This window comes from Bacillus nakamurai, from assembly GCF_001584325.1.
GTDB lineage: Bacteria > Bacillota > Bacilli > Bacillales > Bacillaceae > Bacillus > Bacillus nakamurai.
In genome coordinates, this window is sequence record NZ_LSAZ01000014.1 from 1 (window position 1) to 45422 (window position 45422).

The following is a 45422-nucleotide window of genomic DNA, read 5'->3' on the forward strand; positions in this document are numbered from 1 at the left end:
AAAACGGGGGTCAGTCCCTGATACCGCAAGGTTTTTTTCTTTATCCTTTTTTCACCCGCTGAAACACATCCGGGTAGTTTGTAAACACGCCGGTCACGCCCCAGTTCAGAAGGCGGTGCATGTCCGCTTCTGTGTTTACCGTATAAGGGTGTAAAAGAAGACCGTGATTGCGAATCGTACGGACGTTTTCAGCATTGAGCGCTTTGTAGTCCGGTCCGATGCCGACTGCGTAAGTTTTGATTTCGTTTAAATCAGCATCAGTCATTGAAGAAAGCTGTTCGGCCTCTAACAATTGTACGGTCGGCATTTTCGGGTCTAATGTTTTGATCTTCAGCAAGCTGTCTTTGCTGAAAGATTGAATGATAACTTGTCCCGGTTTTGCATGCTTTCCTGTCAATTTATATTTCTTCAGTGAGGCGATCAGTTTTTCTTCCATTCCCGGGTAAATCTCAGGTGCTTTTGTTTCAATATAATAGTTTGCGTGTCTGCCGAAACGTTTTAACACTTCATCGAGCGTAGGAACCTTCAGGTCGGCGTATTGGGGCTTTGCTTTTTCCGGATAGGCTTTATTAAACCAGGAACCGGCATCAAGCTTTTTAATCTCAGCTAATGTATGGTCTTTCACCCAGCCTTTTCCGTTTGTGGTGCGGTCGAGTTTTTCATCGTGCATCACAATTAACTTGCCGTCTTTTGTCATTTGTAAATCCATTTCGATATAATCTGCTTTCATTTTCCGGGCGGTTTCGTATGAAAGCATCGTGTGCTCCGGCACATATCCCGAAGCACCTCGATGGGCAATCGTTAACACTCTGTCAGGAGACAGCAGGTTTCCTTTTCCCTTTGCCGATACAGGTGTGACGATGAAGGACAGCAGACCGAAAGAAAGCAAAACCAAAGCGAGTAATCTATTTTTCCGCATTTTTTCTTCCCCCTTATAAACTATCAATATCTGTCTTTATCTTAGAAAGCGGTTGTAAATTGCGTGCAGCAGAAATATTAATCTTTTATGTTGTTTTCTTACACATGCTCCGCTCTTTTCCCTGTATTCCAAGTAAGCGCTAAGAATACAATAGACAATACACAAGAACCGACCAGCATCATAAAGCCTCCGGTCCAGTTAAAGCGGTCAACGACAAAGCCCATGATCGCGTTGGCGAAAGCGGAACCGCCGATATAGCCGAAAAAGCCAGTTAACCCCGCAGCTGTACCGGCTGCTTTTTTCGGTGCAAGATCAATGGCCTGCAAACCTATCAGCATAACCGGTCCGTAAATCAGGAAGCCGATGCTGATGAGCGCGATGTTATCGACAAGCGGGTGGCCGGCCGGATTCAGCCAGTACACCAATACAGCGATAAACACACCGGCCATAAACAAGACGCCTGCAGGTGCGCGGCGGCTTTTGAAGAAACGGTCGCTGATCCATCCGCATAGAATCGTTCCCGGAATTCCTGCATATTCATAAAGGAAATAAGACCAGCGTGAGTCTTCCGGTGAGAATCCCTTCGCTTCTGTTAAATAAGTCGGCGCCCAATCAACGACACCGTACCGGACAAAATATACGAACACATTTGCAAACGCGATATACCAAAGAAATTTATTGTTCAGGACATATGTAAAAAGGATTTCTTTGGTGGTCATTTCTTTTTCCTGATCTTTAAACGCATGTATCGGATAGTCATTCCGGTATTCCTCAATTGGCGGAAGTCCGCAAGATTGAGGGGTGTCCCGAACCAGCAGAACGATCACAAATGAAATGACAATCGCAATGATGGCAGGAAAGAAAAACACGCTTTTCCAAGTGACAAACATGGCGATTCCAAGAGTGACAAGCGGTGCCAGAATCCCTCCGCCAATATTGTGGGCGACATTCCAAATCGACATCTTCGTCCCGCGTTCACTAATGGAGAACCAATGGGCCATTGTCCGCCCGCATGGCGGCCAGCCCATCCCTTGAAACCAGCCGTTAATAAACATAAAAATGAACATAATGGTCACGCTTGAAGTGACCCACGGCATGGAAACAAACAAGATATTTACGACACCTGACAGAAATAAACCCGTCGCGAGGAAGTACCTCGGGTTGCATCGGTCGGACACCATGCCCATAATAAATTTACTGAAGCCGTAAGCAATGGATACAGCTGCAAGCACCAGCCCCAGCTCGGTTTTTGAAAACCCTTGTTCCTGAAGATAAGGAATGGCGAAGGCAAAGTTTTTCCTCAGCAAATAGTAGCCCGCATATCCGATGAAAATTCCTAAAAACACTTGCAGCCTCAGCCGCTTATAGGCCGCATCCGTCTTTGACTCATCCAGTCTATCAATGTGCGGAGCCGGCTTAAAAATCTGAAACATAAAATCCTCCCCTTTGTTGAACGTCTATCATGATGTATGTATGACACTCCCTTCTGTGAAAATGACAAAAAAGAACCAGAAATCACCCCTGTTAAAAGGGGGGGTTATTCTGGCTCTCCTCATCTCCATCCAAAAACGATTAACTTGTATATGATAGCGCTTTCTTAAATTATCATAGTCTGGAAGGAATGTAAATGGTTTGTGAAAAATTTCATTTTTTAAATAAATTGTAAGAGGGGATTTCAGCCTGAAAGCGAAGGTGTTTTCATCACGGGAAAAGCTTTCTGTAATCGTTTTGGAACGCGGGCATATGATGTGTTAGGCCGATGTAAGAAATGCGAAAGGAGTGCATAGGTTGATAGATGAATTGGATTTTGCGTTCGGCGTGCTGCCGCTTTGTATCATCATATTGTCAGTCGCCGGAACGTATCTTTTTAAAAACGCGTATGTCATGCCGCTTGCCGCCTTGGCGGTTTGCCTCATATGTACGTTTACCGTATTGAATAAAACGTTTATAGGGTGGGCTTTGCTGTATACGCTTGTGTCTTTAGCGTTATCGCATATTACGATGGTGGTACTCAGAAAAAATAAAGAATAGGGGCGGCGGTTCCCCAAAAAGCGGTAAGAAGCAGAGATTGTTTTCTCTGCTCTTTTTATTTATAGATGTTTAAGAATTTGCTTATAGCCTCAACTTGTTTTTCTTTCGGATAACTATTGTATAAAAGACTGGATAAGCGGACAGGGTCCCCGAAGAAGTACCTTTCATATTGGGTTTGCCTTGTACCGAAAGGGCTCATGGTCAGATCCCATGCCAGGCGGAAAATTTTCACCCGGTCCATGGCATTCGTTTCGGTCGCCTGTAAATATTGATCAAGATCTCCCCTGATGTCAGAAGCAAAGGCTTTTTCAGTCGGCAGCGTAACCATTCCGCTTGCTCCAATCAATTGAATAATCTCCGTGAAGCGGGGATAGATTTTAGGGAAGACAGCGCTGATCACCCGCAGAGGGATCACGCTGGGCCTCATATATCCCCATTCATCCGTCTCTGCGTCATTCTCGGATTTTTCCAATAGCGCCTTCATTGTTTCAAGGCCGATAATGACTTCTGATATTTTATCCTGGATATGCTGATATTCACTTACATTAATCGTTTCTACTAGAGTCTCAGCAAGGCCCAGCAGGAATTCCGTTTTGACAATTTGCCTGGTGACGACTTGATGAAATGCAAACGCATTAAACGAGCTTTTGAGGATGAATTCATTAGCTGCTTCACCATTGTCGTAAAAAAATACACGATCCCACGGAACTAAAACATTATCAAACACAACGATCGAATCCATTTCTTCATATCTTGAGCTGAGGGGATAATCATATGAGGATTCCCCTAAAACGAACGATTCCCTGCAAATAAACTTAACTCCCTTTGTATTTGAAGGGATAGAAAAGGCAAAGGCTTCATCTGTCTCAAAATAGAGTCTCGGAGAAGAAATAACGAGCACTTCATCCGTTAAGCCGCCTTGTGTAGCAAGAAGCCTGGCGCCTTTAATCACGATGCCTTCTTCATTTTTATCAACTACTTGTGCGGAAATCGGCTCTTTAGAAAGTTGAAAGTTCATCTGAGAGCGGTTCACCTGAGGCGTAATAAATGTATGTGTAAACGAAAGATCCTGTTTCACAGCACGTTCGTACAGCGCTTGAATATTTTCTGGAAAACAATGTTCCCGTCCATGTAACAGCGGCGCAGAGGAAGCAAAACTCATGACCACGGTATTCATGTAATCAGGGCTTCTGCCCATCATTCCATGCGTATGCCGGGCCCAGTGCTCAATCATCTTTCTTCGTCTTCTTAAATCATCTTTCGTTTTCGGCTGCAGGTATGAAAGCCCGGCCCGTTCTTCTTTTCCTGGCAAACAGAACGTCATCTGATCTTTTATGCCCGGTTCTGTTTGCAAATCATAAAGAGAGCTCTTCGTTTCCAGAAGGCCCTTAAATGCAGGATGCTCAGAAATCTTTCCCTCAACTCTTTTACCATCAAACCAAATGTCATTCTCAAGCCCGTTTAGCCGATCAATAAACGTTTTGCCATTAATGATTCCCATAATGTCTCTCCTTCTTCATTTACGAGTTTGACTATTTTATTATATTGGAAAAGAAGTATGGCTGTTCTAGGTATTCCGGTTGGGAAAAGCCTTTTTTAGAAAGAAATTTTCGGAGTATACACGAAGGGAGAACCTTATATTGGTGAGAACGAGGATAATCTATCTCAAAATAATGTTTGTTCTTTTTTTATGAAAAAACCCCCTTATGAAAGGGGGTTCACTATGTCTTTATATCTTTGTTCAAGAACGAAATCAATCATTCCGACAATACGGGCATTTTCGGATTTTTCTTTGAAGTTTTGTGAGATTTGTATTTTTCGGTTGTTTTTGTAGACAGAAGCAAGCCAGAGAAATCCTATAACACCAAAAAATAATCGGCAAATCATTCCTGTTAAATGAGAAAGTTCATTGGTTGCAAAAAACATAAATAAGGTAAGCAACGTCCCGCATACTGTGATTTTTATAGAATGAGTAAGTGAAAGCCGAGGTTCGGAAAAATAGGTTTTTAACCTGTTGAGTGTAACGGAATCTTGTTTTTGAAGGTTTGTAAGCAGTTCCTTTTCGTTTTTACTGCTATTAAATCATTCTGATTCTGCTAGGTTTTTAATCTCTTCATATATTTGATTGTCAATTTTTACATCATCCTCCTTAAAAAAACTACATGAATACATTTAACAGTATTCATGTAGTAAAAAATGATAAACGTTACAGTGGTTGCAAGTCTATCAAGTCAAAACGGCTGAAGTTCTAAAAAGGGGGACAAGGACCAAAGGTTTTTCATGACTTTTGAGTAGTATATTTTCTGAAACCTTTTTAACGGGAATAAGAAAGCAGACCGCTACAATAGTCTGCTTTGCGTCAATCATTACTAACCCATTAGGGGATTCGAAAAATAATTAATCCTTCACATTATATTTTGCTTTTATTTTTAATAAGAGTTTTTCGGTGTCTTCAGTATGTTCAGGGTGTTTTTCGATATAAAAATCACATGCCGCTTCTAGGTAATTACATAGTTCTTCGTGTGTTACGATATCTTCCCAATCTTCGTCTGTACCGTAATAGAATAAGACTTTATTTTCTCCGAAATACTCTTCATCATTTTTATCAAATTCACTTGAAAACACTACTCCAACGGTATCCCGCCTTACGACATCTTCTTGAAGAAAACCATTCAGGATGTCTTGAAAATCGTAAAGCAAAATAAACTCTACCAAAACATCTACTACATGACTTTTATTTAAATTTCGCTTTTTAAAGTACTCTATACATGATTTGCTATCCTTAAAAATATGTTCCACAAAACTTGCTCCTTTATTTTTCGAATTCGATTACTGGGAAAAAGTTATCAATTTCTCCAGTTTCAATATTTCTAATCCCTTCAAATTTCAGCCCTTCACTTGAAATACCGTATATTTTTTCTTTATTTTGTGTTGTTAAGGCTCTTTTCCGATTGTTGTTTAATCCTTCATCCATTGCTTCCTTCCCTAACTTCACAATTTCCTCGTTAGAAATTACATTCGGGTCGTAAACGGTTTTTTTAAGAGGTGTAACTCCTTCTTTAGGCACAAATTTAAACTCGCCAGTACCTTGTCCTCGATAATCTTTTATTTCAACTTTCAATCTATATTCGATATCATATACACCTTTAATATCTGGATGCTCAAGTTTTTGGACTTCTTCTAATTTGTATTGTCCGTTGTTGTGGAAGTATTTTTTGAATTCGTCATAGTTATGTCCGCCGCTTACACCATGGCGTTTGGTGCATTTTTTTACTTCTCCGGTTAAATGTTCTGCATAGTACCCCTCTTTATAGGTAAGGTTTCCATTCCCTTTACCCCCATGTTCACCCCCATCAATCCGCACAACACTTTCCTGCTTCTTATCCAATCCCTTCTCCATCTTCATAAGCGGAGATTCAATGCTGCCGGCTCCTTGTAAAGCGGGGTTCAGTTGATTGGAGTGTGGCCCTTTGAAGTAGGGTTTTGTTTTTTTACTGATAGTTTTTGCCACATTTTTCTGATCCGCGATAAAAGTCTTCGCTTCGTTCGTCACGAATTTCCCTGCTTTGGTTACTCCGGTGACTTTTCCGACGCCTTTTGCTCCTATGAGAGAGGCGACGGCGTAGGCGATGTAATGAGTGCGGCTGTAGGTGTCTCCGTGGATGATGTTGTCGTTCCATGAAGTTTTGAAGGATTGAACCATATAATCGAATGTTTCGGGTGCGCTGTAAACGGTGCTGATGAGTTCTTGCCCGGCTTTTGCTTGTTCTATAGCTCCGGCGCGTCCTTGTGCTCTTTGCAGCCAGACGGCGATATCGTAAGCGCCGATGACGGCGTCTTTTCCGGCGTCCCATATCCCGAGCGTGATGCCTTTTGCTCCGTCGATGAGCATTTGTCCGGTTTGGCGCATGGCTTTTAGCTGGACGAGGCTTGAGTAATATTGTAATTGTTCGGCGCTCATGTTGTCAGCCCCGAGTTCTTCCGCAATGTTTACATATTCATCCGGGTCAGTGGTGCGGTCCAGTTTTTTCTGTAAAAAGGCGGTTTCTTCCTGCTGTTTGATTTTGATGTATTGATGGGCTTGTTTTTGTATATCGGCTTTTCTTTTATATACGTCAGTGTCGTAAAAGGCTTTGGCGTTAAAAGCCATCGGGCCTCCGGCTTTACTTGTTAAGTCGGCAAGTGTCCGGAAAAAGGCGTCAGCTTCGTGTTCAAGTGCTTCAGATTCAGCATACTCGTGCAGCAGTTTTGCATCGAGTTTATGTAAGTGTTCTGCCGTTTGCCGTTTTTTGTGCTCAGCGGCGTCCAGTTTGCCGGTGACAGCGGATTTGTCAAACGGCGATAAGGGCAGAATATCGTCAATTGACCTTAAAATTCGGCTGATCTCGTCGTGCTGGCCGTCAATGATATGGCGGGCTTTCCCGCCGGCATGCTCCAGCTCACTTTCAAGAAATGATTCTTCCAGCAAGTCATTTTGGCCGAATCCTGCCTGTTCTATTTCTCTCGGAATGCTTTTGAAAAAAGAGATTTTCATGTCAAAGAGATCAAGCCACAGCCCTGCCCCGGAGGCTTGTTCATTGTAAAAGGCTTTAATGGCGTCCGCGCCTCTCCCTGTCATGGCATCCATATTTGCAATGTCGTGAAACTGTTGTTTCAGAGCGGCCATTTCATCTCTCGTTTTTTGATAAGCTTTCAGACGGCTGTCGGCTGAGTGAATGAGAGTGCTGGTTTCGAGTAGTTTCATATCCAGTGTCCTTTCGCCTGATTTTCTCTAACCGTATTTTACCATGATGATTCCAATTTCTGATCATGATTTGAGAAAAAGAGGAAAAAAGGTTCTTTTTTACTGATTCTTTTGATTCATTTAAAATTGATCCGATATAAAAAAGGCGCCCGGCGGTGTAAAATGTCATTATTCATAAGTGTGGAGGTTAAGATGGATCAAGATTATATCACTGAGCTTGTCTCAGTCCAGTTAAAGCGTATCCGGTCGGAGAGGGGTTATACCCAAGAGAAAATGGCAGATGTGCTCGGGCTTTCAAAAAAGTCGCTGGTGCAGATTGAGAAAGGCCGCTCGCTTGCGGGATGGGCGCATGTTGTGGCGGTGTGCGCGCTGTTCAGAACAAGTGAAGCGCTGCAATCTGTATTGGGAGATGATCCGCTGGAGGTGATAGAAACGGTTGCCCACCGCACGATTGACAGGCCCAAAGGGAAGACAATGGGCGGCAAGGTATGGTGGAAAGCAATCGAGAAAAAAGGAGAATTCCGCTTACAGCAGCATTTGATTTCGCACCATTACCGCATATTGGATTCCTATGATGATTTGTGGTTCAGCAGCTTTGAAAAGCAGGAGGCGTTAGAGCGGCTGGATGAGCTGTATTTCGAGGCTGAGGAGGCGAAACGCTGATCTAACGCTTCCTTATATCTCAGGTTGATGTATTTTCTGACAAATGAGAAAATACATTTTATTAGAATCCAATCAAAGGAGAGATTCATATGAAGCCTGAAGACATCGTGCGAAGCGGCCCGAATCAATACATATGCAAGGAAGGAATCGCAAAAGAGCTTCCCGGGCTGTTGGAGGTATTCAGAAAACCTGTTATTGTGAGCGGAATCAAATCCTATCAGGCGTTTGCCGATTACAGCGGCCATTCTTCTTGGGATGTGATTCAGCATAAAGGATACTGTTCACCTGAGTCGGTGCGACAGATCTGTGATCAGGCGGGGGATGCTGATGTGATCATCGGTATCGGCGGCGGTACGGTGTTAGATGCGGCGAAATCGGCGGCAGACCTGCTGGACATTGAAGTTGTGATGGTTCCTTCCATTGCGGGAACATGTGCCGCAAGTACGCCGTTAAGTGTCATATATGATGACAGAGGCAATTTTATCAGAGTGGATTATCATAAGCGTTCAAGCTATGTAACGCTCGTTGATCCGTTATTATTGCTTTCGTCTCCCATCGAATATTTTAAAAGCGGAATCGGTGATACGCTTGTAAAGTGGTATGAAGCGGAGGCTGTCATCAGAAATACGGAGAATACGGTGTCTTTAATGGCGCAAACAGGCCTGCGGCAAGCGGTATATATCCGTGATTTGTTATTGAAATACAGCGGGCAAGCCGTTGAAAGCATGGAGAAAGGTGAACTGTCCGTACCGTTCATCCATACGGCAGAAACGATCATCACTCTTGCAGGCACGGTTGGCGGTTATGGCGGCCGTTTGTGCAGAATGGCGGGGGCGCATGCGGTTCACAACGGACTCAGCTTTATTGAAGAGACGCATCAGGTGCTTCACGGCCAGAAGGTTGCTTACGGTATATTGGTGCAGCTTGCGTTAGAGGAGCGGAGAAACGAGATTCAAGAGCTGATCCCGTTTTACCGCCGGCTCGGGTTTCCCGTCCGCCTCAGCGGCCTTGGCATCGATAACAATCAAGAGGAAGCAAAGCGGCAAATCGCTGCCCATGCCTGCAAAGCGGAAGAATCGTTATGCTTAATGGGGGACTATGGAGAGAAGGACGTGGCGGCTGCGATCGAGTCGCTTGAATTATAGGGAAAAGACAGGATAAGGGACGGTTCTTATCCTGTCTTTATTTTTTGAATATTTCCGTTATAATGAGTGAGGTAAAGAGAGGGAGGGGCAAAAGGACATGTATCAGGCGAAGAAGATGTTGTTATTAGGATCAGGCGAGCTGGGGAAAGAAGTCATCATTTGAAGAATTTACAGAAGCAGCGGAAAAAATCGGCTTTCCGTGTGTGGTGAAGCCGCTGATGAGTTCTTCCGGGAAAGGACAGAGCGTGTGCCGTTCAGCTTCCGAGCTGAAAAGCTGCTGGGACATGGCGATGGAAGGCGGCCGTGTGAAAAACGGCCGTGTGATCGTGGAGGAATTCATTCCGTTTGAATCAGAAATCACCCTTTTGACGGTTCGCGCAGCAAACGGAACGTCCTTTTGCGCGCCGATCGGCCATGAACAAAAGGACGGGGACTATATTGAATCGTGGCAGCCGCATCACATGACGGATCAGCAGATAGAAGAGGCAAAACATATCGCGAAAAGCATAACGGACGAGCTTGGCGGATATGGCTTGTTCGGGGTTGAGCTTTTCCTTGCAAAAGATAAAGTATATTTCAGTGAAGTGTCTCCGCGTCCGCATGACACCGGACTCGTGACCCTTGTAACACAGAATTTATCAGAGTTTACGCTGCATGTCCGCGCGATTTTAGGATTCCCGATTCCTGACATCACACAGCTGTCGCCGGGGGCAAGCCGGCCGCTGAAAGCGCCGGAAGAGCTGGCTGATTATACGATCGAAGGTTTGGAGAGGGCTTTGTCTGTATCAAATACTCAGGTTCGGGTATTCGGAAAACCCGTCACGAAAATCGGGCGCCGTATGGCGGTTGCGCTTTCTGCTGCTGAAACGGTTGAACAAGCGAGAGAAAGAGCGGCCGAAGCGCTCAGCCATTTGTCTGTTAAATAGATTTCCGTGCAAAAGGTGTCTTTACCGTAAGGGTAGAGACGCCTTTTTTATTTGGGCAGACTATATACTGGAAAACGGGCTTATGAGATAATGTACTGGTTAATTTTACATAAGCTAAGGCGTGTTTTCATTTTATGAAACTTTTCAAGCCTGCAATCGTTATATGTAATGTTCTCTTTTGAAAGGGAAGAAAATAAAAATTACATCAAATGGCTGGAATGTTTTTGTTTCTGCAGCAGCGGACAAACTTCCTGTTTGGCATTACGATTTTCCGAGACACGGGTCATGGTATATTTAAGCAGAACATTAAAGAATAGAGATGAACCCGAATGTTTAACTTAAAACGAACAGCTGCAAAAAACAAAAATCACCAGAATAGATTGTTCAAATAACGCCAAATGCTGTATAATAAAAGAATTTGAATGATAGCATTGAAAGAATTTCATTTTATGTTTCCATAAAATGTTTTCATTATGCATACGCAGTCCGATTTGATATGGTTTTAATTGGAGGTTTGTGTAACTGTGAATTATATACCTAGTATGATTACAATTGGAAATTTTATTTGCGGGCTTCTCTCGATTCATTCCCTTTTGTATCATAATATTCATTCTGCGGTGATCTTTATTTTCACCGGAATGTTTCTTGATTTCTTCGACGGTTTAGTGGCTCGTAAGCTGAACGCCGTTTCGGAGATGGGGAGGGAGCTTGACTCATTTGCTGATCTCGTCACATTCGGCGTGGCGCCGTCCATGCTTGCTTATAGTGTCTCATTATATACGATTCCGTTTATCGGAATTTTTATCGCGCTTTCCTACAGCATCTGCGGGATGATCCGTCTCTCGAGATTTAATATTGAACAAAGCAAGCTGCCGACATTTATCGGCATGCCGATTCCGTTTGCGGGCATGTGCCTCGTGATTTTAAGCTTTGTCAATAATTCCATCCTGTTGGGTGTCGGAACGGTTGCACTCGGTTATTTAATGGTCAGCAACATTAAATTTCCCCATTTTAAAAAACAGGCGCCTGAAAACCTGGAGAGCAGAAGATGGAACTAGTTCAGCAATTAATTTCTGATTACGGATACATCGCGATTTTTTTAATGCTGACGCTTGGAATTATCGGATTGCCTGTTCCTGATGAAGTCATGATGACGCTCGTTGGCTACTTCACGCATTTAAAGGTGCTGAATTATGAGCTTTCCATTCTCATCAGCTTTATCGGTGCGCTTTTGGGGATGATCATCAGCTACCTCATCGGCAGAAAAGCAGGCCGCCCATTTATTAATAAGTTCGGGAAGTGGGTCGGTCTGAAGGAAAAGAGAATGGAGAAAGTAGACAGGTGGATGAAGAAATACGGGCCGTACACGATTATTTTAGGCTATTTCATCCCCGGAGTCAGACATGTGACCTGTTACTTTTCAGGTATCGGCAGAATGGATTTCAAAACCTATTTTTGCTTCGCTGCCATCGGAGCGTTTTTATGGTGTTTTATTTTTATTACTATAGGAAAATTCATAGGAGTAATCAATGTTTAATACTGCTGTAAAAGTTCTTTACCGTTCACTGATTGAACTGACAAATAATCGTTTTACGTCTTATCTCATTAAGGGCTTCTGTGAATCGAAGCTGAGCAAGCCGATGATTCCGCTGTTTTCTAAACATTATCGCATCAACTGGAATGAAACGGAGCGTACAGCTTCTGAATTTGATTCACTGGCGTCCTTTTTCATCCGTGATATTAATCTGCATCTCCGCCCCGTGGCAAAGGAGTCCAATGCCGTTGTCAGCCCGGTGGACGGCGTCGTTCAGACAGTGGGGAAAATTAACCCGAACCAAACCTTCATGGTGAAAGGAAAAGATTATTCGTTCGCAGAACTGACGGGGTTTAAAAGCGCCGATCATAAATATAACGGAGGCTATTTCGCCGTTCTTTACCTGAGCCCGAGACATTACCACCGTTTTCATTCTCCGATCAGCTGTACGTATCAGAAGCTGGCCGAGCTTGGAAAACGTTCCTATCCCGTCAATCAAATGGGATTAAAGTACGGAAAAGACGTTCTCTCAAAAAACTACCGCTGTGTGTATGAGCTGACCCAGGATTATAAACAGATGCTCATGATTCCGGTAGGCGCGATGAATATTAACTCTATCGTTCAGACCAGCACAGGAAACCGGCTGGAAATGGGCGAGGAGCTGGGATATTTTTCGTTTGGATCGACCGTTATTTTAGTTTTCGAGAAGGATATGTTTACCCCTTCGGATAACCTGACAGAAGGCCGCGAGATTCAGGTCGGCCAGACCATTGGTTATGCGGAGTCACATGAGGAGGCGCCCGCTTTATAAAAGCTGCTCCTCTTTTTTATATGGTATAAGGAAGGTGACCGGTGTGGAAGAAAAGGATGTGGCAAAGCAGATTGAACAGTATCAGTGCACAGGCGATAAACAGCTGCTTGAACAAATACGGGACGCCTGCTGGCCTGTGGTCGAAACACTCATTCTGGAATTGGGAGAAGACAGCGCCGATTTGCTTCGGGAAAAAGGCCGGGCCCGTTTTCCGTTTATCATCAGCAAGTATCAAACGGCTGTCCGGCTTCCGATAGAGACCTTTTTACGCAATACGTATCGGTTTTATTTTCAACAGGTGTTAAAAGAAGGCAAAGTGTGACTGGAAGAAAGAGTACAGACGGAAATGTTCATCTTTCACACATTTTCCTGTATGATATAGTAGAGTGTGCATCATCATTAATATAATTGAACAGGGTGTATAAATCATGGAAAAACAATATAGAGTTTTACTTTATTATAAATATGTAACGATTGAAGAGCCTGAAGAATTCACGGCTCAGCATTTGGCGTTTTGTAAGGAGCTTGGTTTGTTAGGGCGTATTTTGATTTCTGAGGAAGGCATTAACGGTACGGTGTCCGGCACGATTGAACAGACAGATAAGTACATGCAGGCGCTTAAAGCTGATCCTCGATTTGCCGATATGCCGATCAAAATTGACGAGGCTGACGGCCACGCGTTCCGAAAAATGTTTGTCCGCCATAAAAAGGAGCTTGTCACACTTCGATTGGAGGATGACGTTGATCCGAATGAAATAACGGGAAAACATTTGAAGCCGAAAGAATTTTATGAGCAAATGCAGGATCCTGATACGATTGTCATTGATGCCAGAAATGATTACGAGTACGATCTTGGCCACTTCCGCGGAGCGGTCAGACCTGATATTGAGGCTTTCCGCGAACTGCCGGAATGGATTGAAGGGCATAAAGACATGCTCGAAGGCAAAAAAATCCTGACGTACTGCACAGGCGGCGTCCGCTGTGAGAAATTCTCAGGCTGGCTTTTGAAGCAGGGCTTTGAAGACGTATCCCAGCTTGACGGAGGTATCGTTACTTACGGCAAAGACCCTGAAGTGCAAGGAAAACTATGGGACGGACAGTGTTACGTATTTGATGAAAGAATCAGCGTGCCCGTCAACCGTGTAGAACATGTGATTATCGGAAAAGACTACTTCACCGGCGAACCGTGCGAGCGTTATGTGAACTGCGCAAATCCGGCATGTAATAAAAAGATGATCTGCACACCGGAAAACGAATACAAATACATGCGCAGCTGCAGTCACGAATGCCGTACAAACGAACGCAACATGTATGTGAAAGAGCATGAGATGACGCCGGAAGAAATCAATGAAAGACTCGCTCTCATTGAGAAGGAAGACCATGCGGCGATTGATTAATAGAAAGAAGACCGCCTGAATCACAGGCGGTCTTTTTTGTTTACATACTTTCTGTTTGGGCCGGCTGTTCTCGTGTGACAGGGCCTTTATAGTGGAAAGCTTTTTCCCATTTTGACACGACGATACAGGCGACCGCATGGCCCGGTACGTTCACGCCCGTTCTTGCCATGTCCATTACACGGTCCACACCAGCAATAATGGCGACGCCCTCTGCCGGAAGCCCGACGGCGTTTGCGGTCGCCAGAAGCACGACGAGTGAGCCTGACGGGACGGCGGCAATGCCCTTGCTTGTCATCACAAGCACAAGCATCATGAGCAGCTGCTGAGAAAGCGGCATTTCCACATGGAATGCCTGAGCTAAAAAGATGCAGGAAACAGATAAATACAGGCTGGAGCCGTCGCAATTCAGCGACAAACCTGAGGGGACTACAAAGGAGACTACCCGTTTCGGACATCCGTATTTCTCCATGCGATCCATCAGCTGAGGCAAAATGGTTTCAGTGCTTGTTGTGGAAAAAGCGATCAGAAACAGATCCCAAATCATTTTCAGCACTTCAAAGTATTTGATTTTAAAGAGAAGGCCCACAATTGGAAAGAGAACAAACAGGATCAGAAACAGTCCGAGGAACACGGTGCCGATCAGTTTCAGCATCGGAAGCAAAAGCGCGATTCCGAATTGGCCGACTGAGGCCGCCATAAGAGCGAGAACACCGATCGGAGCGGTAACCATCACCATTTGCGTCAGCTTGAACATGATGTTAGCGGTAGATTCAAAGAAATTCATGACAGGGGCGGAGGCTTTTCCGATGCCGGCGGCGGCAACACCGAATAAGATCGCGAAAAAGATGACGGCAAGAAGATCATTTTTTGCCATGACATCAATGATGTTAACGGGGATAATATCAAGAAGCATTTGTTTCAGATCAACTACTTTTTCCGTATAGCCGGAAAGCTCATGAATATCTTTTTTGGCCAAATGAGAGAGGTTAAGGCCGACTCCCGGCTTCAGCACGTTGGCTAACAATAGGCCGATGCCGAGTACAAGCGTTGTAATCACTTCAAACCAAATAATCGTTTTGATGCCGAGGCTGCCCATTTTTTTCATACTTCCGCTGCCGGCCGCTCCGATGACGATTGTAGAGAACACGATCGGCACAACAATCATTTTAATCAGGCGGATAAATCCGTCCCCGATGGGCCGCAGCGCCATCCCGAAATCCGGGAAAAAATGGCCGATGACTGCCCCGATGACCAAGGCGATTAAAATTTGAAACGCGATAAATTTTCTCAAGCGAATCCCCCTTTTACTTACGCATTTCTTACGTAATTCGTTAAACAGGCGGAAACCACCTTCCTCTCTGCCACAAAATTGTCACAGAAATTGACAGTCTGAAAAGAGAGGATGGTTTAGATTATGTAAGCGCAAACATTGAATATGACAGAAAGTCCTCATGTGAAAAAAAGGAAGGGCATATGATAAAAAAGAATTTTGGTAAAAATTATAATTATTTTGCCGATAATGCTAGTAACAGTGGTATATTTAATAGGATACTTTCAACTGCATTCTCATTTATCTGTGCATAAACGATTCGGACAGAGGAAACATGCAGCTTATAGAAGACTGAAAATTCAAACAATTAAAAGAAAGGTGTGCTTTTGTTGAACAAACTGATCGAAAGAATCAAGGTCTCAGCAAGAAAAGAAAAACCGGATTCCGCTTCACTGGGGTTCGGCCAATACTTCACAGACTATATGTTTGTGATGGATTATGAAGAGGGCAGAGGCTGGCATGATCCGAGAATTACGCCGTACGAACCGTTTACGATCGACCCGTCCGCGTCCGTTTTTCATTACGGGCAGGCGGTGTTTGAAGGATTAAAGGCATACAGGGCGGAAGACGGACGGGTATTAATGTTCAGGCCGGACCAAAATATAAAAAGGCTTAATAAATCATGCCGCCGGATGAGCATGCCGCCGCTTGACGAAGAGCTGGCGCTCGAAGCTTTGATACAATTGGTTGAATTAGAGAAGAACTGGATTCCGAGAGAAGAAGGAACATCTTTATATATCCGTCCGTTTGTAATTGCGACTGAGCCGTCATTAGGCGTCAGGCCTTCAAAGAAATACAAATTTATGGTCGTGCTGACACCGGTCGGTTCCTATTATGGCGATCAGCTGAAGCCGATTCGTATTTATGTAGAAGATGAGTACGTGCGGGCCGTCAGCGGGGGAGTGGGCGATGTCAAAACCTCCGGGAATTATGCGGCCAGCTTACAGGCGCAGCAGAAAGCGGAGGAACTGGGGTATGACCAGGTGCTGTGGCTTGACGGGGTGGAAAAGAAATATGCTGAAGAAGTAGGCAGTATGAATATCTTTTTTATCATAAACGGGGAGGCCGTTACGCCGGCGTTAAATGGAAGCATTCTCGGAGGCATTACCCGCGCATCGGTGATTGAACTGTTAAAAAGCTGGGGCATGCGCGTCAGGGAGGAACGGATTTCAATTGATGACATTTATCAGGCCGCAAAGAGAGGCGAAGTGTCAGAAGTGTTCGGGACGGGGACGGCGGCTGTCATCTCGCCGGTCGGTGCACTTCATATTCACGGAGAAACGATTGAGTTTCATAACGGCTTGATCGGTGAAGTGTCCGAAAGGCTGTACGAAACAATTACCAACATTCAGCGCGGGAAGGAGCAGGATTCCTTCAGATGGGTGACTGAAATTTAAATAAAAAAGAACCCTTGCGTGAGGCAGGGTTCTTTTTCGATTAATGGGATTTTGCCGTTTGGCCGGACGCGCGGCTTTTCCGGTTTTTCAGGTGAAAAGCGGCGTAACAGACGGCCATAAATGCAATTCCGCAATAAAGGGCGATGCTCTGATTCGGATCAAACGCAATGCCGATACAAGAGGCGAGACACATAAGGAAGGCGGCAACCGGCACAGCCGGGTACCCCGGGGTCCGGTATTTCAAATCCGAAAGCTGACGCCCTTCTGCAAGAAACCGTCTTCTGAACATGAACTGTGCCGCGGCAATACTCATCCAAACCGCTACTACCGCAAAACCGGAGATGGAGACGAGAACGAGATAAACGGTATCAGGCGCGAAAACGCTCGACAACAAGGACAATATGCCCCCGATCATACTGAAAATCAAGGCATTAAAAGGAATGCCTTTAGATGTCAGCTTCGCAAAGGACGGATGAAGCTCCCCCTCCTTTGACAAAGACCAGAGCATACGGGACGACGCATACAGCCCGGAATTGGCCGCTGAGAGAAGCGCCGTCAAAATGACAAAGTTCATCAGATCGGCTGCATACGGAACACCGACTCTGTCAAACACCGCAACGAAAGGGCTTTCAATGACACCTGCTTCTTTTATAGGGATCATGCCAGACAGCAAAAAAATCGTTCCGATAAAGAAAAGCGCCAGCCGCCATACCGTGGTTTTAATGGCGCGCGGGACGGTTTTTTCCGGGTTCACGCTTTCTCCGGCGACAATGCCGATCAATTCCGTGCCTGAAAAAGCGAAGTTCACCGACAGCATCGTCATTACTATAGGAAAAAAGCCATTCGGGAAAATGCCGCCTTTTTCATCCGTGAAGTTCGACAGCATGGGCGCAGCCTCACCGCTTTCGATCGGGATGATGCCGAAAATCGCAGCTCCTCCCAATATGATAAACAGTACAATGGCCAATACTTTAATGCTGGAGAACCAAAACTCCGATTCAGCGAAAAATTTGACGGAGAAGGCGTTTAATAAAAAGATGAGCAGGGCGAATACAGCGCTCCACATCCATACCGAGGTTGAGGGAAACCAGCGCTGCATTAAGAGCCCAGACGCCGTAAACTCAGAGCCCAGCGCCACGGTCCATGTCAGCCAGTACAGCCATGCCACCGTAAAGCCAGTCGCAGGCCCAATATATTTGGCTGCATAGGTATGGAAAGCGCCCGTCACCGGCATGGCTGCGGACAGCTCGCCGAGGCAAAGCATCACAAGGTACACAATGCCAGCGCCCAATAGGTAAGCGAGGATGGTTCCCGCAGGTACCGCCTGATGAATGGTGTAGCCTGAGCTTAAGAACAGCCCGGTTCCAATGACGCCTCCTAATGACAGCATAAAGAGGTGCCTGCTTTTCATACTTCTCTGAAAATTCTTCTCATTCTTGTCGTGCGAGGGTTTCATTGTTTTCCAACTTTCTGCAGGGCCGTTCTAATAAAAAATCTCATGCCGGCGGGCGGCACGAGATTCCGGCGAACCGGCTTTTTGAATAGAATATACAAACTATTCTGATAAGTCAAGTGGTTTTTAGGTTTCTGGCCCAATCGGCAATCGCCTGAATGTCCTCGGGCTTCGTTCGGCAGCAGCCGCCGATCAGTCTTGCGCCGTTTTCGTACCAGCTTTGCGCGCTCTTTCCGAAAGACATGGCGCACGCTGAGCCTTTCCAGGTTTTTGTCACAGGATCATATTGCTCGCCGGAATTCGGGTAGACGATAATCTTCTATTAAAGACGGAATATGCTGCGTCGGTGTGCAGTTTATGCCGACAGCCGCGATTTGGCTGTGCTGATCAAGCCAGGCCGCACACTCGGAAACAGGCGTTCCTTCGCTGATATGCCGTCCGTCTTTGGCGCTGAAACTGATCCACGCATATATGCCGGGGAATTCCTCCAACAGCCTTGTGATCGCTTTTGCCTCTGACAGGCAGGGAATGGTTTCACACGCCAATATGTCTGCGCCTGCTTCAATGAGGGCTTTCATCCGCGGCCGATGAAAGTCGATCAGCTCATCCTCCGTCAGCCCGTAATGTCCGCGATATTCGGAACCGTCGGCAAGGCTTGCGCCGTATGGCCCGATTGAAGCCGCGATAATCGGTTTTGGCCGGTATGAACGGTTCTCTTCGTGCGTCCAAAATTCGTCACGGGCTTGGACGGCAAGCTTTACAGATTCCTGAATAAGCCGTATCGCTTCTGCTTCTGTCACACCGCGTGCCGCAAATCCTTCAATGGTCGATTGATAGCTGGCGGTGATCGCGCAATCAGCGCCGGCGGTAAAATAGTCGCTGTGCACCTGTTTGATCAGATCCGGCTGTTCCATCAGGATTTTGGCCGACCAGAGGCTGTCATTCAAATCACAGCCCATGCGTTCAAGCTCAGTGGCCATCGCGCCATCAGTGATTATTACGGGAAATTCATCTAATATTCGTGTAATGGGATTCATAGGCATTCCTTTCTGACTTTTTGAAAATATATGAAAAGGGTAATGGACGGCTTTCTCTTTGTCAATGAACGCCAACAGAAAAAGGTATTCAGGACGGCTGCCTGAACACCTTTTTCTTAGGAAATATGTTTGCTTTTCGCATTTTTTGCGATGTCTGAGTACTCCCAGCATTCTATCTGGTCGTCATCGGGCAGCACATCTCTATAAAAGACGGGGTCCTTTCCTGCCTTTTTCTGCCGCACATAGTCATTGAGCGCGGCAAACGCCTTTTTAGACAGCAGGAAGATCGCTATTAAGTTTACGACAACCATTAATCCCATAAATAAATCGGCCATATCCCAGACAAGCTGAACCTTTGAAATGCAGCCGAAAATGACCATCGCCAGCACGCAAATCCGGTAGATGAAAAGCCATTTCTTATTTTGGCTCAAAAAGCCGATATTGGTTTCTCCGTAATAATAGTTTCCGATTAATGCGCTGAAGCCGAACAAAAGCATCAAGACGGCAAGAAAACCTGACGCCCACGCGCCGAGATGCGCGCTCAGTGCGGCTTGAGAAAGCGCGATGCCACTGAGGCCCGGCTGTTGATAAGCGTCTGAAAACAAAATGATAAGCGCGGTGCTTGTACAAATGACCAGGGTATCCGTCAGCACACCGAATGCCTGAATCAGGCCCTGTTTCACGGGGTGGCTTGTTGTTGCGGTCGCGGCTGCATTTGGCGCGCTCCCCATCCCTGCTTCATTTGAGAAAATTCCGCGTCTGACACCCTGCATTAATGCGGCACCTAAAGCGCCGCCCGCCGCCTGATCGATTCCGAATGCATTTTTGACGATAAGCGCGAAAACGCCCGGCAGCTGGGTAATGTTTGTGAGGATGACAAAGAATGCAATACCGATATATAAAACAGCCAAGACGACCACGATGTATTCCGCCAGTTTCGCAATTCGTTTAACGCCGCCGAAAATAACAGCGCCAAACACAGTAATTAAAATGATGCCTAATGTAAGCCGATTGGTTCCGAACGCGTTTTCAAATGCGAGGCTGATCGTATTTGATTGAACGGAATTAAATACGATTCCGAATGACAGCGTGATTAAAACGGCAAACAGCGCGCCCATCCAGCGTTTCTTCAGGCCTTTTTCCATGTAGTAGGCCGGGCCGCCGCGGAAGCCGTTTTGATCTTTTACTTTATAAATTTGGGCGAGTGTGCTTTCAACAAAGCTTGAGGCAGATCCGATAATCGCGATGATCCACATCCAGAAAATCGCGCCGGGTCCGCCGAGAGCGATCGCAATGGCAATACCGGTAATATTTCCGGTTCCGACACGGGCGGCCATGCTGATGCAAAACGCCTGGAAGGGGGAAATATTGTTTTTTGACCGGGTGGCGGCGCCTTCCTTTAATACCCGAACCATTTCTTTCAGCATGCGGACTTGCAGACCTCTTGACCGGAACGTGAAATACAGTCCCAAAGAAAGAAGCAGTACAATTAAAAGCTTTGACCATAAAAAATCATTTGCTGAGCCGATTATATGTTGAAGGAATTCCTGCATCCTATCACCTCTTGGTTCGTTTGATTAAAAAATACTGAGCTCCCACTCCTGTGCGATATGTTTCAGCAGCATGCCGCCGGTCAGGCTGTTGCCGTATTCATCAATGGCCGGACCGTAAATGCCGATGCCGCAGCCATTATGAAAGGGCTGTTCTCTTCTGGCGCTCGGAGGAACCAATGCCATAATGCCGCCGGATACGCCGCTTTTGGCCGGTACACCGACGAATGCCGCATATTTGCCTGACGCATTGTACATGCCGCACGTCAGCATCAGAGCCTTGGCCAGTTTTGCGACATCTTTAGGAATGACTTGTTCCTGGCGGATCGGGTGATAGCCGTCATGCGCCAAAATCATTCCGATTAAAGCGATGTCCTCGGTTGTGCCTTCCATGGCGCAATGTTTTAAGTAAACCTCTAATGTTTCTTCCACATCTGCTTCAAGGAAATTTGTTTCTTTTAAATAGTAGGCAAGCGCTCTGTTCCGGTGGGCGGTTTGCCATTCGGAGCGGAATACTTCCTCATGGATATGAGGCCGTTTTCCTATCAATTTTTCAAAAACGGAATAAAGGTATTCTAATTTATCGTGCGCTGTTTCACCCGGAAGAAGGGAAGCGACGGTGATGGCTCCGGCATTAATCATAGGGTTGAAAGGTTTTCCGGGTTTATGGATTTCAAGCCGGATGATGGAGTTAAACGCATCTCCGGTCGGTTCCACATCGACACGCTCCAGCACGTAAGAAATGCCCCTGCTCATACAGGCTCCAATAAAGCTGATGACTTTTGAAATGCTCTGCAATGTGAACGGAACATTCCATTCGCCGGCATGAATCATTGCGCCGTCCGGCTCTAATATGCAAATGCCCAGCTGGGAGTCATTGATTTCTCCGAGGGCGGGTATATAATTCGCGCTTTTTCCATTTGCGGAAAATGGGCGGTAATGATTTACCCATTTTTGTAATAGCGAAGCCAGTTCCTCTTTTTCAAGGCGCTCCCTGATCATATCTTTCATAACATTCCTCCTCTGTTTCATGCCTGTCCATAAGCGGAATCGGGGGCTGGAAAACGTTTTCGTGCATAGTGTGCGTAGATTTAATGTATAATGACATCTACAGAATCATACAAAATACGACAAAATCAATCTTAAAATAAGCCGATAGATTTATAAAAATGGCAGAGCGGATAGCCATACCGGGTCTAAAGAAATTTGCGGGCTGCCCCGGTCTTATTCAAAATAGATAAGAGAAGGAAGTGATTGTGATCAGGTTCGAATATTTATTAAAAAAAGACGGCTATCTTTTCGCCCTTATGCTGATCACCGTGCCGCTGGCGGGAGAACTGAAATTTTATCCTTTAAATGAGGTGTACAGAATCAGCTTCGGCGCCCCCGCTTTTTTCTTTTTCCTGCTGCTGTTAAGACATGTGCCGGCAGTTTTGTCAGGGCTTTTGACAGGCGCGGCCGTTGTGTTATTTCGTATCGGCTTGGAATGCTTGGGCGGAGGGCATGCCGGATTTATGGATGCTTTTCACAGCCAATATTCAAGCTTCTTTTTTTACTTTACATATGCTTGTTTGTTTCATGTGCTGAAGGTCAGGAATTTCCGCGATCGGCCGTTTATGATCGGTTTCCTCGGCTTTCTCATTGAAGTTGCCTCGGACGCCATTGAACTGGCCGTTCAGTTTTCTGATGACAAAACGATGATTACGCCTGAAAAGCTGACGGACATCGCGGTCATCGCCGTGTCTCACACATTTATCGTGCTGAGCTTTTTCAATGTGATGAAGCTGTACGAGGCGCAAGTCAGAGAAAAACAAACGAGGAAACAGCATGAGCATATGCTGATGATCGTGTCTAATTTATATGAAGAAACGATTCATTTGAAAAAGACGCTGAAAACGACGGAGCATGTGACTAACGAATCCTATCAGCTTTACCGGGAAATAAGCGGGGACAATCAGGAGATCGGAAAGAGATTGCTGCGTCTGGCCGGGGAGATTCACGAGGTGAAAAAAGACAATCAACGCATTTTTGCCGGGCTGTCCAAGCTGATCTCAAATGAAAGATTTCGAGATTACATGGATGCCGCAGCTTTAATCGGCCTTGTGATCCGAATCAATGAAAAATATGCTGAATCATTAGGAAAGGACATCGCCTTTCGATGCACGATCGAGGGAGATCATCCTGATTACCATGTGTTTACCGTACTGTCGATCATGAATAATGTCGCGGCAAATGCCGTTGAAGCCATGGGCGATAAGGGAGAGATCCGTCTCGGGCTGCGAAAGGCAGAAGGAGATATGGCGGAATTCCAAGCGGAAGACAACGGTCCGGGCATCCCGGAAAAAATCGGAGAGATCGTTTATGATCCGGGATTTACGTCGAAGTATGATGAATTCGGCACCCCCTCCACGGGAATCGGGCTTTCTTATGTGAAGGAAATCGTGACAGAGCTTGACGGAGACATCTCCTTTCACAATAAACCAAAAGGCGTGATATTTACGATCAAGCTGCCGGTAAGGCATTTGATTGCAGAAAGGATGAGCTCATAATATGCGTTTTTTTATAGCTGATGATGACCGGGCAATCCGTTCCATTTTAAGACAGATCATAGAAGATGAAGACTTGGGCGAAGTGGTCGGCGAGGCAGAGGACGGAAGCCAGATCGAAGGGCATCACTTGCATTTTAAACAAGTGGATATTTTATTAATTGACCTATTGATGCCGGGCCGGGACGGGATTGAGACGATTCGCCGTCTTCAGGATTCGTACTTTGGAAAAGCGGTGATGATTTCGCAAGTGGAGGCGAAGGAAATGGTGGGAGAAGCGTATTCTCTCGGCATCGAATACTTTATCCACAAACCTATCAACAAGATCGAGATCGTCACCGTTTTGCGAAAAGTAAAAGAGCGGATCGAACTGGAAACTTCGATCGGCGACATTCAAAACTCTTTAAGCCGGCTAGTTCAGCGGAATGAACCGAAACAAAACCGGCCGAGGGATGTGCACGAGAAATCAATCAAAGAAACCGGAAAATTTCTTTTATCGGAATTGGGCATCGTGGGAGAAAGCGGCGCGCATGACCTCATGGCCGTCCTTCACTATTTATTTGAGGATGAACAGGCGGAAAAAAACATTCCGTCTTTAAAGCAGATGTTCACAAACGTCGCGATACGGAAGCTGGGGCCTGCGGCGTCACAAGCCGAGATCAACAGAGAAATCAAAGCCTCGGAACAGCGGATCAGAAGAGCCATCATTCATTCGTTAAACCATTTCGCTTCATTAGGCACAACTGATTTTTCAAATCCTAAATTTGAACATTATGCCTCAAAATTCTTTGATTTCCCGGCCGTCAGCAAGAGAATGAAGGAAATGCAGTCCAAGGAAACCGTGCCGCTTTCACCGGTTAAGGTCAATATGAAAAAGTTTATTCATGTCTTCTTTTTAGAAGCAAAGGATTTACATGAGGGGACGAAATATGTAAACAGCGGCAGCCGGTAAGCAGATAAAAACCGTTTACTTATATAAAGTTTTTGTGTAAAATAATGTTAATTCGAAAAGAACGGAGGGGTCCTGATGGCAAATCAAATTCCGGTTTTCGCACTAATCAAATAGTGTCAATGTCTCTGCCTTGTGTGCGGAGGAAACCGGGATTGATCTGCCTGAATAAAGAACCCTGACAGTTATTGATAAGGGGGCGGCGATTATGCCGCCCTTTTTTTGGTGTCTTGACATATCTCTTTTTCCTCCGCCTCATGCGAAGCTCTGCTTCAGTAAATAAGGGAAATGGGGAAACAAAATGACAAAACAAAAGGATATAGAATCCGTTCTGAACATCGCAAAGGAAAATGGCTTACATTTAAAACATGAAGGGGCGGACATCAATGAAACGGGGATGGACTTCCAAGTCGTATTTGCTGAAGATGACAGCGGCGTGACATGGGTGCTCCGAAAGCCGCGCCGTCCCGATGTTATTGAAAGAGCGGCTGCTGAAAGTGACGTCCTCACGTTTCTCCGCAGCTATGTCACGGTATCTGTGCCCGATTGGCGGATTCATACACCGGAACTGATCGCTTATCCGAAACTGGACGGAATACCCGCAGCCGTTATTGACCTGGAGAAGAAACAGTATGTCTGGAATATGGAACACGAGCCGCCTTCAGACGATTTTGTCCGCTCCCTTGCCGCCGCATTAGCCGGGCTGCACGGGGCAGATCCGGCTACTGCCTCTAAGTCCGGTATCGAAATCATAAAGCCGGATGACGTCAGGCAAAGGGCAGCGGAATCAATGGATCGGGTAAAAAAAGAAATCGGGGTCTCAGAGCCGCTTTGGCAAAGATGGCAAACTTGGATAAATGACAGCTCGTATTGGCCTGATTTTTCCGCGCTGATCCATGGCGACTTGCATCCCCCGCATATATTAATCGGCCCGAATCAGTGTGTGACGGGGCTTCTTGATTGGACGGAGGCAAAGGTTGCCGATCCGGCCAAGGATTTTGTCCTTTATCAAGCCATATTCGGAGAAAAAGAAACGAAACGCCTGCTTCAGAGCTACCAAGCTGAAGGCGGAAGGATCTGGCCGAAAATGCAGGAGCATGTGACAGAATGGCAGGCGGCTTATCCTGTGGAAACAGCGAAGTTCGCGCTTCAGACGGGGCAAGAGGAGCATATGCAAATGGCGCGGGACATGCTCGGCCTGGCCGATACGAAAGGTTATCGACTTCCGCCGGATGACAGCGTATGATACATTTTAAAATAAAAGAACGGCTCAACAATGCTGAGGAAGAATAAGTACGTATCAGCGTGCGGTGTTCAGAGAGTCGGTGGCTGCTGTGAACCGATCCCCGCCCGGTGCGGAATGGGCTTCTGAATTGCTATGCTGAAAAACAGTAGGCGGTGCCGGGATTCTTTCCCCGTTATCAAGAAAGGAATATCGAGACGGATGTTTCTATACTTGTTGAGAGAATGGCTTTTCAGCCGTTAATAAAGGTGGCGCCGCGACAGCCTCGTCCTTTGATGGACGGGGTTTTTTTGTATGGTGTAAAGGAGGTGATGGCCGTGGAATCTGATTGGAGCAGGACAAATAAACAAAAAAGGAGGGATTCACATGGTGATCGCAGCAGACGACCTCGAAGTTACATGTCCGCATTCTGAAGGGACGGGTGCAGGAGGAAGGGACACCCTGCCCGAAATGCGGCGTAAAGGCGTCATCTGGACGGCGCAAGAATTTTATCAGAAAGCATTTGAACTGAAAAATATATGATATAAAAAACACATGTTTTTGATTACATGAATGTAACTGAAACATGTGTTTTTCAGGCTGGTATATGATGCTGAAACTAACTTCGATGATCGGCATTGCCTCCGCTTATTGGACGGTTCATAAAGCCCGCCGGCAGGATGCCATATAAAAAAGGCCGCCATCCGGCCTTTTTGCGTTATTCAGATCGGGGCTCTAAAAAACGGGAGTTGCCCAAGTCTTTTCTCATGATATAGAAATGGAAAAAATATTCTGCGACAGCGATAATAATGGCAGAAATAAGAGCTGCAAATGCAAGCTTTCCTCCGGAGATGCCCATTGACAGAGGCATTCCCACCAGCCACACGACGAGAAACGCGAGTCCGAAATCAGCTAACGCCGCCGTAATGTTGTTCCATTTCGGCAATACGTAAAGATCACCCGTAAAGTAAGAAACAGCCCCTAACACAATGGTCATCAGCAGCGCGTCACCGAATGTAAAGTTAAAGCCTAAGCCGAGTACCAGATACAGAATAATGAGAGTCATAATGCCTTTAATGGCAAGTGCTTTAATATGCGCCATACGTATTCCTCCTTTTGGAAATCATGTTAGTATGTTTCCTCATATTGAGAAATATAAACCCTTTTTCATGAAACAAACGTTTAAATAAGTTTTCTGCCTGCCGGCTGTCATCACTGGGCCGCCGCTGAATATGATGAAGGGAGAAAAGACGGGAGGTGTCATGATGGCAGTTGTAAAAGCGTCGAGCGCCGATGTGGATTTAATGGCAAGGCTGCTCAGGGCGGAGGCAGAAGGCGAAGGACAGCAGGGAATGCTTCTGGTCGGCAATGTGGGAATCAATCGGGTGAGGGCGAATTGCTCTGATTTTAAAGGCCTCCGCACCATCAGACAGATGGTGTTTCAGCCGCACGCGTTTGAGGCGGTGACTCACGGATATTTTTATCAAAGGCCGCGCGAAACCGAACGGAGGCTCGCACGGCGGAACATTAATGGAGAACGATTTTGGCCGGCAAAATTCAGCCTGTGGTATTTTAAACCGCCGGGAAACTGCCCGCCGACTTGGTATAATCAGCCGTTTGTGGCCAGATACAAGTCCCATTGTTTCTATCAGCCGACAGGCGAAACGTGCGAAAACGTGTACAACACATTTTAAGGCCGGACACACCGTTCATCTATTTGAACGGTGTTTTTTTAAAATCATGTGAAGAAAAATAGGAACAAAGTGCGCTTGACGGATGAAGCGCCGTAAAGAAACAGAAGGGTTTTTTTACGCTGCCGCTATCGTTTGTCGAAACAATGTGAAAAATGTCTCCTTTCGTTCCATTGTCATGCTTACAAATCCTTTACAGTTCTTCATAGCGGTTTAACATTTCTTTTCTATAATGAGGGCGATCAATAAGAAGAAAGGGGAACTGACATGACACATGACGGCCGTATAGATGAATGGATCAAGGAGCTAGAGGAGAAAAGCTTTCAGAACAATACGTTTGACCGCCGTAAATTTATTCAAGGAGCCGGGAAAATCGCCGGCCTCTCCCTCGGATTAGCGATCGCGCAATCATTCGGCGCTTTTGAAGTAAATGCCGCTCCTAAGTTTTCAAGTTACCCGTTTACACTCGGCGTGGCATCAGGCGATCCGCTGTCTGACAGCGTCGTGCTCTGGACGCGGCTCGCTCCTGACCCGCTAAACGGAGGCGGCATGCCGAATCAGGCTATGCCTGTAAAGTGGGAGATTGCAAGCGATGAACACTTCCGGCACATCGTTAAACGCGGGACAGAAATGGCCAAGCCGAACCTCGGACATTCCGTTCATGTCGAGGCGGATGGGCTGAAGCCTAATAAAGTGTACTATTACCGCTTCAAAAGCGGGCACGAGCTCAGCCCTGTCGGCCGGACAAAAACATTGCCCGCACCAAACGATAAAGTATCGAGCATGACGTTTGCGTTTGCCTCATGCCAGCAGTATGAACACGGCTATTACACGGCGTATAAGCACATGGCGAAGGAAAAGCTTGATCTCGTATTCCATCTCGGCGATTACATTTATGAATACGGCCCTAATGAATATGTGTCAAAAACGGGGAATGTCAGGACACACAGCAGCGCTGAGGTGTATACGCTTGAAGATTATCGCAACCGGCACGCCCAATACCGTTCAGACGCCAATTTAAAATCGGCACACGCCGCGTTTCCGTGGGTCGTCACGTGGGACGACCACGAGGTGGAGAACAATTACGCCAATGTCATCCCTGAAAAAGGCCAATCGGTTGAAGCGTTTGTACTCAGGCGCGCGGCTGCCTATCAGGCTTATTATGAGCATATGCCGCTCAGGCGCATGTCACTGCCGAATGGCCCTGATATGAGGCTGTACCGCCAATTTTCATATGGCGATTTAGCTTCGTTCAATGTGCTTGATACAAGGCAGTACAGAGATGATCAGGCGAACGGCGACGGGAATAAGCCGCCTTCTGATGAATGGAGAGATCCGAAACGCACATTGATGGGGACAGAGCAAGAGCAATGGCTGTTCGAAAATTTGGCCGCCTCCAAAGCGAAGTGGAATGTGCTTGCGCAGCAAATCTTTTTCGCGCAATGGAATTTCGGCACGACCGCAAATCCGATTTTTAGCATGGATTCTTGGGACGGCTATCCTGCCCAGCGGGAGCGTGTCATCAATTTCATCAAAAGCAAAAATCTTAACAATGTCATCGTGCTGACGGGAGATGTCCATGCGAGCTGGGCGTCGAATCTGCACACGGATTTTAATAAAACCAACTCGCCTATTTTCGGAGCAGAATTCGTCGGCACCTCTATCACGTCGGGAGGGAACGGCGCGGATAAAAGAGCCGATACGGATCAAATTTTAAAACAAAATCCTCATATTAAGTTTTTCAATGACTACCGCGGTTATGTCCGCTGTACGGTGACCCCGGCGCAATGGAAGGCGGACTACAGAGTCGTGCCGTATGTGACTGAGCCGGGCGCCGAGGCGTCGACGCGGGCATCATTCATTTATCAAAAAGACCAGACAGGGATTCGTAAGGTTTCGGCAGCAGCTGTTGCAGGCGGTTTGAAGCAATCGGACGAGGTAGAGGAGGACCGCTTCTTCGCCCATAACAATGCCCATGAAAAGCAAATGAGGAAGAAACGGGCCAAAATCTCACAATAAGGAGGGAAACTCATGTTTTCAAACATAGGAATTCCCGGGTTACTCTTAATTTTTGTCATCGCCCTGATCATTTTCGGGCCGTCAAAGCTTCCGGAAATCGGCCGTGCTGCAGGCCGCACGCTGCTTGAATTCAAAAGCGCCGCAAAGACACTGGTTTCAAATGAAGAGCCGGACAAGCAGGCGGCTGAAAAAGATAAAACGGCAGGGTGAATCCTGATGAGGCAGAGGGATTCACTTCTGCCTCTTTCTTCATATACAAGGAGGATGTACGGATTGGATAAAAAAGAAACCCATTTAATCGGGCATTTAGAGGAAATCCGGCAGCGCCTCATTAAAACGCTGCTTGCCTTTCTCGTGTTTTTAATCGGCGCGTTTTGGTTTGTGCAGGATATTTATGACTGGCTGATTAAGGATTTGAACGGAAAACTGGCTGTTTTAGGTCCGAGTGAGATCCTATGGGTGTACATGATGATTGCCGGAATATGCGCGATTACGGCAACTATCCCGATTGCAGCCTTTCAGCTTTGGCGGTTTACTGCGCCGGCGCTGACAGCATCTGAACGACGGGCCGCTTTATTGTACATTCCGGGTCTGTCCGTTTTGTTTATCATCGGCATTTCCTTCGGGTATTTTGTGTTATTTCCGATCGTGCTCGGCTTTTTGACACAGTTATCCGCCGGCCATTTTGACATAGTGTTTACGGCGGACAACTATTTCTCATTTATGCTCAACCTTACCCTGCCGTTTGGTTTTTTGTTTGAAATGCCCTTGGCCGTCATGTTTTTGACGCGGCTCGGCATTGTGAATCCCGCCCGGCTGGCAAAAGCGAGAAAGCTATCGTATTTTCTGCTGATTGTCGTATCGGTGCTGATCACGCCGCCTGATTTTATGTCTGACTTTCTCGTCATGATTCCGCTATTGGTGCTGTATGAAATCAGCGTTACGCTTTCACGGATCGTATATAGAAAGAAATGGGCGGAGGCGCCGTCAGCGGTTTAGTGAAGCTCGCCTCCGCCGGTATGAATGTCATCCTCATGCGCTGCGGCCGTCACCGCAGCGATTTTGAGCGCTTTCACCATGAGGTTCAGGCTGAGGCTCGGCGCTGCTTTTTCCAGTGTTTGTTCGGGGATGTACGGGATGTGAATAAACCCGCCCCGAATGTGTAATGGCAGTCGGCTGAGCTCATCCATCAGCCCGTAGAAGAGGTGATTGCATACAAAGGTTCCCGCCGTGTAGGAAACGGCCGCGGGAATGCCTTCTTTCTTTATTTCCTCCACGATCCGCTTAATCGGAAGCCCGGTCCAATAAGCTGCGGGCCCGTCAGGTGAAATCGGCTCATCGATGGGCTGGTTTCCTTCGTTGTCCGGTATGCGCGCCTCATTCAAATTAATAGCTGTCCGTTCCGGCGTGATCTGCATTCTGCCGCCTGCCTGTCCGACACAAATGACGATGTCAGGCTGGTGCTTTTTGATAGCTTGGCGCAGAACGGTGAGTGACTTATCAAAAACTGTCGGCACCTGTTCAGACACCATGATGACGGAGCCTTCAGTGAAGCCGTTAAGCTGTTTGACGGCTTCCCAGGAAGGGTTCACCGATTCTCCGCCAAATGGGTCAAAGCCTGTGAACAATACTTTTTTCTCCATAACAAACCCTCCTTTTCTCTTTCTACATACTCTATAATTGACATATATTCCTGCCGGAGGAGGAACATGCCTTGGACTCTTCACTGACACAATACCGCAATTTATTCCCGTCGCTTCAAACACATACCATGCTCGCGAGCTGTTCTCAAAGCGCTCTGGCTGCACCGGTTTCGAAAGCGATCACCGAATATCAAGAAAGTTTGCTGCAAAAAGGCGGGAACTGGGATGAAGCCATTGAAAGGACGGAGAAAGCAAGAAGCGAGTTTGCAAGGCTGATTGGCGCTGAGCCTGAGGAGATTGCCGTTTTGCCTTCAGTGACGGATGCCGCGGTATCCGTTGCCTCTGCTTTATCCAATTGTAAAAAGAAACAGGCGGTATATACGGATTTGGACTTCCCGGCGATTGCCCACGTCTGGAAGGCGCAAGCTGATGTTACGCTTTCAGTTATCACGTCCGATGAAGGGATGATCCCATTAGAGCGATATGAAACGTTTATCACAGATCAGACGCTGGTAACTTGTGTGCCTCATGTTGCATACACGAACGGTTTTGTACAGAATGTGAAGCAAATTGCCGCGATAGCCGCAAAGAAAGGGTCGCTCCTTTTTGTTGATGCCTATCAATCAGCGGGGCATGTCCCGATTGATGTGAAGGAATGGGGAGTTGATATGTTAGCCGCGGGCGCGAGAAAGTATATGCTCGGTATACCGGGAACGGCATTTCTTTATGTCAGAAAGGAACTGGCAGAGCAGCTGAAGCCGAAAGCATCGGGCTGGTTCGGACAGCAAAAGGACACAGCGTTTGATCTGACCCGTTTTTCTTATGCCGACGGAGCGAAACGCTTTGAGACCGGAACCCCGGCATTTATCAGCGTGTATGCGGCGAATGCGGCTTTATCGCTTCTGAACGGCATAGGCACAGCCCGTATCCATAAAGAAGTGAAAGAACTGAGTGCGTTTGCGTATGGATACGCGTCTGAAAAGGGGCTGAACCTTGCAGGCCCTCCATCATGCGAAGACAGGCCTGGCATGATTTCGATTTATGATGAAAGAGCATCAGAAACAGCGGCGCTCCTGAAACGGCAAAACATCATATGCTCACCCCGGCATCATGTCATTCGTCTTGCGCCTCATTTTTATAATACAAAGGATGAATTGGCATATGCGATTGATCAACTGGCTTTCGCACACCGCCGTATATAAAAAAACAGCAGACTCAAGCGAGCCTGCTGTTTTCTTATGAATGATCAACTTTGACGCGTTTCATAAAGAAGGCGCAGAGCAGACCGATAATGGCCACAATCATTGCGAAGATAAAGGCGTGCTGGACGCCCGCAGTCAGCGCGTGCGGAAAGACGGCGGGGTCAGCGGGATTTTTGACGGTGCTCATATAGTTCTTTTGTCCGGCCGCCATGATGCTTACCGCCACCGCAGTGCCGATCGCTCCGGCCATCTGCTGGAGCGTATTCATAATGGCTGTGCCGTCCGGATAAAATTCCGGCGGAAGCTGGTTTAAGCCATTTGTTTGCGCCGGCATCATAATCATGGAAATCCCGATCATCAGGCACGTATGAAGCACGATTGACCAGAACGGCCGTTGAAGCAACTGAGATGTTTGAGAAAAACCAAAGAACAGCCGCAACAATGACAAATCCCGGAATCACAAGCCATTTCGGACCGTATTTATCAAACAGCCGCCCGGTAACCGGGGACATAAAGCCGTTTAAAATACCGCCCGGCAGAAGAATAAGCCCGGACGTAAAGGCCGTCAGCATCAAGCCGCTTTGTAAATACATAGGCAACAGAAGCATCGTTGATAAGATGACCATCATACAGATAAATACAATTACGACGCCGAGAATAAACATCGGGTAACGGAATGCGCGAAGGTTCATCATCGGCTGCTTCATTGTCAGCTGGCGGATCGAAAACAAGATCAGCGCCACAACACCGACAGTGAGTGATCCGACAACCGTCGGGCTCGACCATCCCCTGATCCTTCTCCCGCATTCTGAATCCGAATACGATGCCGCCGAAGCCGATCGTGGACAGAATAATAGAAAGCACATCGATTTTCGGTTTTGTAATGTCTGACACGTTTTGCATGTAGGCGATGCCGAATAAAAGAGCCAGTACGAGAAACGGCAGAGAAATCCAGAAAATCCAGTGCCAGTTTAAATGCTCTAAAACAAGCCCTGAAAAAGTCGGCCCGATGGCAGGGGCGAACATAATCACAAGCCCGATCGTTCCCATTGCCGCTCCGCGTTTATGAGGCGGAAAGATGACCAGGATGGTATTAAACATAAGCGGCAATAACAGCCCCGTTCCTAAAGCCTGAACGATTCTCGCCGCTAAAAGAAACGGAAAACTCGGCGCGATCGCGGCAATGAAAGTGCCGATAATGGAAAAGGCGAGTGAGACGATGAAAAGCTGTCTCGTCGTAAACCATTGCAGCAGCAGCCCCGAAACCGGAACAAGAATGCCCAGAACGAGCAAATAGCCCGTTGTTAACCACTGCACGGTAGAAGGAGTAATATGTAATTCCTTCATCAGATCAGTTAACGCGATGTTCAGCGCCGTTTCACTGAACATGCCGATAAATCCCGCCGTCAGCAAAGAAATCATGATCGGCATGACTTTATATTGTTTGGAAGTTTGAGCTGTTTCCAATATCATTCTCCTCTCTATTTACGGTAAGATGTCTCTCGTATTTTTATGTCTTCAGCAGTTTAGGGATTTGTTTTGAAATATGGATGATCGGCATGCGGTCTTTTTTAGCCAAAGACAAAATGATTCCGCCTTCGATCATGGCATTAAGGACGGTGCTGATTTCCGCGGCCTTTTCCTCGGAAAAACCGGCTGCTCTTAATTTGCCGGCAAATAAGTTTTCCCATTCCTGATAAGCATTCTGGCAGGCTTTTTGCAGATTTTCGCTTGTTAAAGAAGTCTCAGCGGCGAGTAACCCGACAGGAAATCCTTCAAAGTTTTCCGGACATGTAAATTGGCGAGACAAATCCTTTAAAAATAATTGAATGCTTTCCGCCGGATCAGGATGGGCATCAAGGCTTTCTTTTATTTTCAAGCGGATATAATCACTCATTTCATTTACAGCCTCAATCGCAAGCTGCTCTTTTCCGCCCGGGAAATAATAATAAAGAGAACCTTTCGGCGCGCCGCTTTCTTTAATAATCTGATTCAGTCCCGTCCCGTAATACCCTTGCACCTGAAACAGCCGGGTCGCTGCGGCAAGTATTTTTTCACGAGAATCTCCATAGCTCATAACGTTCCCACCTTACTGATAAATGACAAACTGAAAATATAGTGACTGGTCTATTATCTTGATGCGGTGTCAAGGATTTTATCGGATATTTTGTGCGGAAGATTGCCTGCCGCACCTTTTGACCAAGTATGAAAAATCATTCATTAATAAATACTAACCCCATGACTAAAGGAGAGAGAATAATGAAAAAACGATTAATGCCCATCGTCACATTTATAACAGCCCTGCTGCTGATTGCCGTCGGCTGCTCCCAGTCTCCTCAGGCGAAAGAAGCTCCGCATCAAACGAAAAATGGCTCTTCATCCAAAAAAGGGAATCTCCCGAACATCAAAATTCTCGCCACCGGCGGCACGATCGCAGGCGCAGATAAATCAAAGACTTCCACGACGGAATACAAGGCCGGCGCGGTAGGAGTGGATTCGCTTATTCAAGCCGTTCCAGAAATGGAGGACATTGCTCATGTCAGCGGAGAGCAAATTGTGAATATCGACAGTCAGAATATGGACAACAAAACGTTGCTGAAGCTGGCAAAACGCGTCAACGAGCTGCTCCGGTCTGACGATACGGACGGCATTGTCATCACACATGGGACAGATACACTTGAGGAAACAGCCTATTTTCTCAATCTGACCGTAAAAAGCGAGAAACCGGTTGTAGTGGCCGGATCAATGCGACCGTCAACCGCGATCGGAGCGGATGGCCCGTCGAACTTATACAACGCCGTAAAGGTGGCGGCGGCGCCCGAAGCGAAAGGAAAAGGGGCGCTTGTCGTCTTAAATGACCGAATCGGTTCGGCACGCTATGTGACAAAAACCAACACAACTGCGACAGATACCTTCAAATCAGAGGAAATGGGGTACATCGGAACGATCGCCGATGACGTGTATTTTAACAATATCATCACCCGAAAGCATACGAAGGATACTGATTTTAATATAGCCAAGCTGAAAAAACTGCCTCAGGTTGACATTATTTACGGCTACCAAAACGACGGAGGCTATCTCTTTGATGCCGCCGCAAAAGCCGGAGCAAAGGGCATTGTGTTTGCAGGGGCCGGGAACGGTTCCATGTCTGACACGGCAAAAAAAGGCGCTGTAAAGGCGGTCAAAAACGGCCTGGCGATCGTTCGGTCAACAAGGACGGGGAATGGCGCCGTAACGCCAAATCGTGAGTTTGAAAAAGACCGCCTGCTGGCTTCAAACTCTCTTAACCCTCAAAAAGCGCGTATTTTGCTGATGCTCGCTCTGACAAAAACAGATGACCCCGAACGGCTTCAAACCTATTTTAATGAGTACTAGAAGATGAGGGCCTGATGTCCTCATCTTTTTTTCATTTGCCGTATTAAAGCATTAGTGCATGAAAATGAAAGGTGTATTTTTCTTATTTTACAGTCTTTTTATTCTTGTATAAAACAGTAAAAAGCGCACTATTTTTCCTCTTTTTTCTCAAATAGAATGAATATTGTGAATTTATTGCGAATCAGGAGGGAAAATCATGAAACATGTAAAAAGTAAACTTCTCGCTATCATCACAATTTGTATGCTGTCTGTCGTCTCCGTATTTGCCATGCAGCCAACCGTGTCGAAAGCCTCCTCGGAACACAACCCTGTGGTCATGGTCCATGGGATCGGCGGTGCGTCATTTAACTTCGCAGGAATAAAAGCGTATTTAGTGTCTCAAGGCTGGTCAAGTAAACAGCTGTACGCCATTGATTTCTTGGATAAGACAGGGAACAATAAAAACAATGCGCCAAGACTATCAACTTATGTGAAAAAAGTGCTCAGTGAAACGGGAGCAAGCAAAGTCGATATTGTTGCGCACAGCATGGGCGGCGCAAATACGCTTTACTATATTAAAAACATGGACGGCGGAGACAAAATCGCTAACGTCGTGACGCTTGGCGGAGCCAACGGCCTGGTCACAAACAGAGCGCTGCCGGGCACCGATCCGAACCAAAAGATTTTATACACATCCGTTTACAGCTCAGCTGACTTGATCGTCATGAACCCGCTGTCACGATTAATCGGAGCGAAAAACGTGCAAATTCACGGTGTCGGCCACATCGGCCTTTTGATGAACAGCCGTGTAAACGGCCTGATTAAAGAAGGGCTTAACGGTGGCGGTGAAAATACGAATCAATAGAGTCAGAGAGCCTCGGAGAATCAATTTCTTCAAGGCTCTTTTTTGTTTCCTCCGGCATCCGGCAGATAAACGAAACGCGGACGTGACGAATACACCTTGGGATAGTTCTATAAGTAAGTGCTGGTATCGAATTTCATGAGCATAGAAAGAAAAAAGCACAAGTTTATTTAGTTTCTATTTTTAAGTTGATAGGAATGGGGCTTTAACCCGGAAAGCCTAGGGGGGGAAGGTCTGAATGTCCCTTTTTTACCGACAAACTTTATTGTTGAAAAAAGTAATAAAAACACTGTTTATACATAATTTTCTGACTTATTATAAAGATTGATCATTCATTACAGAATGGAGGAAAATGATGAAAACAGTGAAAAATAAATGTCTGGCGGTATTGATGATCTGCATGCTGAGTATCGTCTCCGTATTTGCGTTGCAGCCATCCGTCACCAAAGCCGCCTCCGGGCACAACCCGGTGATCATGGTGCACGGAATCGGCGGGGCATCTTTTAACTTCGCAGGCATTAAAACCTATCTAATCTCCCAAGGATGGTCCTCCAAAGACCTGTATGCGATTGACTTTTGGGATAAAACAGGGCATAACAAAAGAAATGCGCCGAGACTATCAACGTATGTAAAAAAAGTGCTCAGTGAAACGGGAGCAAGTAAAGTCGATATTGTCGCGCACAGTATGGGCGGCGCAAACACACTTTATTATATTAAAAATTTAGACGGCGGAGACAAGGTTGGAAATGTCGTGACGCTGGGCGGAGCGAACCGCCTGGTCACAAACAAAGCGCTCCCGGGCACAGACCCGAATCAAAAGATTTTGTACACATCCATTTACGGTTCACTTGACTTGATTGTCATCAACGGACTATCCAAATTACACGGCGCGAAAAATGTGAAAGTCCGCGGTGTCGGCCACATCGGCCTTTTGATGAGCAGCAAAGTAAACGGGCTGATTAAAGAAGGTCTCAGCGGCGGCGGAGAAAACTTGAATTAATAGAGTCAGAGCCTGCGGGAATACAAGTCTTCGAGGCTCTTTTTTGTCTTCTCCGGCATCCGGCAGATGGTTTCCATATTCTTTTTTCACCGTAAACCAAGCCCTCAGAAGTTATTTTTGTTAAAATAATATAGTTATATCAGAATTCGGAGGGTTTATTGTGGGAAAAGTGAAAAGAAATGCCCCTTGTCCATGCGGCAGCGGGAAGAAATATAAAAAATGCTGCGGAAGTAAAGCAGCTGATATTCCGGCAGACATCGCTGCAAAAGAAGCGAAGCAGATTCAGGAAAACTTGATGGAGTACGCCTTTACCGTACATAGAGAAAGCATTTCATCGTTTATTAACAAGCATGAATTCATCTCTTCTATGGACAGGCAGACAAAGGACATCAGCGTATTTAATCTCGGCATCTGGGGAATTTTCTTCCGTGAGCTTGCAGACGGCAAGACGATTTTCGAAGATTATCTTCAGAAAAAAGGCGGCAGCATCAACCGCCCGAAAACGCGTGAGATCGTTGAATCATGGAAAAGCATGACCCCGGCGCTCATGCTGCTCGAGGACATCAAAGAAGGTATGATCCACTTTGAAGATGTAATGACGAAAAAACAGTTCAAGGTGGAAATGGATGCAAACCAGCAGGATCTTCCGCCTGTGGGAAGCCTGATTCTGGGCTATCCGATTCACGAAGCGGAAAAAGCGGAATTCTTCATGCAATTCACAATCTTCCCTGTGAAGCGGACGGACGCCCTGATCAGCAAAGTGAAAAAGGCGGCGGTGCAAGGGAAATCGCCTGAGCGCTTTATGGAGGAAGACTTCGATACTGTTCTGGCCGCTCTTTTAGGAAATGCAGAAGAGCCGAAGCCAAGCACTGAAGAAAACCGTACGGAGTGGGCGAATGATATGGAGAAGGAGACAGCGGATGCCATTGAAAAAGGCATGACCGGAGATGAATATCCGGCAGAGCTTCTTCCGGCCGTCATCGACCTGTGGAAATCCTTCTGCGACAAAAAAACGCCGACCATCAGAAAGCCGGAAGCCTTTGCGGCGGCGGTCGAGTATTATGTGAACAGCATTTCTCTAAGCGGCGCTTCCGTTTCACAAGCTAAGCTGGCGAAAAAATACGGCGTAAGCGCCTCAACCATTTCCAGCCGCTATAAAGAAATCGAAAGTGCTTTGCAGGACGAAGCCGATCGCTTCGCGGCAGCGTTGACATCTTAACAGAACATGACAAAAACCTTGAAGGGCAAAAGCTTTTCAAGGTTTTTTCTGTCGGTTTGACATGCTGATTTTCCCCGCAGGCAGGATAATAAATTCCATCTATCTAATAATAACAGGAGATGCTTTCAGGAAGGGGAATGAACAATGGAGCAGACACGTGCGTTAGGCAGGACAAATTTACGGGTAAAGCGAATCGGTTTTGGCGCGAATGCGGTCGGGGGACATAATCTGTTTCTGAATCTGAATGATGAGACGGGGAAAGATCTCGTCCGCACGGCTTTGGATGGCGGCGTGAATTTTATTGATACAGCTTTTATATACGGATTGGGGCGTTCTGAGGAGTTAATCGGAGAAGTCGTACAGGAACGCGGCGCCCGTGACAGGCTGGTTATCGCTTCAAAGGGTGCCCATAAAGAGGTCAACGGACAAATCGAGCTGGATAACAGCCGCGAATTTCTTCGGGGAGAGGTGGAAAAAAGCCTCAAGCGGCTGAAGACGGATGTAATTGATTTGTATTATGTTCACTTCCCTGACGGCAAAACACCGATGTCCGAGGTGGCGGGCACATTAAAAGAACTGAAGGATGAAGGGAAAATTAAAGCCATCGGCGCCTCCAACCTTGATTTTCAGCAATTGCAGGAGTTTAACGCCGACGGCTATTTAGAGGTCTTCCAATCCGAATACTCGCTGATTCAGCGCGATGCGGAAAAGGAACTGCTGCCTTACTGTGAAAAGAACGGCATTTCCTTTATCCCGTATTTCCCGCTCGCCTCCGGCTTACTGACGGGAAAATTCACAAAAGACGCGGCATTTGACGACATCCGAAAGGATAATCCGCAATTTCAGGGAGAAACGTTTCTTCAAAATCTGGAAAAAGTGGACAAGCTGAAAGCCGTCGCCGAAGAAAAAGGAACGCAAACGGCGCATATCGCCCTTGCCTGGCTGCTATCAAGGCCGGCGGTTGACGCAATCATTCCAGGCGCCAAACGCCCTGACCAGCTGAAGAACAACCTGCAGACGCTAGATGTTCAATTAACCGAGGACGAGGCTCAGTATATCAGTGACATCTTTAAGTAAGTCGAAAAAAAGGAAATAGCCCGCGCTATTTCCTTTCTTCTTAACGATTCATTTTTTCACGAATAAGGAAGTGTACATATGAAAAGGGAGAAATTAAAACAGGCTGCAGCCCGGATTGGAAATGTTCCGGCTCATTACCAAATGGATGCGGAGGATTATGAGGATGAACGTGCGCTGTTTTGGTGGAGTGATAAGGGTAATGAAGACAGCAGTATCATGGTTGAATTGGAGCTGAACGGTCAGTTGAAATCCTTGTCCCGTCCAGCTCCGCAAACCGACCAGGCTTCGCTTCCCTCAGAGGAAATAGAAAAGCGGATGCTCAGTTTTACAGACACGCATTATCCCGGAGCAGCTGCTGAATTTGTACGGGAGGAAAACAGGGCTGTATGTGAAGATAAAGTGAGATATTCATATGTTCAGATGGCCGACGGGCTGCCGCTGCCCTTCACCGGATTTTACATTCACCTCTCTCTTACAGGAGAGGTGATAGAGTTTTGCTATCATGGAAAGGCAGATGGACTGATGAGGCCCGGACAAATTGCGGACAAACAGGAGGCAATGGCTCATTTTGTAAAGGACATTGACGTTGAGCTTTTCTTTTCAGTACTCCATCGTTCAGTTTATGAGCAGGGAGATGATAAACCCCATCTCATTTATGAAACTGTATTGCCGAGCCTTCCTATTTCGGCCGATTTGAAAGAAGAAAAGAAAGAGTACGATGATATTGAAGACGATACGCCGCAGCGTTTTCCGCTTTCACCGCTTGAGGATATTACGGATCATATTGATGTGAATCATATGATCGGGCTGCATGCCGGCTTTCACAAAGTGAGAGAGTCAGATCTTGGGGACGGCAGGATCGGCATGGCCTGGCGCCATGAAGAAACAGAACCGGCCCGAGCCGATAAAAGCTTAATGAGTCTTTTTGAGCAGCGGACGAATCAAGTATTAAAAACAATCCATCACAAAAAATCCGGCAAGCTTGCCGGAGTGATGTCCTTTATGCGTGAAGAAGGCGCGCCGGTGCTTTCTGAAGCCGAATGTGAAAACATTGCGCTTCGATTTCTGTTTGCAATGTTTCCGGAAGCAGATGAGTTCTTTCAAATTCAATATGATGAACCGGACGATGAGCAGGAAAATGCGGGGTTTACCTTCAAGGCAGAGGCGGGCGGCGTTCCTATCCGCTTCGGGGAGTCGAGAATCTGCGTCAGTAAAAAGACGGGACGCATCAGTTTTTATATGCCTCCGGAAATAGACCCGGCAGAGCTTAGGCATATTGATCCGGTCCCTTCATTGACGAAGGAGGAGGCCAAGGCGGCGATTCTGGAAGCGATCCGGGTTGAACTGGCCTGGGACAGGCATGATGACGGCAGCGGACAGAATACGTATCGTCTCGTTTACAAGCCCATTTACCCTCACATTATAGAGGCTCATACAGGCAGAGCTATTATGAGTTCAATAGGCTGAAAGTCATGACTTTTCCCCTGCGGCATCAGGGGATGTATGAAATTTGAATCAGAAAATGCCGTCCTGAATCCGAAGCTTTTCCCGCTTTGCTAAAAATAGACACATAAAAGGACCTTTCTTCCCTTTAAAAAAAGAAGGGCGTTTTTATATAATAAAACACAGTTCTTTTTGTATACTCTTTTGAAAGGATGACTTCATTGCTGAAAGAACATCTGAGAAAAAAAGCGTTGGAGATCGGGAATATACCGCCGCATTATGAGCTTGAAATAGAAGATTATGACGAAAAACAAAAGGCGAAAGCCTATTTTATATGGAAAGACCCTTACCATTCAGACAAAACGGTAACAATTGAACTGGGAGAGGACGGATCTTTGCTTACGTATTCACGCACGGACTCCCCGAGTTCAGACATCCAGCTGTCAGACGCGGAATTAAAGCTGACGGCTCTTCGGTTTGCGGCCGAGCACCATCCGCTTACCTTTATGAACTTCACCTTTCAGGCGAGGGAAGAACGAAATGGGCGCATTCGTTTTATTTATTCAAAAAAAGTGCTTGATCGGCCGCTTCCCGATTCGGGTTTTTTCGTTGATGTAACGAACAGCGGCTTCGTCGTTCAATTTCTGTATTACGGAGATAAGGGAGAAGCGCTTATTCCTGAGCAGTTCGTCGATCAGGAGAAAGTCGTTTCCCACTATATGAGCGAGCTTACGTTTAAGCTCGTGTATGACGTTGTCAATTTTGAGAAAACGCCTCGCCTTGTCTATGAACCGATATTGCCCGCGTACAGTTATCCTGCCGGAGAGGACGACATCGTTCCGGATCAGCAGCTGTGCGATGAGAGGGCTGAAAAGGCGAAACCGCTGCCGGAGCTGCAAAAAAAGCGGGATAGGAACCTGTATGAAATGATGGGTTTTACCGCTGATATGATTCAAACGCGCGAGCGGGATCTCGGGGATGAAATCGGCACAACATGGCGGAAAGGATCAGTTCCGGAACGAAAAGATTTGAGCATTGAAAGTTATTTCGAAAGCAGCAACAAAAACACAATGAAGATGAAAACGGACAAAAAAACGGGGAAGATGACAGCCTTTAAATCTTTTATTGAGCATCAGGGCCCGGCTTTTTATTCTGAAGAAGAGTGTGAGGCCGTCGCGCTTCAATTTTTATATGCGCTCTATCCGAGGGCAGACGAGTTTTTTAAACTGAATCCGCTTCGGATTGACGGAAGGGGCAGGTACCGCTTCCATTTTTCTGTATGGCACCAAGGCATTCCGCTCCGATTTGGCGCTGCGCGAATTCTCGTCAGTCCTGTAACGGGACTTGTGGAAGCTTATATGGCGCCGGATATTGACCCGGAGCAATTAGAATCTATCAATCCGATACCGGCCGTTTCGCCAGAAGAAGCAAAAGCCGCGTTCTTATCTGACTTCCGCCTGCATCTGGAATGGCAGCACGATTTCACACCGGCCGGCGGACAAGGGTATAAGCTTGTCTACAGGCCCGTGTATCCTCCGTATATTGACGCACAAAAGCGGAAAAAGAAAAGGTTTTATTAGCTAGGGATCATTTGTAAATGAGGATAGTCTTTAAAGCCTCTCCAATCGCCTCCCCATTGAAAACCGAGCTTTTTGGCAATCGTCACGACCTCAAGCCAATCGGGCGTGCCGTTATGGTTGCCGTCGCACGTCATATCCCATAAAAGGCTTCCGTCCTTTTTCTGCAGGGCGAAGTCAATGGCAAGGCCGTAATTGTGATATGATTCCCCGCCTTTTGCGTAGGTGACAATATTCCCTTTTTTTGAGCGTCCTTGGCGGTACAATTCGTTTTGTTCCTCAATTGATCTGAAACCCTCTGTGATAACCACGGTTATGCCTTTTTTCGCAGCGGCGGTCTGCAATATCTCCGCATTCTGCTTAACGAGCGGATGAAGAGCGGCCGGAACGTCTCTTTCTTTTAACACAGTTTGAGGCCTCAGTTCCTTCTGCACATAGGAATAACAAAGGTCTGCGGAAAAGAAGAGCATCAGGAGTAAAGCTATTTTAACTGGTAATCTCATATGGAAGACTCTCTTTCTTAAGCGGTTAAAATCTGTGTTTGCTCTCTGTATTAAATTTGCTATGATAAAATATAACATAATTAGTAGCCAGAGGAAGGGGGCAGATGTATGAAATCCAAGATTCCATCTGAGGAAGTAGCGGTAAAGATGAATGAATGGTATAAGCTGATCCGCGCGTTTGAAGCTGATAAAGCCGAAACATTAAAGCGGGAGATCGAATATGAACTGGATGACATGGAAGAGAATCAGGATTTATTATTGTATTTTTCATTGATGGAATTCCGGCACCGCATCATGCTGGATAAATTAAAACCGATGAAAGAAAGCGACAGCCAGCCTCCGTTCTCTGATATGCTGACTGAGATTGAGATGAACCAGCAAAAGCTGACCGGCTTATTGGAATATTATTTTTACTATTTCAGGGGAATGTATGAATTTAAGCGAAAAAACTTCATCTCAGCGATTTCTCATTACAAGCATGCTGAAGAAAAACTTGAATATGTGGAAGATGACATAGAGAAGGCCGAATTTCTGTATAAAATTTCTGAAGTGTACTATCATATCAAGCAGACTTTTTTTTCTATGAATTATGCGGGGCAGGCGCTTGATATTTATAAGAAGTATGAATTATACGGAATGAGAAGGGTGCAGTGTAAATTCATCATTGCCGGAAATTTGATGGACGCCCAGCAGCATGAAAAAGCGCTGGAGTACCTCGAGTGCGCCTCAGAGCACGCGGAACGGCTTGATGATGATTATATGATCGCTGCGGCCCATTATAATATTGGGCACTGTATGTACAGTTTGGGTGACTTTTGCAAGGCGGCGGATTACTTTGAAAAAGCGGCCGCCGTTTTTGAAGCGCACAGCTTCCAGCAGGTCATCCAAGCTGTTTTTTCACTCACGCATATTTATTTTAAAGCGGAAAAGTACAGTGAAGCCGCTGCCAGCTATGAACGGGGCATGAAAAGCGCCGCCGAATGGGAAGATGACGTTTACTTGACGAAATTCCGCCTGATTAAGGAACTGTATGCTGGAGACGGCAGACTGGAATTGCTGAAAGAGTTGTTTGACAAATTGGAGTCAAAGCAGCTGTTGGCTGACACAGAGGAGCTGCTTCAGGACGCAGCCCATTTCTTTCATAAACGGGAAAGCTACAAAGCGGCATCTTATTTCTTCAGCAGGCTTGTGGATGTACAAAAGAGGCTGCAAATGAACAATTATGCGTAATGACAGGAAAGAACGCAGGGAGCCTCAGGCTTTCAGCGTTCTTTTTATGAGCCCATTTGTTTTCATGCCAAAAAAACCGGGTACATGGTCTGTATAAACGGCAGGGAGGAAAGACGATGTATCAGGATTTGCAAGGAAAGACAGCAATTGTAACGGGTTCTTCAAAAGGAATCGGAAAAGCCATCGCCGAACGCTTCGGCAAAGAAAAGATGAATGTTGTGGTGAATTACCGCAGCGATCCTGCCGGTGCAGAGGAAGCCGCAGGCACCATTAAGAAAGCGGGAGGCCGGGCGGTCACAGTAAAAGCCGACGTATCCACAGAGGAAGGAATTCAGGCGCTGTTTGACGCGGCCGCAGAGCATTTCGGTGATGTAGACGTTATGGTGAATAACTCCGGCTTTAACGGCGCTGAAGCGATGCCTCATGAAATGAGCCTGGAGGATTGGCAAAAGGTCATCGACGTCAACGTGACCGGCACCTTTCTTGGGGCAAAAGCCGCCCTCAAACATATGATGGAACGCAAGAAAAAAGGAACGGTCTTAAACATATCGAGCGTCCATCAGCAAATACCCCGGCCTGAAAACGTGCAGTACGCAGCGTCAAAAGGCGGAATAAAAATGATGACAGAAACAATGGCGCTTCATTACGCCGACAAAGGCATCCGGGTAAATGCCATTGCCCCTGGGACAATCGCCACGGAGTCAAACAAAGATCTTCAAGAAGAAAAACATAAACAAGCCCAGCTGAAAAAAATTCCGATGAACGCATTCGGAAAACAGGAGGAAGTCGCAGCCGCGGCCGCTTGGATGGTATCGGAAGAAGCGGGTTATATCACCGGAACGACACTTTTCGTAGACGGCGGCATGACGCTTTATCCGTCGCAGCTTGAAAGATAAAAGAGAAGGGAAACCTTCTCTCAGCTTGTAGAAAAAACCATGTTTTTTCTGC

Annotated in this window: 40 protein-coding genes, 3 pseudogenes and 1 other annotated feature; of the genes and pseudogenes, 28 read left to right on the forward strand and 15 right to left on the reverse strand. The window is 46.4% G+C overall.

The annotated features are described in order from the left end of the window. Positions 1–40: 40 nt before the first annotated feature. Positions 41–919: a glycerophosphodiester phosphodiesterase gene (locus AXI59_RS08380; RefSeq protein ID WP_061520036.1), complete on the reverse strand. Its 879-nt coding sequence runs from the start codon at positions 917–919 to the stop codon at positions 41–43. 98 nt (positions 920–1017) lie between these two features. Next, positions 1018–2352: a glycerol-3-phosphate transporter gene (gene glpT / locus AXI59_RS08385; protein WP_061527923.1), complete on the reverse strand. Its 1335-nt coding sequence runs from the start codon at positions 2350–2352 to the stop codon at positions 1018–1020. A 355-nt stretch (positions 2353–2707) separates the two neighbouring features. Here glpT and AXI59_RS08390 point away from each other — a divergent pair, with 355 nt between their 5' ends. Next, positions 2708–2950, forward strand: a complete 243-nt coding sequence (locus AXI59_RS08390) for a DUF2651 family protein (RefSeq protein WP_061520034.1) — start codon at positions 2708–2710, stop codon at positions 2948–2950. A 55-nt stretch (positions 2951–3005) separates the two neighbouring features. Here AXI59_RS08390 and hpaB read toward each other — a convergent pair whose 3' ends face one another. The 3 genes from hpaB to AXI59_RS08410 all read right to left on the reverse strand — a co-directional run bounded on the left by hpaB (position 3006) and on the right by AXI59_RS08410 (position 7694). Beyond that, the gene (gene hpaB / locus AXI59_RS08395; protein WP_061520033.1) at positions 3006–4451 is read right to left on the reverse strand and encodes a 4-hydroxyphenylacetate 3-monooxygenase, oxygenase component; all 1446 of its coding nucleotides are present in this window, start codon (positions 4449–4451) and stop codon (positions 3006–3008) included. 896 nt (positions 4452–5347) lie between these two features. Continuing rightward, a complete protein-coding gene (gene cdiI / locus AXI59_RS08405) occupies positions 5348–5749 on the reverse strand; it encodes a ribonuclease toxin immunity protein CdiI (protein ID WP_061527925.1) in 402 nt (133 codons plus the stop codon). A gap of 13 nt (positions 5750–5762) precedes the next feature. Continuing rightward, positions 5763–7694: a T7SS effector LXG polymorphic toxin gene (locus AXI59_RS08410; protein ID WP_061527926.1), complete on the reverse strand. Its 1932-nt coding sequence runs from the start codon at positions 7692–7694 to the stop codon at positions 5763–5765. A 192-nt stretch (positions 7695–7886) separates the two neighbouring features. Here AXI59_RS08410 and AXI59_RS08415 point away from each other — a divergent pair, with 192 nt between their 5' ends. The 8 genes and pseudogenes from AXI59_RS08415 (at position 7887) to trhO (ending at position 14170) form a co-directional block, all read left to right on the forward strand. Continuing rightward, a complete protein-coding gene (locus AXI59_RS08415) occupies positions 7887–8357 on the forward strand; it encodes a helix-turn-helix domain-containing protein (RefSeq protein WP_061527927.1) in 471 nt (156 codons plus the stop codon). 89 nt (positions 8358–8446) lie between these two features. Further along, a complete protein-coding gene (locus AXI59_RS08420; RefSeq protein WP_061527928.1) occupies positions 8447–9502 on the forward strand; it encodes an iron-containing alcohol dehydrogenase family protein in 1056 nt (351 codons plus the stop codon). 164 nt (positions 9503–9666) lie between these two features. Continuing rightward, positions 9667–10428, forward strand: a pseudogene (gene purT / locus AXI59_RS08425) (formate-dependent phosphoribosylglycinamide formyltransferase); the annotation flags it as partial. Between the two features lie 524 nt (positions 10429–10952). After that, positions 10953–11486, forward strand: coding sequence for a CDP-diacylglycerol--serine O-phosphatidyltransferase (pssA, locus tag AXI59_RS08430; RefSeq protein WP_061520027.1), 534 nt, complete (start codon positions 10953–10955; stop codon positions 11484–11486). Next, positions 11477–11965 carry a DedA family protein gene (locus AXI59_RS08435; protein WP_061520026.1) on the forward strand — a complete coding sequence of 163 codons (489 nt, stop codon included), beginning with the start codon at positions 11477–11479 and terminating at the stop codon, positions 11963–11965. The genes pssA and AXI59_RS08435 overlap by 10 nt, the downstream gene beginning before the upstream one ends. Continuing rightward, on the forward strand, positions 11958–12773 hold the full coding sequence (locus AXI59_RS08440) for a phosphatidylserine decarboxylase (RefSeq protein ID WP_061520025.1): 816 nt from the start codon (positions 11958–11960) through the stop codon (positions 12771–12773). The genes AXI59_RS08435 and AXI59_RS08440 overlap by 8 nt, the downstream gene beginning before the upstream one ends. Before the next feature lie 43 nt (positions 12774–12816). Next, complete coding sequence (locus AXI59_RS08445; protein WP_061520024.1) at positions 12817–13095, forward strand: hypothetical protein; 279 nt, start codon at positions 12817–12819, stop codon at positions 13093–13095. Positions 13096–13201: 106 nt separating this feature from the next. Then, positions 13202–14170 (forward strand): oxygen-dependent tRNA uridine(34) hydroxylase TrhO, encoded by a 969-nt coding sequence (trhO, locus tag AXI59_RS08450; RefSeq protein ID WP_061527929.1) that lies wholly within the window; start codon positions 13202–13204, stop codon positions 14168–14170. 40 nt (positions 14171–14210) lie between these two features. Here the strand turns inward: trhO and gltP are convergent, their stop codons facing one another. Further along, complete coding sequence (gene gltP / locus AXI59_RS08455; RefSeq protein ID WP_061527930.1) at positions 14211–15461, reverse strand: glutamate-aspartate/proton symporter GltP; 1251 nt, start codon at positions 15459–15461, stop codon at positions 14211–14213. A gap of 368 nt (positions 15462–15829) precedes the next feature. Between gltP and AXI59_RS08460 the strand changes: the two genes are divergently transcribed. Continuing rightward, positions 15830–16897 carry a branched-chain amino acid aminotransferase gene (locus AXI59_RS08460; protein WP_061527931.1) on the forward strand — a complete coding sequence of 356 codons (1068 nt, stop codon included), beginning with the start codon at positions 15830–15832 and terminating at the stop codon, positions 16895–16897. 40 nt (positions 16898–16937) lie between these two features. On the opposite strand, the gene AXI59_RS08465 is transcribed toward AXI59_RS08460, so the two are convergent. From AXI59_RS08465 to AXI59_RS08480, 4 genes and pseudogenes are all read right to left on the reverse strand, one after another. Beyond that, positions 16938–18353, reverse strand: coding sequence for an amino acid permease (locus tag AXI59_RS08465; protein WP_082791748.1), 1416 nt, complete (start codon positions 18351–18353; stop codon positions 16938–16940). A 112-nt stretch (positions 18354–18465) separates the two neighbouring features. Next, a pseudogene (gene mmuM, locus AXI59_RS08470) lies at positions 18466–19387 on the reverse strand (homocysteine S-methyltransferase). A 116-nt stretch (positions 19388–19503) separates the two neighbouring features. Then, complete coding sequence (locus AXI59_RS08475) at positions 19504–20940, reverse strand: alanine/glycine:cation symporter family protein (RefSeq protein WP_061527933.1); 1437 nt, start codon at positions 20938–20940, stop codon at positions 19504–19506. A 24-nt stretch (positions 20941–20964) separates the two neighbouring features. Continuing rightward, positions 20965–21948 carry a glutaminase gene (locus tag AXI59_RS08480; protein ID WP_061527934.1) on the reverse strand — a complete coding sequence of 328 codons (984 nt, stop codon included), beginning with the start codon at positions 21946–21948 and terminating at the stop codon, positions 20965–20967. 245 nt (positions 21949–22193) lie between these two features. On the opposite strand from AXI59_RS08480, the gene glnK reads away from it, so the two are divergent. The 4 genes from glnK to AXI59_RS20850 all read left to right on the forward strand — a co-directional run bounded on the left by glnK (position 22194) and on the right by AXI59_RS20850 (position 26197). After that, positions 22194–23486, forward strand: coding sequence for a two-component system sensor histidine kinase GlnK (glnK, locus tag AXI59_RS08485; RefSeq protein ID WP_061520018.1), 1293 nt, complete (start codon positions 22194–22196; stop codon positions 23484–23486). Between the two features lies 1 nt (position 23487). After that, complete coding sequence (glnL, locus tag AXI59_RS08490) at positions 23488–24435, forward strand: glutamine utilization two-component system response regulator GlnL (protein ID WP_061520017.1); 948 nt, start codon at positions 23488–23490, stop codon at positions 24433–24435. A 298-nt stretch (positions 24436–24733) separates the two neighbouring features. Further along, positions 24734–25678 (forward strand): macrolide 2'-phosphotransferase, encoded by a 945-nt coding sequence (locus tag AXI59_RS08495; RefSeq protein ID WP_061527935.1) that lies wholly within the window; start codon positions 24734–24736, stop codon positions 25676–25678. 24 nt (positions 25679–25702) lie between these two features. After that, positions 25703–25951, forward strand: a binding site (T-box leader). A 90-nt stretch (positions 25952–26041) separates the two neighbouring features. Beyond that, positions 26042–26197, forward strand: a complete 156-nt coding sequence (locus tag AXI59_RS20850; RefSeq protein ID WP_420806841.1) for a tryptophan RNA-binding attenuation protein — start codon at positions 26042–26044, stop codon at positions 26195–26197. A 175-nt stretch (positions 26198–26372) separates the two neighbouring features. On the opposite strand, the gene AXI59_RS08505 is transcribed toward AXI59_RS20850, so the two are convergent. Then, complete coding sequence (locus AXI59_RS08505; RefSeq protein ID WP_061520015.1) at positions 26373–26756, reverse strand: DUF2512 family protein; 384 nt, start codon at positions 26754–26756, stop codon at positions 26373–26375. Between the two features lie 163 nt (positions 26757–26919). Here AXI59_RS08505 and AXI59_RS08510 point away from each other — a divergent pair, with 163 nt between their 5' ends. The 4 genes from AXI59_RS08510 to tatC all read left to right on the forward strand — a co-directional run bounded on the left by AXI59_RS08510 (position 26920) and on the right by tatC (position 30363). Then, positions 26920–27348 carry a cell wall hydrolase gene (locus AXI59_RS08510; protein ID WP_061520014.1) on the forward strand — a complete coding sequence of 143 codons (429 nt, stop codon included), beginning with the start codon at positions 26920–26922 and terminating at the stop codon, positions 27346–27348. A gap of 264 nt (positions 27349–27612) precedes the next feature. Further along, the gene (locus tag AXI59_RS08515; RefSeq protein ID WP_061527936.1) at positions 27613–29364 is read left to right on the forward strand and encodes an alkaline phosphatase D family protein; all 1752 of its coding nucleotides are present in this window, start codon (positions 27613–27615) and stop codon (positions 29362–29364) included. 12 nt (positions 29365–29376) lie between these two features. Then, positions 29377–29574, forward strand: a complete 198-nt coding sequence (locus tag AXI59_RS08520) for a twin-arginine translocase TatA/TatE family subunit (protein WP_061520012.1) — start codon at positions 29377–29379, stop codon at positions 29572–29574. A gap of 63 nt (positions 29575–29637) precedes the next feature. Continuing rightward, positions 29638–30363 (forward strand): twin-arginine translocase subunit TatC, encoded by a 726-nt coding sequence (tatC, locus tag AXI59_RS08525; protein ID WP_061527937.1) that lies wholly within the window; start codon positions 29638–29640, stop codon positions 30361–30363. On the opposite strand, the gene pcp is transcribed toward tatC, so the two are convergent. Next, positions 30360–31007: a pyroglutamyl-peptidase I gene (pcp, locus tag AXI59_RS08530; RefSeq protein ID WP_061520010.1), complete on the reverse strand. Its 648-nt coding sequence runs from the start codon at positions 31005–31007 to the stop codon at positions 30360–30362. The two genes, tatC and pcp, sit on opposite strands and share 4 nt — an antisense overlap. A gap of 71 nt (positions 31008–31078) precedes the next feature. Here pcp and AXI59_RS08535 point away from each other — a divergent pair, with 71 nt between their 5' ends. After that, on the forward strand, positions 31079–32209 hold the full coding sequence (locus tag AXI59_RS08535) for an aminotransferase class V-fold PLP-dependent enzyme (protein WP_061527938.1): 1131 nt from the start codon (positions 31079–31081) through the stop codon (positions 32207–32209). Positions 32210–32243: 34 nt separating this feature from the next. On the opposite strand, the pseudogene lmr(B) reads toward AXI59_RS08535, so the two are convergent. Beyond that, a pseudogene (gene lmr(B), locus AXI59_RS08540) lies at positions 32244–33682 on the reverse strand (lincomycin efflux MFS transporter Lmr(B)). Positions 33683–33719: 37 nt separating this feature from the next. Beyond that, positions 33720–34286, reverse strand: a complete 567-nt coding sequence (gene lmrA / locus AXI59_RS08545) for a transcriptional regulator LmrA (protein WP_061520007.1) — start codon at positions 34284–34286, stop codon at positions 33720–33722. A gap of 182 nt (positions 34287–34468) precedes the next feature. Here lmrA and AXI59_RS08550 point away from each other — a divergent pair, with 182 nt between their 5' ends. The 7 genes from AXI59_RS08550 to AXI59_RS08580 all read left to right on the forward strand — a co-directional run bounded on the left by AXI59_RS08550 (position 34469) and on the right by AXI59_RS08580 (position 42744). Next, positions 34469–35584, forward strand: coding sequence for a type II asparaginase (locus AXI59_RS08550; protein ID WP_061520006.1), 1116 nt, complete (start codon positions 34469–34471; stop codon positions 35582–35584). A gap of 196 nt (positions 35585–35780) precedes the next feature. After that, complete coding sequence (locus AXI59_RS08555) at positions 35781–36428, forward strand: lipase EstA (RefSeq protein WP_061520005.1); 648 nt, start codon at positions 35781–35783, stop codon at positions 36426–36428. A gap of 352 nt (positions 36429–36780) precedes the next feature. Continuing rightward, entirely contained in the window at positions 36781–37425 is a 645-nt protein-coding gene (locus AXI59_RS08560) for an esterase/lipase family protein (RefSeq protein WP_061520004.1), read from the forward strand. Between the two features lie 160 nt (positions 37426–37585). Then, the gene (locus AXI59_RS08565; protein ID WP_061527939.1) at positions 37586–38644 is read left to right on the forward strand and encodes a helix-turn-helix domain-containing protein; all 1059 of its coding nucleotides are present in this window, start codon (positions 37586–37588) and stop codon (positions 38642–38644) included. Positions 38645–38788: 144 nt separating this feature from the next. Continuing rightward, positions 38789–39721, forward strand: coding sequence for an aldo/keto reductase (locus tag AXI59_RS08570; protein WP_061527940.1), 933 nt, complete (start codon positions 38789–38791; stop codon positions 39719–39721). Between the two features lie 78 nt (positions 39722–39799). Then, positions 39800–41188: a YcdB/YcdC domain-containing protein gene (locus AXI59_RS08575; RefSeq protein ID WP_061527941.1), complete on the forward strand. Its 1389-nt coding sequence runs from the start codon at positions 39800–39802 to the stop codon at positions 41186–41188. Positions 41189–41385: 197 nt separating this feature from the next. Next, positions 41386–42744 (forward strand): YcdB/YcdC domain-containing protein, encoded by a 1359-nt coding sequence (locus AXI59_RS08580; RefSeq protein ID WP_061527942.1) that lies wholly within the window; start codon positions 41386–41388, stop codon positions 42742–42744. Here the strand turns inward: AXI59_RS08580 and AXI59_RS08585 are convergent. Continuing rightward, on the reverse strand, positions 42741–43244 hold the full coding sequence (locus AXI59_RS08585; RefSeq protein ID WP_061519999.1) for a M15 family metallopeptidase: 504 nt from the start codon (positions 43242–43244) through the stop codon (positions 42741–42743). The genes AXI59_RS08580 and AXI59_RS08585 overlap by 4 nt on opposite strands. A 108-nt stretch (positions 43245–43352) precedes the next feature. Between AXI59_RS08585 and AXI59_RS08590 the strand changes: the two genes are divergently transcribed. Together AXI59_RS08590 and AXI59_RS08595 are read left to right on the forward strand one after the other, a co-directional pair. Continuing rightward, on the forward strand, positions 43353–44474 hold the full coding sequence (locus tag AXI59_RS08590; protein WP_061527943.1) for a response regulator aspartate phosphatase: 1122 nt from the start codon (positions 43353–43355) through the stop codon (positions 44472–44474). A 116-nt stretch (positions 44475–44590) separates the two neighbouring features. Next, entirely contained in the window at positions 44591–45370 is a 780-nt protein-coding gene (locus tag AXI59_RS08595) for a glucose 1-dehydrogenase (protein ID WP_061527944.1), read from the forward strand. The last annotated feature ends 52 nt before the right edge of the window (positions 45371–45422 follow it).

Bases quoted from the DNA above. Each gene is read 5' to 3' on its own strand.
- AXI59_RS08380 (WP_061520036.1), bottom strand. From the start codon at position 919: ATGCGGAAAAATAGATTACTCGCTTTGGTTTTGCTTTCTTTCGGTCTG.
- glpT (WP_061527923.1), bottom strand. From the start codon at position 2,352: ATGTTTCAGATTTTTAAGCCGGCTCCGCACATTGATAGACTGGATGAG.
- hpaB (WP_061520033.1), bottom strand. From the start codon at position 4,451: ATGGGAATCATTAATGGCAAAACGTTTATTGATCGGCTAAACGGGCTT.
- AXI59_RS08410 (WP_061527926.1), bottom strand. From the start codon at position 7,694: ATGAAACTACTCGAAACCAGCACTCTCATTCACTCAGCCGACAGCCGT.
- AXI59_RS08415 (WP_061527927.1), top strand. From the start codon at position 7,887: ATGGATCAAGATTATATCACTGAGCTTGTCTCAGTCCAGTTAAAGCGT.
- AXI59_RS08420 (WP_061527928.1), top strand. From the start codon at position 8,447: ATGAAGCCTGAAGACATCGTGCGAAGCGGCCCGAATCAATACATATGC.
- AXI59_RS08435 (WP_061520026.1), top strand. From the start codon at position 11,477: ATGGAACTAGTTCAGCAATTAATTTCTGATTACGGATACATCGCGATT.
- AXI59_RS08440 (WP_061520025.1), top strand. From the start codon at position 11,958: ATGTTTAATACTGCTGTAAAAGTTCTTTACCGTTCACTGATTGAACTG.
- trhO (WP_061527929.1), top strand. From the start codon at position 13,202: ATGGAAAAACAATATAGAGTTTTACTTTATTATAAATATGTAACGATT.
- AXI59_RS08465 (WP_082791748.1), bottom strand. From the start codon at position 18,353: ATGAAACCCTCGCACGACAAGAATGAGAAGAATTTTCAGAGAAGTATG.
- AXI59_RS08475 (WP_061527933.1), bottom strand. From the start codon at position 20,940: ATGCAGGAATTCCTTCAACATATAATCGGCTCAGCAAATGATTTTTTA.
- AXI59_RS08480 (WP_061527934.1), bottom strand. From the start codon at position 21,948: ATGAAAGATATGATCAGGGAGCGCCTTGAAAAAGAGGAACTGGCTTCG.
- glnL (WP_061520017.1), top strand. From the start codon at position 23,488: ATGCGTTTTTTTATAGCTGATGATGACCGGGCAATCCGTTCCATTTTA.
- AXI59_RS08495 (WP_061527935.1), top strand. From the start codon at position 24,734: ATGACAAAACAAAAGGATATAGAATCCGTTCTGAACATCGCAAAGGAA.
- AXI59_RS20850 (WP_420806841.1), top strand. From the start codon at position 26,042: ATGGTGATCGCAGCAGACGACCTCGAAGTTACATGTCCGCATTCTGAA.
- AXI59_RS08505 (WP_061520015.1), bottom strand. From the start codon at position 26,756: ATGGCGCATATTAAAGCACTTGCCATTAAAGGCATTATGACTCTCATT.
- AXI59_RS08510 (WP_061520014.1), top strand. From the start codon at position 26,920: ATGGCAGTTGTAAAAGCGTCGAGCGCCGATGTGGATTTAATGGCAAGG.
- AXI59_RS08515 (WP_061527936.1), top strand. From the start codon at position 27,613: ATGACACATGACGGCCGTATAGATGAATGGATCAAGGAGCTAGAGGAG.
- AXI59_RS08520 (WP_061520012.1), top strand. From the start codon at position 29,377: ATGTTTTCAAACATAGGAATTCCCGGGTTACTCTTAATTTTTGTCATC.
- pcp (WP_061520010.1), bottom strand. From the start codon at position 31,007: ATGGAGAAAAAAGTATTGTTCACAGGCTTTGACCCATTTGGCGGAGAA.
- lmrA (WP_061520007.1), bottom strand. From the start codon at position 34,286: ATGAGCTATGGAGATTCTCGTGAAAAAATACTTGCCGCAGCGACCCGG.
- AXI59_RS08550 (WP_061520006.1), top strand. From the start codon at position 34,469: ATGAAAAAACGATTAATGCCCATCGTCACATTTATAACAGCCCTGCTG.
- AXI59_RS08555 (WP_061520005.1), top strand. From the start codon at position 35,781: ATGAAACATGTAAAAAGTAAACTTCTCGCTATCATCACAATTTGTATG.
- AXI59_RS08560 (WP_061520004.1), top strand. From the start codon at position 36,781: ATGAAAACAGTGAAAAATAAATGTCTGGCGGTATTGATGATCTGCATG.
- AXI59_RS08570 (WP_061527940.1), top strand. From the start codon at position 38,789: ATGGAGCAGACACGTGCGTTAGGCAGGACAAATTTACGGGTAAAGCGA.
- AXI59_RS08575 (WP_061527941.1), top strand. From the start codon at position 39,800: ATGAAAAGGGAGAAATTAAAACAGGCTGCAGCCCGGATTGGAAATGTT.
- AXI59_RS08585 (WP_061519999.1), bottom strand. From the start codon at position 43,244: ATGAGATTACCAGTTAAAATAGCTTTACTCCTGATGCTCTTCTTTTCC.
- AXI59_RS08590 (WP_061527943.1), top strand. From the start codon at position 43,353: ATGAAATCCAAGATTCCATCTGAGGAAGTAGCGGTAAAGATGAATGAA.
- AXI59_RS08595 (WP_061527944.1), top strand. From the start codon at position 44,591: ATGTATCAGGATTTGCAAGGAAAGACAGCAATTGTAACGGGTTCTTCA.